Raw genomic sequence first — 57,671 nt, forward strand, 5'->3', positions numbered from 1 at the left:
CATGAGAGGCCACATGAGGCGCATGGCGGGCAACCGCCCTCATCGGTATGGGTCCCTTCATTACGAATCTGGGACGGAAAAGTGCCGGATGTGGAGTATCCGGAAAGCTCAGCGCTCTGTCTGGTGTCACCGAAGGGGGCGATAAAAATCGGTGGAGGGCTGTTCCTGAGCGAAGCGCTACAGGGGGAGTACGTAAGGGTTCTGGAGGTGGATGACGGACTGGACGCGATCCTGTTCGACCGGATGATACTTGCTTACTACGACAGAGTTGAGCAGAGTATCATCCGGATCGACCCGACCTAAATGTGTTACCCATGTGGCCGGTCAGATCTGTAACCCATGTGGCGGTTGTACATAAATGCCGCCCGTATCAATGGTTTTCCCCATCGCAACCCGCGGATATTACGGGTTACGCTGAATCTCAAACACCACATCAACCTGGTCGTCAAAGTGAATGCTCTGCTGCTCATAGGTCTGCTCAGCAGAGGTCATCGGCGCGGCTTCCGCAGTTTTATACATCCGTGCCACTGGCATCGGCTGATAGTTCGCCACATGATAACGAATGCTGTAGACCGGACCCAGTTTGGCATTAAAGCCTGCGGCCAGATCCGCCGCCTGTTTAGTGGCGTTATCAATTGCCGCTTTACGCGCCTGGTTACGGTATTCATCCGGGTGCGCCACGCCCAGTTCAACCGAGCGGATCTCATTCAGTCCGGACTTCAGCGCCCCGTCCAGCAGATCGTTCAGCTTATCCAGCTGACGCAGCGTGACCTGCACCTGACGCACCGCACGATAGCCCTTCAGTACCGATTTTCCTTCTTTGGTATAATCGTATTCTGGCTGGGTTCGCAGGTTTGCCGCATCGATATCCTTCTTCTCAATGCCGTTTTTTTGTAACAGATCGAAGTACTGCGCCACCCGGGCGTCCGCCTGTTTCTTCGCTTCCGCGGCATCTTTCGCAGAAACATTCACTTCAATCGCCAGCGTGGCGATATCCGGCGTGGCATCGACGCTTGCCTGCCCGGAGGTCACCACATGCGGGCCATTCGGTAACTCTTCTGCCTGCCCGGTCAAAGGCAATGTTCCTGTGCCGATTATTGCGGCCAGAGCCAGCGCTTTTAATTTCACCTGAAGTCCTCCTTGAGACGTCTTTAGTATTACCATCAGCATATCCCGCCGCCATCAGTGTCACTATGCGTGATGCTCCGAGTTTTCACTATGCCCGATAGCGATTCAACCCTAATTAAACCCCGCAATCCCCTGCTGCGCCAGTTTCAGGGCGATAAACCACATCACCATTCCCACCAGCAAATTAATGATCCGCTGAGCTTTACGGGTGCGCAGTAGCGGTGAGAGCCATGCCGCCAGCAGCGCCAGACCGAAAAACCAGATCACCGAAGCGCTAATGGAACCCAAAGCAAACCAGTAACGCGCGGCGGCAGGTAACTGCCCCCCCAGACTACCGAGCACCACAAAGGTGTCGAGATAGACATGGGGATTCAGCCAGGTGACCGCCATCATGGTGGCGATAATCCGCCAGCGGCTGTGCTGCATCGCACTATCAGCCGCCAGTGCAACATTGCCGCTAAATGCGCTACGCAGCGCGCCCCAGCCATACCATAACAAAAAAGCTACCCCGCCCCAGGTCACCAGATTCAGTAATAGTGGCGACTGATTCAGCAGTGCGCTGCCGCCAAATATTCCGGCGCAAATCAGTAAAATATCGCTCAGGGTACAGAGGCCGGCGGTCATCAAATGATATTGACGCCTTACCCCCTGATTCATCACAAAAGCATTCTGTGGCCCGAGCGGTAATATCAGTGCTGCGCCTAACGCAACACCCTGAAAATAAATTGAAAACACCGGAAAAGCCCTCATCATTGTGATTTTCCGGGCAAGTTTAACCTGACATAATTATTAGAGGAAATTTAAAAAATTAATATTGCATCAGTAATACTAATAAAAACAGGGTGAACGGATGGCGGGAGTGAACCCGCCACAAATTGATGGCTTACTCAGCTGCCGTCTGCTGCTGTGGCGCTTTGCTGCGATGCAGATGGACATCCATCTGCGGATAAGGGATGCCGATACCTTTGCCATCCAGCGCTTTCTTAAAGTTCGCCATCAGGTCCCAGTACACATCCTGCAGATCGCTACTGTTGCTCCAGCAGCGCACAACAAAATTCAGCGACGAAGCGGCCAGTTCATTCAGACCGATCTGAATACCGCGATCTTGCAGCACCCGGCTGTCGGCTTCCACCACTGCGCGCAGCAGTTGTTTCACTTCATCAACGTCCGCATCGTAAGCCACGCCAATGATAAATTCATTACGACGCACCGGCTCGCGGGAGAAGTTAATAATATTGCCGGCAATAATTTTTCCGTTTGGCACCACCACGATTTTGCCGTCAGCCGAGCGCAGGGTGGTGGAGAAGATTTGCACATTCAGTACCGTGCCCATAACGCCGCCCAGGTCGACAAACTCACCGGTACGGAAAGGGCGGAACGTTACCAGCAGCACGCCAGCCGCCAGATTCGACAACGACCCCTGCAACGCCAGGCCTACCGCCAGACCGGCGGCGCCCATCACGGCAATTACCGATGCGGTCTGCACGCCAACGCGCCCCAGCGCGGCAATCAGGGTAAAGGCAATCACGCCATAGCGCACCAGCGCCGCAAGGAAGTCGGCGACGGTCGCATCAATGCCACGCGCCAGCAGCACTTTATTGACGCCATTAGAGACAATACGCGCCACGATCATCCCGATAATGATGATCGCGATGGCGGCGACAATATTTACCGCATAACTGAGCAGCAACGCCTGGTTGCGCACCAGCCAGCCACCTGCATTGTTAATGCCATCAATCACGTTTAAATCTTCCATTTATCAGCCCTGTAGTGAATCCCCAACGGGAAATAACAAAACATTGCCAGAGTACTCCGACAACCCAGTTAACTTACCAAGGGTAAGCAAAAAAGCTGAGTCTGCCAAACAACCGCAGAATTTCCTTACATTTTTCCGCCATTTGCCCATAAAAAAAGGCCCCGCAGGGCCTTTTTTAATCAGTCGGCAATTACAGAACGTCGATTGCGTTCAGTTCTTTAAATGCCTGTTCCAGACGTACACACATGGAAGACTGAGAAGCACGCAGCCATACGCGTGGATCGTAGTATTTCTTGTTTGGTTTGTCTGCGCCTTCCGGGTTACCCAGCTGGCCCTGCAGATAGCCTTCGTTCTTTTTGTAGTACTGCAGGATGCCGTCCCAGGTCGCCCATTGGGTATCGGTATCAATGTTCATTTTCACTACACCGTAGCTGATTGAATCTTTGATTTCCTGAGCAGAAGAACCGGAACCACCGTGGAAAACGAAATCCAGCGAGTTGTGCGGCAGGCCATGTTTCTTGCTGACGTATTCCTGAGAATCTTTCAGAATGGTCGGGGTCAGCTTAACGTTGCCTGGTTTGTACACGCCGTGTACGTTACCGAAAGAGGCAGCGATGGTGAAACGTGGGCTGATAGCATTCAGTTTTTCGTAGGCGTAATCAACGTCCTTCGGCTGAGTGTACAGTGCAGATGCGTCCATATGGCTGTTGTCCACGCCATCTTCTTCACCACCGGTACAGCCCAGTTCGATTTCCAGGGTCATGTTGATTTTTGACATGCGCGCCAGATACTTGCTGCAGATCTCGATGTTTTCTTCCAGAGACTCTTCTGACAGGTCAATCATATGAGAAGAGAACAGTGGTTTACCGGTAGCGGCGAAGTGTTTTTCACCGGCGTCCAGCAGACCGTCGATCCATGGCAGCAGTTTCTTCGCACAGTGGTCGGTGTGCAGAATTACCGGCACGCCATACTGTTCTGCCATCTGATGCACGTGGTGTGCGCCAGAGATTGCGCCCTGAATTGCCGCAGCCTGTGGCACATCGGATTTCAGGCCTTTACCAGCGATAAATGCAGCACCGCCATTAGAGAACTGGACGATAACCGGTGCTTTAACTTTGGCAGCAGTTTCCAGAACGGCATTGATTGAGTCAGTGCCGACGCAGTTAACTGCTGGCAGTGCGAATTTGTTTTCTTTCGCAATCTGGAAAACCTTCTGTACGTCATCACCGGTGACAACGCCTGGTTTTACGAAATCAAAAATTTTAGACATGCTATTTGTCCTGTTTCGTTGGCAGTATAAAAAAAGTTGGTTCAGTTTCGCCCATTATAGCCTGAATCAGGCGGGGCGCGGCCAGCGCACCGCAGCCTGAAGCATAACGGGTATCGCAGGCAAAACGTACTGGCAGGGGGCAAAACCCCTGCCGCAAAAATTACTGCTTAGCACGCGCTTCCAGCATGGCTACCGCTGGCAGCACTTTGCCTTCCACGAACTCGAGGAATGCGCCGCCGCCGGTAGAGATGTAGGAGATTTTATCTTCAATGCCGAACAGGTCAATTGCTGCCAGGGTGTCACCACCGCCAGCGATAGAAAATGCTTCGCTGTCAGCGATAGCATTAGCGATGATTTCAGTGCCGCGACGGAAGTTAGGGAACTCAAACACGCCTACCGGGCCATTCCACAGAATGGTTTTGGCTTCTTTCAGCAGTTTTGCCATGGCTTCTGCGGTTTCGTCGCCGAAGTCCATAATCTCTTCATTATCCTGAACTTCAGAAACTTTTTTCACGGTTGCTGGTGCAGTTTCAGAGAATTCCGTGCCGACGCGAGAGTCAGTAGGCACCGGAATACCAAACTCATCACGCAGGCCTTTCGCCGCTGCCACGAAGTCAGGTTCGTACAGAGATTTACCGACATTGTTGTCGATAGCCACGAAAGTGTTGGCAATACCACCACCAACGATCACCGTGTCAGCGATTTTTACCAGTGAGTTCAGCACGTCGAATTTAGTGGAAACTTTAGAACCGCCAACCACGGCAACCATTGGGCGCGCAGGCGCTTTCAGCGCTTTACCCAGGGCGTCCAGCTCAGCAGCCAGCAACGGACCGGCACAAGCGATTGGCGCAAATTTGCCTACGCCGTGGGTTGATGCCTGGGCGCGGTGTGCGGTACCGAAAGCATCCATCACAAACACGTCGCACAGTGCGGCGTATTTCTTCGACAGCGCTTCGTCGTCTTTCTTCTCGCCTTTGTTAAAGCGAACGTTTTCCAGCACGACCAGTTTGCCTGCGGTCAGTTCAACACCGTCGAGGTAATCTTTCGCCAGGGTAACGTTATCGGCACCCAGTTTGTCTTTCAGGTAGTTAACAACCGGCAGCAGAGAGAACTCTTCGTTGTATTCACCTTCGGTCGGGCGACCCAGGTGAGAGGTTACCATCACTTTTGCACCCTGTTTCAGTGCTTGTTCGATGGTCGGCAGAGAAGCACGAATACGTGCATCAGACGTCACTTTCCCTTCTTTAACTGGCACGTTTAAATCCGCACGGATCAGAACACGTTTACCAGCAAGATCCAGATCGGTCATCTTAATTACAGACATGGTGAACCCTCTCGGTTGATTCTCATAAGTTTTGCCGGACGCTGACTGCGTCCTGGGTGAAACCGCTTGCGGCCATTGCTAACGTGGTGTCGATCATACGGTTAGCAAAGCCCCATTCGTTGTCGCACCAGACCAAGGTCTTAATCAGGTGCTGACCACTAACCCGCGTCTGCGTGCCGTCGACAATAGCACTGTGCGGATCGTGGTTAAAATCAATAGAGACTAACGGTAGTTCCGTATAGTCAACTATACCACTAAATGCCCCTTCTGATGCATTTTGCAGTAAGGCGTTGACCTCACTGGCATTGACAGCATTGCGTACACTGACGCTTAAATCGATGGCCGTAACGTTAATCGTTGGCACGCGTACGGCAATAGCTTCAAAGCGGTCGTTAAATTTCGGAAAAATACGGGTAATCCCCGCCGCAAGGCGCGTATCAACCGGAATGATCGACTGACTGGCGGCACGGGTGCGGCGCAAATCGGGATGATAGGCGTCGATCACCTGCTGATCGTGCATCGCGGAGTGAATCGTGGTTACGGTGCCGGATTCAATATTAAAGGCGTCATCCAGCAGCTTAATAATCGGAATAATGCAGTTGGTGGTGCAGGAGGCATTCGACACAATGCGGTCGCTGCTGCGCAGCGCTTGCTCATTGACACCAAAAACCACGGTGGCGTCCAGATCGTTACCGCCAGGATGGGAAAACAACACCTTTTTTGCCCCGGCCTGCAGATGCGCCTCGCCATCAGCGCGACTGCCGTAAACGCCGGTACAGTCGAGCACCACATCAACATTCAGTTCGCGCCACGGTAGCTCAGCAATTTGCGCCAGATGCAGAATACGAATGTTATCGTCGCCGACCGACAGCTGGTCGCGCTCCTGACGCACATCCCAGGCAAAACGCCCGTGGCTGGTATCATATTTCAGCAGATGCGCCATGCCCGTGGCATCGGCCAGTTCATTGATGGCAACCACTGTAATTTCAGCCCGACGCCCGGTTTCGTACAAAGCACGTAACACGTTGCGCCCGATGCGTCCAAAGCCGTTAATAGCTACGCGAACGGTCATATCACTCCTGCGTTACAATTCACCTGTTTATCCAGCCGATAGCCTGTCCCAGCCGTTTCAATTTGTACAGGGAATTTTACCGCGCAAATTAGCTTACTGAGGTTGGCATAACTGCCAACTGAAACGCTTCAGCCAGAATAAAGGAAGTCAGGAATAGCGGGAATGATTGTGATCAATTATGCTGCAAAATATTAGATCTACATCACAAATATGAACAAAAAAGAGTTATTACTGCAGGAATAATTCAGGAAAAAGGCGGCATAAATGCCGCCTTTACCTCAGTGCCGCCGGAGAGCCAGTAATGGCTGCTGGCGGTTACAGCAGTTCTTTTGCTTTTGCAACCACATTGGCCACGGTAAAGCCAAACAGATCGAACAGTTTTTCAGCCGGTGCCGACTCGCCGAAAGTGGTCATACCGATCACCGCGCCATTCAGGCCGGTGTATTTGTACCAGTAGTCAGCAATACCCGCTTCGATAGCAACGCGGGCGCTAACCGCTTTTGGCAGTACAGATTCACGGTAGGCCGCATCCTGCTTGTCAAAGGCGTCGGTAGACGGCATGGAAACCACGCGCACCTTGCGACCTTCGGCAGTCAGCTGATCATAAGCACCCACCGCCAGCTCAACTTCGGAACCGGTAGCAATCAGGATCACTTCCGGCTGACCGGCACAATCCTTCAGTACGTAGGCGCCGCGCGTCACATTTGCCAGTTGCTCAGTAGTACGATCCTGCTGCGCCAGGTTCTGACGGGAGAAGATCAGTGCTGTCGGGCCATCCTGACGCTCGATAGCATATTTCCAGGCTACCGCAGACTCAACCTGGTCACACGGACGCCACAGGCTCATATTTGGCGTTACGCGCAGGCTGGCCATCTGCTCAACCGGCTGGTGCGTTGGGCCATCTTCACCCAGACCAATAGAGTCGTGGGTATAGACCATGACCTGACGAATCTTCATCAGTGCCGCCATGCGTGCAGCATTACGTGCATATTCAACAAACATCAGGAAGGTCGCGGTGTACGGCAGGAAACCACCGTGCAGCGAGATACCGTTAGCGATGGCGGTCATACCGAACTCACGCACACCGTAATGGATATAGTTACCGGCCAGATCTTCGTTGATGGCTTTCGAACCAGACCACATGGTCAGGTTGCTTGGCGCAAGGTCAGCGGAGCCGCCAAGGTATTCCGGCAGCAGCTTACCAAAGGCTTCGATGGCGTTCTGCGAAGCTTTACGGCTGGCGATTTTCGCCGGATTAGCCTGCAGCTGCTCAATATATTTCTGTGACTCTTCCTGCCAGTTGGCTGGCAGCGCATTCACGCTACGACGCTTAAATTCAGCAGCCAGTTCCGGCCAGGCTTTGGCGTAGGCGGCGAATTTCTCGTTCCATGCGGCTTCTTTCGCCTGACCCGCTTCTTTCGCGTCCCACTGAGCATAGATCTCTTGTGGAATGACAAACGGCGCATGTTCCCAGCCCAGTTGCTTACGGGTCAGGGCGATTTCCGCGTCACCCAGCGGCGCGCCGTGTGAATCGTGGGTGCCAGCTTTGTTTGGTGAACCAAAACCGATGACGGTTTTGCACATCAGCAGTGATGGTTTGTCACTAACGGTTTTCGCTTCTTCGATCGCCGCTTTGATCGCCGCAGCGTCATGGCCGTCAACGCCGCGCACCACGTGCCAGCCGTAGGCTTCGAAACGTTTTGCGGTATCGTCAGTAAACCAGCCGTCAATATGGCCGTCGATGGAGATACCGTTGTCGTCATAGAAGGCGACCAGTTTGCCCAGTTTCAGCGTACCCGCCAGTGAACAAACTTCGTGGGAGATACCTTCCATCATGCAGCCGTCGCCCATAAACACATAGGTGTTATGGTCAACGATATCGTGGCCTTCGCGGTTGAACTGTGCCGCTAACGTGCGCTCAGCAATGGCGAAACCGACCGCATTAGCGATACCCTGGCCGAGTGGGCCAGTGGTGGTTTCCACACCGACGGTGTAACCGAACTCAGGGTGGCCTGGGGTTTTGGAATGCAACTGGCGGAAGTTTTCCAGCTCTTTCATCGGCAGATCGTAGCCAGTGAGGTGCAACAGGCTGTAAATCAGCATTGAGCCATGGCCGTTAGAGAGGATAAAACGGTCACGATCGGCCCACTGCGGGTTGGTTGGGTTATGGTTCAGATAGTCGCGCCACAATACTTCGGCGATATCTGCCATGCCCATTGGGGCACCCGGGTGGCCAGATTTGGCTTTTTGCACTGCATCCATACTGAGTGCGCGAATGGCGTTGGCAAGCTCTTTACGAGAAGGCATTTTCTACTCCAGTTCGGGGGTGATTCGCTTCGCCGTCCCTAACTTATTGTAATTAATCAGTTATCAGGCAAAGCCAAAGGAAAGACGACAATCAATGTACATGAAAAACAGGGGAAATGTACATGGCGTATATTGCAAAAAAACCGGCACAATTCGCGCTTTGCGACCTGATCGGCTATGCATTTACCAGCTAAACAGCTATAAAAAAATGATTCTGCGAAAATCTGCTACGCTGAGATTTTTTCAGGTGTTTGTTTTTATTGCCTTGTTACGTTGAATGTTACCTTTATGGGATAAATGGAATGAAAATTCGAACTTCTGTGCTGGCATTGAGCATTGCCACTTTACTTTCTGGTTGCCAGAATCTGGATACCAATTCTTTAATGCAGTCCGGCGCGCAGGCTTTCCAGGCTGCCACCCTTAGCGATGAACAGGTGAAAGAGCTGAGCAATAAATCCTGTCAGGAGATGGACAGCAAAGCACAAATTGCACCCGCCAGCAGCGAGTATGCCAAACGACTGGCAAAAATTTCTGCGGCGCTGGGCGACAATATCAATGGTACTCCCGCCAACTATAAGGTCTATCTGACCAAAGACGTCAATGCCTGGGCGATGGCCAACGGCTGCATCCGCGTCTATAGCGGTTTAATGGATCTGATGAGCGACAATGAAGTCGAAGGTGTGCTGGGTCATGAAATGGGCCACGTCGCGCTGGGGCATACGCGTAAAGCAATGCAGGTCGCCTGGGCCACCACCGCTGCGCGTACTGCGGCAGGATCTGCCGGTGGTATTGCCGCCACGCTGTCGCAATCACAGCTGGGCGATCTTGGCGAAAAGCTGGTTAATGCACAGTTCTCTCAGACCCAGGAGTCGCAGGCAGATGACTATTCGTTTGATTTGCTGAAGAAACGCGGCATTAATCCCAATGGCTTAGCCACCAGTTTTGAGAAACTGGCGAAGCTGGAAGGCAGTCATCAGAGCACGATGTTTGACTCGCACCCTTCTTCTGAAGCGCGCGCGCAACATATTAAAGATCGGATTGCGGCGGGCAAGTAACCGCTACCCGGCCAGCATTTTTACATTCAGTCAAAGGCGCATCTTTTTAAATAAAAGTGCGCCTGTTACCGCTTTACTTTGCCGACAGAACGACTATTTTTTAGCCAATATCGCTCAACCCAATGCCATGACTCCGCCTGGAGAACAGGGCTATGCAAATTCACCCCTTTCAACCTGACTATTTGCATGTCACGACTGATGGTCCATCGCCGACGAAACATCAGCGGAGCAGCGCTATTGTTATCGGCGCTGGCGTCGCCGGTCTGATGGCCGCCCGTGTGCTGTGCAACCACTTTCCCCGCGTATATGTGATTGAACAGGATCAACTGCCCGCGACGCCGCAAGCGCGAAAAGGCGTGCCACAGGCGCGTCATGTGCATCTGTTAATGGTGCGCGGGCGGCAAGTGCTCGACCACTTTTTCCCGCAGCTAACAGCGGAACTGTTTGATCTTGGCGCCATGCCACTGGACTGGTACGCCGATGTGCGCTGGTTCGGGCCTGCCGGCTGGATGGCCGCGGGCGGCGAGGGTTTAATCACCTGCTCCACCAGCCGCGATCTGCTGGAATTCGTGCTGCGACGTCGCGTCGTCGCGGACAGCCGCGTGGAATTAATCAGCCAGCACAAAGTAGTTGGCCTGCAGGTTGATGCGCAAACGGGGCAGATCTGCGGCGTTGAGATGATGGCCAGCTCCACTGCTATCGCCGCCAGACAACGGCTGGCGGCAGATTTGGTGATTGATGCCAGCGGACGCGGCTCCCGGAGCGCCAAATGGCTCGACCAGCTGGGATATGGCCTGGCGGAAACGCGCACCGTTAACGCCTTCCTCGGTTATTCATCGCGCCTCTGTCGCCTTCCGGCTGGCGCCAGTTCGCCGCCATGGAAAGCGCTGATCGTCAGCGCCCATCCGCCCGACTGTTTTCGCGCCGGGGGGATATTTGCCATTGAGCATAATCAGTGGATGGTGGTGCTGATGGGCGGCGGCGGTGATTATCCGCCGAAGGATGAGGCCGGTTTTGTTAACTTTGCCCGCAGTCTGCGTTCGGCGGAGCTGTATCAGGCGCTGACAGCGGCTGAGCCGGTTTCACCGATCTACCATTTCCGCCGGACAGAAAACCGCTGGATCCACTATGAACGCCAGGCGAAATGGCCCGCGGGTTTGATGGTGATGGGGGATGCTGTCTGTGGATTTAACCCAATATATGGCCAGGGGATGACGGTAGCGCTGCTGTCTGCTGAGCTGCTGGACAGGGTGTTAGATTCGCAGGCCGCACTTGCCGACCTCACCGCCGCCTTTCGCCAGCAGCTTGCAGCGCTGTGCGCGTGGCCATGGACCATGGCGACAGGGGCGGATCTGTTGTATCCCACCACTGAAGGCGGTGAAAGTACATGGTATGACCGACTGGCGCAGCATTATCTGGATCAGGTTCTGATCATGGCGACAAAATCCCCTGATATCTACCGACGCTTCGTGCGTGTGATGAATATGGTCGATCCCCCGTCAGCGCTATTTGCGCCAGCGGTTGCTGCGCGCATGGCAATCGGCTGGCTGAGGAACTAATCATGCATACGGTTGATGTAGCTGAATTCTACATTCCCTTTACTGCACGGAGAAATCCGCACCAGCAGATTGCCACCCGCCATGCGCTGGCGTGGCTGAGATTCACCGCGCTGGTAGATGCGGCCAATGAAACCGAACAATTACAGCAATTTATAACCTTCGGCGATCTGGCAGCCAGAACCTACCCTGATGTAGGCGCGGCCGAATTAGAACAAATTATTAACTGGATCAACTGGCTTTTTATTCTGGACGACCAGCTGGATGAACCCTGCGACCCGTCAGGCGCCGATAATGCGCTGGCGATGCTCACCCATTTGCGGCAGGTGATTAAATCTGACGGCGGAGCCACTGCCTGTCGCCCCCTTGAAACAGCATGGCAGATGCTGTGGCAAAAACTTTCTGCCGGCATGGGGCAGCATGCTCAACAACGCTTTCTGCTGACGATTGAGCAGTACCTGATTTCGTTGCAGCAAGAGATTACCATCACCGCGGAAGGGTATATTCCCGACCTGCTGACCTTTGCAGAAATACGCCGCAATAGCGGAGCAGCAAAAACCACTCTGAGCATCAACGAATATGCTTACCATAGAGAACTGCCGCCGGCGTTCTGTGACAGCGAGCTATACCAGATCATGACCGATGCCACCTGTGATGTGATCGGCATGACCAACGATATCTGGTCTTATGCCAAAGAGATTGCGCACCCGGCGAACAATAGTTATGTGGTTATTTTTGCGCATCAAACGGGGTGCGATATCACCGCTGCGATGATACTGGTGAATCATCTGATTACCTCGCGGGTAAAGTGTTTTCTGCGCGCCCGGACAAAGCTCCCCGCGTTTTTGCATCAGCTTAAGCTTTCAGCCGCCGATCGGAAATTCATACAGCGCTATATTGCGGGTATGGAACACTGGATGCGGGGAAATCTCGAATGGTCCGCTGCGACCCCGCGATACCATCATTAAAGAATCACCCGGCCTGCGAAATGATGTTCGTTTCGCAGGCCGTTCGAGGCTTATTCGCCTTTGTTTACTGCCTGCACATGCAGCATTTCCAGCGCCAGGGTCGCCGCCGCCAGTGCCGTCAGGTCTGACTGGTCGTAGCCAGGCGCCACTTCCACCAGATCCATGCCGACAATATTCAGCCCCTGTAATCCACGCACCAGCTTCAGCGCTTTATCCGAGGTCAGGCCGCCAATCACCGGGGTGCCGGTGCCAGGCGCATGGGCCGGGTCAAGACAGTCGATATCAAAGGTCAGGTAAACCGGCATATCGCCAACAATCTGCCGCACCTGCGCCAGAATATCGTCAACGCTGCGATCGTTAACCTGTCCGGCATCCAGCACGTGATAGCCCAGATCTTTATCAAACTCGGTACGAATACCGATCTGTACCGAGTGCTGCGGATCGATCAGCCCTTCGGCAGGCGCATGATGGAACATGGTACCGTGATCGAACTTCGCACCATTAGAATAGGTATCGGTATGCGCATCGAAATGCACCAGCGCCATTTTGCCAAAGTATTTGGCATGAGCGCGCAGCAGAGGCAGCGTGATGTAGTGATCGCCGCCAAAGGTCATCATGCGCTTACCGTTAGCCAGCAGTTTTTCGGCATGGGCCTGCAGCTTATCCGTCAGATCCTGCGAATCACCAAAAGCGTATACCAGATCGCCACAGTCGATCACTTTCAGGCGCTTACGCAGATCGAAATTCCACGGATAGCGACAGCCTTCCCATGCGAGGTTGGTCGAGATCTGGCGAATGGCGTTCGGCCCCAGACGGCTGCCCGGACGGCCTGAAGTGGCGGCATCGAAAGGGATGCCGGTAATCACCCACTCGGCATCAGCGTCGTAAGGCTGGAAGTTAACCGGGAAACGCATAAAACCGAAGGCGTTAGAAACCAGTGAGTTATCATACTCATGGCCCAGGGTGTTATTAATCATACTGTCCTCTTCTAGCCATCACGGGCTACAGATGAAAAAAAATCCCCTCCGCGTCGTTAACCCGACGAGGAAGGGATTAGGTTATACGGCAGACATTATTGATGTCGGCGTAAAGGTTACTCGTCTTCCAGATAAGTATAACCGTACAGACCGCTTTCAAACTCTTCGAGGAACTGCGCGCGCAGCTCTTCATCCAGATCGGTCTCTTTTACCTGGTTATGGAAATGGCGCAGCAGCTCTTGCGGATCCAGCTGCACGTACTGCAGCATGTCGGCGACGGTATCGCCTTCATCGGAAAGCTGCACTTCGACGCTGCCGTCAGCAAAGGCAAACACATCCACCGCTTCGGTATCACCGAACAGGTTATGCATATTGCCGAGGATCTCCTGATAGGCGCCGACCATAAAGAAGCCGAGCATCGGTGGATTCTCCACATCATACTCCGGCATTGGCATGGTGGTCGCGATGCCATCGCCGTCAATATAGTGGTCGATCGTCCCGTCAGAATCGCAGGTAATATCCAGTAGCACCGCACGACGTTCAGGTGATTTATTCAGCCCTTCCAGCGGCAGAACCGGGAACAGCTGATCGATCCCCCATGCATCCGGCATTGACTGGAACAGCGAGAAGTTGACGTAAATCTTATCCGCCATCCGCTCCTGCAGCTCATCAATAATCGGCCGATGCGCGCGGTTGCTTGGGTCGAGATGCAGCTGAATATAGTGGCAAATACTGAGATAGAGCTGTTCCGCCCAGGAGCGCTGTACCAGATCGTAAGTGCCCTGCGAGTAGCCGCTATGGATATCAAACAGATCCATCTGGCTGTCGTGCAGCCATTCGCGCAATGAGCGGCGGTTATTCGGCTCATGCATCTCCTGCCAGGTATCCCACATACTGACGATCGGACGCGGTGAATCGGCGTTTGGCGCCTGGGGAATGCTGAATTCGTTACGCTCAACGCCAATAATATTGGACACCAGTACCGTGTGGTGCGCCGTCACCGCACGGCCCGACTCGGTGATCACCGTCGGGTGCGGCAGATTATACTCTTCACAGGCATCGCCAATCGCCCAAATCACATTGTTGGCGTATTCGTTCAGACCATAGTTTACCGAGCAGTCGGACTGCGAACGCGTACCTTCATAGTCGACGCCAAGGCCGCCGCCGACGTCGAAACACTGGATATTGACGCCCAGTTTGGCCAGTTCCACATAGAAACGGGCCGACTCACGCACGCCGGTGGCGATATCGCGGATATTGGACATCTGCGAACCGAGGTGGAAATGCAGCAGTTGCAGGCTGTCGATGCGGCCAGCACCACGCATAATTTCCACCAGCTTCAGCACCTGGGTGGCCGACAGGCCAAACTTCGATTTCTCACCGCCGCTCGACTGCCATTTACCGGAGCCCTGCGAAGCCAGACGCGCACGGATGCCGAGACGCGGCACCACATTCAGGCGCTCCGCTTCTTCCAGCACCAGCTTCACTTCGGTCATTTTTTCCAGCACCAGGTACACTTTGTGTCCCAGCTTTTCGCCAATCAGGGCCAGACGGATATATTCGCGATCTTTATAGCCGTTACAGACGATAACTGAACGCGTCATCCCGGCGTGCGCCAGCACCGCCATCAGCTCGGCTTTGGAGCCGGCTTCCAGGCCCAGCGGCTCGCCGGAGTTGATCAGCGATTCGATTACCCGCTTATGCTGGTTAACTTTGATTGGATAAACGAGGAAGTAATCCCCTTTATAACCGTAAGATTCGCGCGCGCGTTTAAATGCCGCGTTAATTGAGCGCAAACGGTGCTGCAGGATCTGCGGGAAGCAGAACAGAGCGGGTAAACGCTGACCATCCGCTTCGCGCTCTTTTACCAGCTTCGCCAGGTCAACCCGCGCTTCCGGCACATCAGGATCCGGGCAAACGCTGATATGACCCAGTTCATTGACGTCATAGTAGTTATTGCCCCACCAGGCAATATTGTAGGTGCGCAGCATTTTGCTGGCATCCTGATCGCTCATGGCCACCTCCTGCATAGAACGGAGTACACCCTGTTCGCCTGCTGACGAACCCTTAATATTCTTCATGTCGTCAGACATCGCGAACCTCAATTTTTAGTAATGATGCGAAACAGTTAACTACTATCGCAGGTCGATCCTGCCAGAACAACCCACAGTATGTCGATAAACCTGGCATAAATGACTGAACTGGCGCATATGCCGGCTTAAGTAAATTTTCAGTATGAAACACGTCGCCGAACTCCGTTAAACGGGTCAGAAAAAGCAGCAGTCACCCTTCAGCAAGCTGAGGATCCCTTACAGTACTGTAGCAAAAAGGTTAACCGGCGCAGGTGTCGTGAAGATTACCGAAACGAATATAACTTCGGCGAGAGAGCAGAATGGACGGAGAAACAGAAAAGGATTGAAGCTCGCCAGTGTGGCGTAGCGAACCGTGCAGAACGAAAACGTGGTTCATTACTCGTATCACCTCCACACATGCCTGGTAGCACGTGGATAAAACGGGTCAGAGGATGAAAACCAGAAACCATTTGGTTATCTGGCTATCTGGCGGAGATTACATCGTGGCGACGCAACGTCCTTTTCTCTGCCAAACAGGCAGCGGCGTTTTATACAGCTGAAAGCGGAAAAAAGCAAAATCAAAATGTGCTGATCGCGACTGCTGTCTGGAAAAATTGCCAGCGGTGCCGATAACAAAAACAGGCAATGGCAAAAATGACTGGCATTTCGTTTATCGAGTAACCTAAAATAGCCGTCCAGATGTTAATCCGTCTATACTGGCTAACTTCTGGACTGCTATGCCACTGTGATCATGCCAGTCTGAGTCTGACATGTGTGCCTCCACCAAATGAACTGCTCACGGCTTTGCCTGAGGGGGCGTGGAGTCAGGCTAACCTTTCTCTTCGCTATGCAGTTGTTTTTTAACCCGTTTCAGTAAGGTAAAGAATAAAATGGCTAAACACCTTTTTACGTCCGAGTCTGTATCAGAAGGACATCCTGACAAAATCGCTGACCAAATTTCCGATGCTGTGCTGGATGCTATCCTGGAACAGGATCCGAAAGCGCGCGTTGCCTGCGAAACCTATGTAAAAACCGGTATGGTTCTGGTTGGCGGCGAAATTACCACCACCGCCTGGGTTGATATCGAAGAAATCACCCGTAACACGGTGCGTGAAATCGGCTATGTACATTCCGATATGGGCTTTGATGCCAACTCTTGTGCGGTGTTAAATGCCATTGGTAAACAGTCTCCTGATATCAACCAGGGTGTTGATCGTGCCGATCCGCTGGAGCAAGGCGCCGGTGACCAGGGTCTGATGTTCGGTTACGCCACCAATGAGACCGAAGTGCTGATGCCAGCGCCGATTACCTATGCTCACCGTCTGGTGCAGCGTCAGGCTGAAGTGCGCAAAAACGGCACCCTGCCATGGTTACGCCCTGACGCGAAAAGCCAGGTTACCTTCCAGTACGACAATAACAAAATTGTGGGTATTGATGCGGTCGTACTGTCGACCCAGCATGCGGAAAGTATTGGTCTGAAAGATCTGCAGGAAGCGGTGATGGAAGAGATCATCAAACCGGTTCTGCCTGCCGAATGGCTGACTGCCAGCACCAAATTCTTTATCAACCCGACCGGCCGTTTTGTGATCGGCGGACCAATGGGTGACTGTGGCCTGACCGGTCGTAAAATCATCGTGGATACCTACGGCGGCATGGCTCGTCACGGCGGCGGTGCATTCTCCGGTAAAGATCCGTCTAAGGTTGACCGCTCCGCGGCTTACGCCGCACGCTATGTGGCAAAAAATATCGTTGCCGCTGGTCTGGCTGACCGCTGTGAGATCCAGGTTTCTTACGCTATCGGCGTGGCTGAACCGACCTCAATTATGGTGGAAACCTTCGGTACCGAGAAAATCTCTACCGAACAGCTGACGCTGCTGGTGCGTGAATTCTTTGATCTGCGTCCTTACGGTCTGATTCAGATGCTGGATCTGCTGCATCCGATCTACCGTCAGACTGCGGCTTATGGTCACTTTGGCCGTGAGCACTTCCCGTGGGAAAAAACCGACAAAGCAGCCCAGCTGCGCGAAGCCGCCGGTCTGTAATTTACCGCCACACCCAATCTGTAATTGTAATTGTAATTGTAGGGGGGCCATTAATGGCTCCCTCTGTTTTAATGGCTCCCTCTGTTTTAATGACTCCCTCTGCTTAATGGCTCCCTCTGTTTTAATGGCTCCCTCTGTTTTAACAGCGTCCTCTGTTTGACACCCCAGCTCCCCACAAACATCAGCGGACATCAATGCCGCCGCCAGCTTCCCGTCACGATTTTTTGTCATCTGAAACGCTTCATGTGATAACGATTACATTTTGAAACGCTTTATTTATCTGCAATTTAGGATTTTTACTGCGTATTCACCAGGTAAAAAATGCGCTATTTTCAGCGTCGTCTGATAGCCAATAACTGGAATAATGTCAGAAACTTATACTGTGCTATAACTTACTGGTTATTTAAGCTGTAACGGGTGAAAAATGCTGGTTTACAGGGTTCCGGCGTGTGTAACCGATTACACTAGTGTGATCGACCTCACTTTTCACTGGCGACAGCTTCTCTAACATTGATAAAAACAACATAGTTAATACGTGGAGGCACTATGCCTGGCAATACACATAAAAGCAGAACTTCAAATAAGGCGATGACCTTATTTGTCTGCTTTCTGGCAGCACTGGCAGGACTGCTGTTTGGTCTCGATATCGGCGTTATTGCCGGAGCCCTGCCGTTTATCGCAAAAGATTTTGCCGTGACTAACCATCAACAGGAGTGGATCGTCAGCTCTATGATGTTTGGCGCTGCCGTGGGTGCGGTAGTCAGCGGCTGGATGTCCTCCAGCCTCGGCCGTAAAAAAAGCCTGATGGCGGGCGCCATTCTGTTTGTTATCGGCTCCCTGTGTTCAGCATTTGCCCCTAACGCGGAAATGCTGATTGTGGCTCGCGTCCTGCTGGGTCTGGCGGTAGGCGTGGCCTCTTACACCGCGCCGCTGTATCTCTCGGAAATCGCACCGGAGAAGATTCGCGGCAGTATGATCTCGTTGTATCAGCTGATGATTACCATCGGTATTCTCGGCGCCTACCTCTCCGATACCGCCTTTAGCTACACCGGTAACTGGCGCTGGATGCTGGGTGTTATCACCATTCCGGCCCTGCTGCTGCTGGTTGGCGTATTCTTCCTGCCAAATAGCCCACGCTGGCTGGCGGCGAAAGGCAACTTCCGTGATGCGCAACGGGTGCTCGATCGCCTGCGCGACACCAGCGAACAAGCCAAACGTGAGCTGGATGAAATTCGTGAAAGCCTGAAAGTGAAGCAGTCCGGCTGGAGCCTGTTTAAAGACAACAGCAACTTCCGGCGCGCGGTATTCCTTGGCGTACTGCTACAGGTAATGCAACAGTTCACCGGTATGAACGTAATCATGTATTACGCGCCAAAAATCTTTGAGATTGCCGGTTTTACCAATACCACCCAGCAGATGTGGGGCACGGTAATTGTTGGTCTGATCAACGTGCTGGCGACCTTTATCGCTATCGGCCTGGTAGACCGCTGGGGACGTAAACCTACGCTGACGCTGGGCTTCCTGGTGATGGCGGTCGGTATGGGTATCCTCGGCACCATGCTGCATATTGGTATTCACAGCACCGGCGCGCAGTATTTCGCCATCGCCATGCTGTTAATGTTTATCATCGGTTTTGCCATGAGTGCCGGCCCGCTGATTTGGGTGCTTTGCTCTGAGATCCAGCCGCTGAAAGGACGTGATTTTGGTATCACCGTCTCTACCGCGACTAACTGGATTGCCAACATGATTGTCGGGGCAACCTTCCTGACCATGCTGAATACGCTGGGCAATGCCAACACCTTCTGGGTATATGCCGGTCTGAATATCTTCTTTATCGTACTGACCTTATGGCTGATCCCTGAAACCAAAGGTATTTCGCTGGAGCATATCGAACGCAACCTGTTATCAGGTAAAAAATTGCGTGCCATCGGTTCCCGCGCTTAATCATTAATATGGCCGCCCGTAACCGGGCGGCATTTCTCACAGTTGCATCCTTTCCCCGCCGCAATTATTCTTTCTGTTATGAAATCGCCCCGACTCCCTATCGCTTTACAGCAGTCCGTAATGCGCGCGTTGCGCAGCAAACTGCAACAGGCCAACCTGCGCCTTGAGCGCGAATATCCGGAACCGAAACTGGTTTATCAGCAGCGCGGCACCGCTGCCGGCACCGCGTGGCTGCAAAGCTGGGAAATCCGCCTTAATCCGGTGCTGCTGATGGAAAATCAGCAGGCATTTATCGACGAAGTGGTTCCCCATGAACTGGCGCATCTGCTGGTGTGGAAATACTTTGGCCGCGTCGCCCCGCATGGCAAAGAGTGGAAATGGATGATGGAGACAGTGCTGGGAGTTGCCGCACGCCGTACCCATCAGTTTGCGGTGGCATCAGTGCGTAGTCGTGCTTTCCCTTATCGCTGTCGCTGCCAGCAGCATCAGCTATCGGTACGGCGTCACAATCGCGTAGTGCGCGGAGAAAGTGAATATCGCTGTCTGCACTGCGGCGATATTTTACAGCCGGGCGACTTCCCCAATTCTTAAAATTGCCAAATAGCGGTTAAAAATTAAACGCCAGACCCCTGATTACCCTTAGCGTTAATGCGCAGACACTGCGCTATCTGGTAACCTGCGCGCTGTTTTCGGAATAGAAAAAATGGATTATGTCGCGCAAAATTATCACTCCCCTGGCAGTTTTACTGCTGCTGGCATCCTTTACCGCGCAAAGCGTGGACCCGGATAACTATCACCAGAATAATTTCCAGCAGGCGAAAGCTTATGCTGCCGAAATTAACGCCGATGCCCCCGGCACCTTCTACTGCGGCTGCAAAATAACCTGGCACGGCAAAAAAGGCGTGCCGGACCTCGCCTCCTGCGGTTATCAGGTACGCAAAAACGCCAACCGCGCCGGACGTATCGAGTGGGAACATGTGGTTCCCGCCTGGCAGTTTGGTCATCAGCGCCAGTGCTGGCAGGATGGTGGACGCAAAAGTTGCAGTCAGGACCCGGTTTATCGCCGCATAGAAACCGATCTGCATAACCTGCAGCCAGCGATTGGCGAGGTGAACGGTGACCGCGGTAACTTTATGTATAGTCAGTGGAATGGCGGCGAACCGCAGTATGGCCGCTGTGAGATGAAAATCGACTTTAAACAAAAACTGGCCGAGCCGCCAGCGCGGGCGCGCGGCGCTATTGCCCGCACTTATTTCTATATGCGCGATCAATACCAGCTACGCCTGTCGCCACAGCAAACCCAGCTGATGACCGCCTGGGATAAGCAATATCCGGTGACGGTGTGGGAGTGTGAACGCGATAAACGCATCGCCCGGGTACAGGGCAACCACAACCCCTATGTACAGCAAGCTTGCCAGCGGTAAAACCCCTACCCTAAACTAAGCCTTTCATCTGTCTGCCGTACGCTTGTGGCGTACGGCGCTATTATCAGGATCCGCATGCGTATACCCCGCATTTACCATCCCGACAGCTTACAGGTCGGCAGTGAAATTGCCCTGTGCGAAGATGCCGCTAACCATATTGGCCGCGTACTGCGCATGAACAGTGGCCAGGCGCTGGAATTATTTGATGGCAGTAATCTGACTTTTGCCGCCGAGATTATTCAGGCGGATAAAAAAAACGTCAAAGTTAAAATCGTCTCAAGCCGCGCCGACAGCCGCGAATCGCCGCTTCATCTGCACTTAGGCCAGGTGATGTCACGTGGGGAGAAGATGGAATTTACCATCCAGAAATCGATTGAACTGGGGGTAAATGTGATTACCCCCTTGTTTTCTGAACGCTGTGGCGTAAAGCTGGATGCAGATCGGCTGGCGAAAAAGATTCAGCAGTGGCAAAAAATCGCCATTGCCGCCTGTGAGCAGTGCGGGCGCAATAGCGTGCCGGAAGTGCGCGATGCCATGACGCTGGAGAGCTGGTGTGCGGAAAGCGACAGCGGTTTAAAACTCAATCTGCACCCGCGTGCACAGCACAGCATCAATACCCTGCCACAGCCTGTTGAGCGCATACGTTTACTGATTGGCCCGGAAGGCGGTTTAACGGCGGAAGAGATCGCCATGACCGCGCAACATGGCTTTACCGATATTCTGTTGGGGCCGCGCGTACTGCGCACCGAAACCACCGCTCTGACGGCCATCACTGCCTTGCAGGTGCGCTTTGGTGACCTTGGCTAAAAAATCACTGTAGCCCAATGGGTATAAAAACGGTGATGATTTTGTGTCAGGCTGCGCAACAGTGCAGCAAGCAGTCCCTGGACGGGATCATCCGAAACACTGTAGGGGAGCCATTTATGGCTCCCGTTAACCATTAGCAGAGGCGGCATAATTACAGCCTCTACTGGCGAATTCAGGAGAATAAATGATTAAGCTTGGGATCGTGATGGACCCGATTACCTCCATCAACATTAAAAAAGACACCAGCTTTGCCATGCTGCTGGAAGCTCAGCGCCGCGGTTATGAAATTCATTATATGGAGATGAACGATCTCTATCTGCGGGCTGGTGAAGGCCGTGCGCGTACCCGCACCCTGAGCGTTGAGCAAAACTACGACAAATGGTTCGAGTTTGGCAGCGAGCAGGATATCGCGCTGGCCGATCTTAACGTGATTCTGATGCGTAAAGATCCGCCATTTGACACTGAGTTTATCTATGCCACTTATATCCTTGAGCGTGCGGAAGAGCAAGGCACGCTGATTGTTAACAAGCCGCAGAGCCTGCGCGATTGTAATGAGAAGCTGTTTACCGCCTGGTTTGCGGAACTGACGCCGGATACGCTGGTAACGCGTAATGCGCACCAGATCCGGGAATTCTGGCAACAACACGGCGATATTATTCTGAAGCCACTTGATGGCATGGGCGGCGCGTCGATTTTCCGCATCAAACAGGAAGATCCGAACCTGTCGGTGATCATTGAGACCCTGACCGAACACGGCAGTTTCTACTGCATGGCGCAAAACTATCTGCCGGCCATTAAAGACGGTGATAAGCGCGTGTTAGTGATTGACGGCGAGCCAGTACCTTACTGCCTGGCGCGTATTCCAAAATCAGGGGAAACCCGTGGCAACCTGGCCGCCGGTGGACGCGGTGAAGCACGGCCGTTAACCGAAAGCGACTGGGAAATCGCCCGCCGCGTCGGCCCGACGCTGAAAGCGAAAGGGCTGATTTTTGTTGGTCTGGATATTATCGGCGACAAGCTGACGGAAATTAACGTCACCAGCCCGACCTGCGTGCGCGAAATTGAAGCGGCGTTCCCGATCTCTATCACCGGCCTGCTGATGGATGCGATTGAAAAACGTCTGGCGTGATTGTTTACACGGGGCTTCGGCCTCGTTGCCAACCCGTTAACCGCCACGGCGCAATTACGCCGCGGCGCTTAGCCAAAACACAGAACGAGTGACAATGAATTTACAGCACCACTTTTTGATTGCCATGCCTACTCTACAGGACCCTTTATTCAAGCGCTCAGTCGTCTATATCTGCGAGCATAATGATGAAGGTGCCATGGGTTTGATCGTCAATAAACCGATGGAAAACTTAACGGTTGACGGCATTCTCAAAAAACTAAAAATTTCGCCGACGTTACGCACCCCCGAAGTGAAACTGGATAAGCCAGTGTTTTCCGGCGGTCCGCTGGCGGAAGATCGCGGCTTTATTCTGCACTCGGCGCAGAGAACCTTCTCTTCCAGTATCCGGGTGTCCGATAACACCGTGATTACCACCTCACGTGATGTGCTGGAATCGATCGGTACCCCCGATCAGCCTGAACAGGTGCTGGTCGCGCTGGGTTATTGCGCGTGGGAAAAAGATCAACTGGAAGGCGAACTGCTGGAAAATGCCTGGCTGACCACGCCGGCCAATAGCAATATCCTGTTTCATACGCCAATAGCCGAACGCTGGCGTGAAGCGGCGAAAAGTATTGGTGTGGATATTCATAATATCACCAGTGAAGCAGGACACGCCTGATGTCGACTATGACCCTGTTGTCGTTTGATTTTGGCACCAAGAGCATTGGCGTAGCGATCGGCCAGCAGCTTACCGGTACCGCCCGTCCGCTGGCGGCAATGAAAGCCAATGACGGCATTCCTGACTGGAACAGTATCGAACGCCTGCTAAAAGAGTGGCAGCCGGACCGGGTGGTGGTTGGCCTGCCGCTGAATATGGACGGCACCGAGCAGCCGCTAACCGCCAGGGCGCGTAAATTTGCCAATCGCCTGCATGGCCGTTTTGGCGTGCAGGTCGAACTGCATGATGAGCGCCTGAGTACCGTTGAAGCGCGTGCCGATCTGTTTGCCCGTGGTGGTTTTCGCGCGCTGACCAAAGGCAGTGTCGATTCCCTGTCAGCGGTGATTATCCTGGAAAGCTGGTTCGAAAATCACTGATTGCTGATGCTGCCTGAGAACGCTCCCGGGCGCTGTCAGCCACCGCACCTGCGGCAATACGCTCGCGCAGGCTCTGCTCAAAGGTGCGCATCCCGGCCTGCATCCCGGTTTGCAGCAGGCCGGGTAACTGATGACTTTTGCCTTCGCGGATCAAATTCGCTACCGCCGGCGTATTGACCAGCACCTCAAATAGCGCCACCCGCCCGCCGCCGACGCCCGGCACCAGACGCTGGGCCACTACCGCTTTCAGGCTGCCCGCCAGCTGGCAGCGCACCAGGCTCTTCTCCGCGGCCGGAAAAACATCCACCAGCCGTTCAACAGCCTGGGCAGCGCCGCGGGTATGCAGCGTCGCCAGCACCAGATGGCCGGTTTCCGCCGCGGTCAGCGCCAGACGAATGCTTTCACTGTCGCGCAACTCGCCCAGCAGGATCACATCCGGATCCTCGCGCAGCGCGGCGCGCAATCCCTGCTGAAACGAGCTGCAATGCAGGCCAATCTCCCGCTGCTGGATCAATGACCGCTTACTGCCATGGATAAATTCGATGGGATCCTCAAGGGTTAAAATATGCAGGTCGCACTGCTGATTAAGCCGGTCAATCATTGCCGCCAGGGTAGTGGATTTCCCGCTGCCGGTTGCGCCGGTAATCAACAGTAAACCGTCCGGCTGCTGTAATAAGGTCGGGATAATTCCGGGTAGCCCCAGCGTCTCCAGCGCGGGACACTGGCTGGCGATCAGACGCAGCGCCAGCGACAGACCATGGCGCTGCCGGAACAGACTGGCGCGCAGACGCGTACCGCTGGCTAAGGTAAGCGCAAAATCAACATCGCCGCCAGAGGCGAGATAAGCACGCTGCTTGCTGTCCAGCCAGCCTGTCACCAGCGATTCCAGCACCCCGGCGCTGATTTCCGCCTGGCCGGGAATGGCTGACAGACGGCCCTGGCAACGCCACTGTGGCGAATGACCACTGCACAGGTGCAGATCGGCGGCGTTATGCTTTACACTAAGGGCCACGATTTCTTCGATATCCATAAAGTTCTCCTGACTATGATCTCAATCCAGCAAAACCTACAGCAAGTTCGCCAGCGGATCTCAGCGGCGTCCGAACGTTGCGGCCGCGATCCAGCAGAAGTTACGCTGCTTGCGGTCAGTAAAACCAAACCTGCGAGCGCGGTCGAAGAAGCGGTGGCCGCCGGTCAGATCGCATTTGGTGAGAATTATGTGCAGGAAGGGGTCGATAAGATTCAGGCGCTGGCGGCTTATCCGCAACTGGTCTGGCACTTTATCGGCCCTTTGCAATCCAACAAGAGTCGTCTGGTGGCGGAGCATTTTGCCTGGTGCCATACCGTGGACCGGTTACGCATTGCCACCCGGCTGAACGAGCAGCGCCCTGCGCATCTCGCGCCGTTAAATGTGCTAATTCAAATAAACATCAGCGACGAACAGAGCAAATCTGGCATCATGCTGGAGGCATTGCCGGCGCTGGCGCGGGAAATCGCACAGTTGCCGCATTTGCAGCTGCGCGGGCTGATGGCAATTCCGGCGCCGGAGGGTGATTATGCCCGCCAGCTGGCGGTGTGCCGGCAGATGGCCGCGGCGCTGGCACAACTGAAGCAGGACTATCCAACCGTCGATACGCTTTCTCTGGGAATGAGTGACGATATGGATGCCGCAATCGCGGCTGGCAGCACCATGGTGCGTATTGGCACCGCTATTTTTGGCGCGCGGGATTACGCTAACGCCTCTCACAACAATAACTGAGGAACCTCATGCTGACGTTGACTTTTCTGGTCAAGACCCTGATTGATCTCTACGTAATGGTGCTGCTGTTACGTATCTGGATGCAGTGGGCGCGCTGTGATTTTTACAACCCGCTGGCACAGTTTGTGGTCAAAATCACCCAGCCAGTTATTAAACCGTTGCGGCGTATTTTGCCGGCTATCGGGCCGATTGATACCGCTTCGCTGCTGCTGGCATTTGTGCTGACCACGCTGAAATATCCGATTTTACTGTTAATTCAGGTTGGCGCGCTGTCCGTCGACCCGATGAACCTGTTAGTAGGTCTGCTATCACTGGTGAAATCCGCCGGTTATCTGGTGTTCTGGGTAATTATTATTCGTTCACTGATGAGCTGGATCAGTCAGGGACGCGGCGCGGTGGATTATGTGCTGATTCAGCTGACCGAGCCGCTAATGGCGCCGATTCGTCGTATTCTCCCGGCGATGGGCGGCATCGATTTCTCCGCTATGGTGGTGATTTTGATCCTCTATATGCTGAACTACCTCGGCATGGATCTGTTCCCTGGCCTGTGGTATCTGCTGTAACGTATTAATTATGAATTCTGGATCTGTTATGCAAAAAGTTGTTCTCGCTACCGGTAACCCGGGAAAAGTCCGTGAACTGGCCGATCTGCTGGCGGCCTTCGGCCTTGATATCGTGGCGCAAACCGATCTCGGCGTCGAGTCTGCCGAAGAGACCGGTTTAACCTTTATTGAAAACGCCATTCTCAAGGCGCGTCATGCCGCGCAGATCACCGGGTTACCGGCGATTGCCGATGACTCGGGCCTGGCGGTGGATGCGCTGGGTGGCGCGCCGGGGATTTACTCGGCGCGTTATGCCGGAGAAGATGCCAGCGACCGGCAGAATCTGGAAAAGCTGCTGGTGGCGCTGCAGGATGTGCCGGACGATCGCCGCCAGGCACAGTTTCACTGCGTGCTGGTCTATCTGCGTCACGCTGCGGACCCGACGCCGCTGGTATTCCACGGCAGCTGGCAAGGGGTGATCACCCGCGCCGCCGTCGGCAGCGGTGGCTTTGGCTACGATCCGATCTTCCGGATACCGGCGCTGGGTAAAACTGCCGCTGAACTGAGCAAAGATGAGAAACGCGCCGTTTCCCATCGGGGCAAAGCATTGACGCTGCTGCTGGATGCCATGCGTAATGTCTGAGCGCCCGCCACTCAGCCTGTATATTCATATTCCGTGGTGTGTGCAGAAGTGCCCCTACTGCGATTTCAACTCGCATGCGTTAAAAGGCGAGGTGCCGCACGAGGAGTATGTGCGTCACCTGCTGGCCGATCTGGATAACGACCTGCCATTAACCGGCGGCCGGGAAGTGGGCACCATTTTTATCGGCGGCGGTACTCCCAGCCTGCTGAGCAGTGAAGCGATGCTGCTGCTGCTGGATGGCGTGCGTGCCCGCCTGCCGCTGTCGCCCGGTGCCGAAATCACCATGGAAGCCAATCCGGGGACGGTGGAAGCCGATCGCTTTAGCGGCTATCAGCGCGCCGGTATTAACCGTATCTCGATTGGCGTCCAGAGCTTCAGCCCGGAGAAGTTGCAACGTCTGGGGCGCATTCACGGGCCGCAAGAGGCGGTACGCGCAGCGCATCTGGCCGCCGACCTTGGCCTGCGCAGCTTCAACCTCGATCTGATGCACGGTTTGCCGGATCAGACGCTGGAACAGGCGCTGGACGACCTGCGCCAGGCGATTGCGCTGAACCCGCCGCATCTCTCCTGGTATCAGCTGACCATTGAACCCAATACCCTGTTCAGCTCGCGGCCGCCGGTACTGCCGGATGACGATGCGCTATGGGATATTTTCGAACAGGGTGACCAGCTGCTGACCGCTGCGGGCTATCAGCAGTATGAAACCTCGGCCTATGCCAAACCCGGTTACCGCTGTGAGCATAATCTCAACTACTGGCGCTTTGGCGATTATCTCGGCATTGGCTGTGGCGCGCACGGTAAACTGACGCAGGAAGATGGGCGTATTATCCGTACCAGCAAGACGCGTCACCCGCGTGGCTTTATGGCCGGGAAGTATCTTGACCGCCAGCACGAAGTAGAAGAGAGCGAGAAGCCGTTCGAGTTTTTTATGAACCGTTTCCGCCTGCTGGAACCCGCGCCGCGTGAGGAGTTTGCCCGCTATACCGGACTGGACGAATCGCTGATCCGCCCGCAAATCGCGCAGGCGCTGGCGAAAGGTTATCTGACGGAGACGGCGGAGTACTGGCAGATTACGCAGAAAGGCAAGCTGTTTCTTAATTCGTTGCTGGAGTTGTTTCTGACAGAATAGCGCTTTAACGCCACGGGCGGCATCAATGCCGCCCGTAAGGCTTTGTTTTACTGTTTCACCCCGGCCAGCACCTCTTTGCGCTGCGCTTCGAGGCTGGTCACGCGGTTACAGACTTCATGACCGAAATTCTGGAAATCCTGCTCCTGCTTGCTCCACTCGGCCTGAATCGCCTGCTGCAGGCCACCCAGATTGCCCATAATCGCCTGTAGCGGATTATTACCGGCCCCGGCTTGTTTACTGCCCATCTCATTCAGGCTGTCCTGTACCACGCCGCCCAGCGCGCTCTGTACCAGGCGTTCACCGTCCTGACGCACCTGATCGATAGCCTGGTGGTGGAAGGTTAACCCATCGCTGCGATGCTCAATAATACGGTTCATCTGCTGCTTCAGCTGGGTATCCAGCGAAGTCAGACGTGAACGCACATTACTGTCGCTGCCAAGCTTCCCGACAATTACGCCATCCAGTGCCACCCGCCCCTTATCCAGACGCCGGGTCGCGCCCTGATCGACCCACGGCAGATCGCGGCGCAGTGCGCTCTGATAATCGATAGCTTTCTGCCGCGTAGCGGCGTCAGCATTCACCGGCTTACCGTTAAATTGCATATTACCTTCAGGAGAGATCACCAGATTGCCGCTGGCGCCAACCACCTGCACGCTTTGCGGTGTAATTACCACATCGTCCTGCGGCTTAACACTGCACTCATATGCGGCCTGAGCCTGACCTGCGGCTAACAGCAACGCAACCACCAGCGCTTTACGAATCATGCAATCTCCTGAATAAAAATCTGACCGGCGGCACAGATGCCGCCCCTGCATAAAATCGCAGGCTCCAGCGGCGGCATTTACTACGCCGCCCAATCAATTAGTCCCACCAAACGTCAAACAGTTCAGAAACACGCACATCTTTCAGCTGGCGCGCGTTCAGCCAGTTACGCACCAGCTCCTGATGTTCTTCCGTGCATTTACCGCTTTTCTCAAGGCAGATCAGCCCTTCCCACTGCAGGTAGCCACTGCCATCAAACGCCAGACCGTTCGGCTCGATAACTTCATTAATCAGCGCATCAACACTGCTATCGATCTCTTCCTCGCTGCTGCCTTCCGGGAAGGTGAAGTTGACGGAGAAACCGAGTTCCTGGAACTCATCGATGTGCATTTTCTTACGGAGACGACGACTGCGTTGTATAGCCATTATTTAACCCTCTCAAACATCAGATCCCATACACCGTGACCTAAACGCTGGCCACGCTGCTCAAATTTGGTCAGTGGTCGCGACTCAGGGCGCGGCACATAGCTATTATCTTCCGACTGATTTTTATAACCGTCGATGCTGTTCATTACTTCCAGCATATGTTGCGCATAGGCTTCCCAGTCGGTGGCCATATGGAAAGTGCCGCCCAGCTTCAGTTTCTGCATCACCAGCTCGGCAAATGGCACCTGGACAATGCGGCGTTTATTATGACGCGCTTTGTGCCACGGGTCCGGGAAAAACAGCTGCACCATGCGCAGTGAGTTATCCGGGATCATATTCTGCAGCACTTCCACCGCGTCATGGCACATTACGCGCAGATTATCGACGCCAGCCTCATGGGCCGAGCCGAGACAGGCGCCAACCCCCGGAGAATGAACTTCAATACCAAGGAAGTTTTGCTGCGGATTACTGCTTGCCATGGTCACCAGCGAAGCGCCCATTCCGAAACCGATCTCCAGCACCACCGGCGCCTCACGGCCAAACAGAGTGTTCAGCTCGACAGGCGCGGCCTGATACTCAACGCCCATCACCGGCCAGTAGTTATCCAGCGCCAGTTGCTGGCCTTTGGTTAACCGGCCCTGGCGGCGGACGAAACTGCGGATACGGCGCATCGCGCGACCGTTTTCATCAAATTCTGGTGAGATGACGTCATTTATCATGTGGCTGCCTGTTAATCTGCCCATTCAGGAATATGCGGGCATTATGCAAAGTTACTGCTGATAAGCAAGTCCCGCAAAGTTCCGGTTTACAGCATCCAGCGTCTGTGCTGGAATTCCTGCCTGAGTGTAGAGTAATAACGGAAAATTTCCTCCTGATGATGCAAGCGCAACAGTTCGCGCAACAAGTGCTGGACTGGTATCAGCGCTTTGGTCGCAAAACCCTGCCATGGCAGCTGAATAAAACGCCTTATAAGGTATGGCTCTCGGAAGTGATGCTGCAGCAAACCCAGGTTGCTACCGTCATCCCCTATTTTGAGCGCTTTATGGCCCGCTTCCCCACCGTTACCGATCTGGCCGCCGCGCCGCTGGATGAAGTCCTGCATCTGTGGACCGGACTCGGCTACTATGCCCGCGCGCGCAATCTGCATAAAGCGGCGCAGCAGGTAGTAGAGCGGCATGGCGGAGTATTCCCGGAAACCTTTGCCGCGGTGGCCGATCTGCCGGGCGTCGGCCGTTCGACCGCGGGCGCCATTCTCTCGCTGGCGCTGGGCCAGCACTTCCCGATTCTGGACGGCAACGTCAAACGCGTGCTGGCGCGCTGCTATGCCATCGACGGCTGGCCGGGCAGGAAAGAGGTCGAAAAGCAGCTGTGGGATCTCAGTGAGCAGGTCACGCCGGCGGCCGGCGTCAGCCAGTTTAATCAGGCGATGATGGATTTAGGCGCCATGGTCTGCACCCGCTCGAAACCCAAATGTGAAATCTGCCCGGTCAGTCAGGGCTGTATCGCCTATGCCACCAGCAGCTGGGCAACATATCCGGGTAAGAAGCCGAAACAGACGTTGCCGGAGCGCACCGGCTGGTTTTTGCTGATGCAGCGCGGTAGTGGTGTCTGGCTGGAACAACGTCCGCCGGTCGGCCTGTGGGGCGGGCTGTACTGTTTCCCGCAATTTACTACCCTACCGGAACTGCAACAGTGGCTAAAAAGTCGCGCCATTGATGGCGGCAAGTTAAGCCAGATGGTAGCCTTCCGCCATACTTTTAGCCATTTTCATCTGGATATCGTGCCAATGTGGCTGGAACTGCCTTCTGTTGGTCGGGCCATGGATGAAGGCGCGGGTCTCTGGTATAACTTAGCGCAGCCACCGTCTGTGGGATTGGCCGCTCCGGTTGAGCGCCTGCTGCATGAATTACGACAACCACAGCAAATGACGTTGAATACACGCGCGATACAAGAGGAAGAGTAATGAGCCGCACAATTTTCTGCACGTTCTTACAACGTGATGCCGAAGGACAGGACTTCCAGCTCTATCCGGGCGAACTGGGTAAACGCATCTATAACGAAATATCAAAAGAAGCCTGGGCGCAGTGGATGAGCAAACAGACCATGTTGATTAACGAGAAGAAGCTCAGCATGATGAATCCTGACGATCGCAAACTGCTGGAACAGGAGATGGTAAAGTTCCTGTTCGAAGGCAAAGAGGTTCATATCGAAGGCTATACCCCTCCAGAAGAATAACGTTTTGGGCCTCCCTGAGGCCCCATTTTTTGGGCTGAACATTGTTAAAATGAAAAAATTTATTGCCTTGCTAGTGATAGCACCGCTGTTGATCTCCTGCTCAAGTAATAAAAAAGATGCTTATCACGAAGAATGGGTAAAGGACACCAACGGTTTTGATATTTTGATGGGCCAGTTTGCCCATGACATTGAGAATATCTGGGGTATCAATGAGGTTTTGATCGCCGGTCCGAAAGACTATGTAAAATATAGCGATCAGTACTACACCCGCAGCCATATCAACTTTGATTCGGGCAGCATCACCATTGAAACGATTGCCGGCACCAATCCGGTGGCGAGCCTGCGTCAGGCAATTATTACCACCCTGCTGATCGGCGAAGAGCCGGGCAATGTCGATCTCTATTCTGACGCCAATGATATTCAGATCAGTAAAGAGCCGCTGCTGTACGGCCAGGTACTGGATAATACCGGTCAGCCGATTCGCTGGCAGGGGCGCGCCGCCAGCTTTGCTGATTATCTGCTGCAGAACAAACTGCAACGCCGCACCTCCGGCCTGCATGTTATCTGGTCGGTCACCATTCCGATGGTGCCAAACCACCTGGATAAACGTGCGCATAAATATCTGCCAATGGTTCGTAAAGCGGCAGAGAAATATGGCGTCGATCAGTCGCTGATTCTGGCGATTATGCAGATTGAATCAAGCTTCAACCCATACGCCGTCAGCCATTCTGATGCGCTGGGCCTGATGCAGGTGGTGCAGCACAGCGCCGGGGTGGATGTTTTCCGCATGCAGGGTAAATGGGGTAAACCAAGCCGCAGCTATCTGTTCGATCCGGAAAACAATATCGATACCGGTACCGCTTATCTGGCGATGTTGCAGGATACCTATCTGGCCGGGATTGCCGATCCGACGTCACGGCGTTACGCCGTGATTACCGCCTATAACGGCGGCGCCGGTAGCGTGCTGCGCACCTTCTCCAGTGATAAAAATGCCGCGTTTAATCGCATTAACGCCATGTCGCCGGGTGATGTCTATCAGACACTGACCACCAACCATCCGTCAGCGGAGTCGCGGCGTTATCTGTACAAAGTCAGCAAAGCGCAGGGTGGCTACCGCCGCTACTGATAACCTGATGCTAAATAAAAACGGCGAGCCTGAGCTCGCCGTTTTGCTTTCCACTGGTGCTGGCATCAAAGTGATGCCGCCAACTTCCCTGGTGTCGGGATGATATCAACGCGTTATATTTTTAAACTGTTTAGTGGTGTTGGTTAATGCCACTTCGGTCGGTAAACGTTCCATTGAGCTGGCGCCGTAAAAACCATCGCACAGCGGGCAGTGGTCGAGAATATATTGCGCGTCATCCGGCGTCGAAATCGGTCCGCCATGACAGAGCACGATGACATCCTCACGCACCGCTTTGGCGGCCTGCGCCCACTGATTAATCAGCGGAACACAATCTTTTAGCTGTAGCGCAGTTTCCGCGCCGATATTGCCGCCGGTGGTCAGCCCCATATGCGGCACGATAATATCCGCCCCCGCTTCGGTCATCGCCACCGCATCCTGCTGGTTAAATACGTAGGGGGTGGTCAGCATATCCTTCTGATGCGCCAGGCGGATCATCTCCACTTCCAGCGCGTAGCCCATACCGGTCTCTTCCAGATTGGCGCGAAAGTTGCCATCAATCAGCCCGACAGTCGGGAAATTCTGCACGCCGGAAAAACCCAGCGCCTTTAGATCATCGAGAAATTTATCAAACTGGCAAAAAGGGTCGGTGCCGTTAACCCCGGCCAGAACCGGCGTATCCTTTACCACCGGCAGAACTTCTTTCGCCATATCAACCACGATTTCATTGGCATTGCCGTATGCCAGCAAACCGGCCAGCGAACCGCGTCCCGCCATGCGATAACGGCCGGAGTTATAAATAACAATCAGATCGATACCGCCCGCCTCTTCACATTTTGCCGACAGACCAGTACCTGCGCCCCCGCCGATAATCGGTTCACGACGGGCAATCATCGCTCTGAATCTGGCTAATAATTCCTGACGCTTAAATGCAGGCATAACTATTTCTCCCCGGCAACGAGGCTGCGAAATGCCGCCACCGCCGCTGCTGCAAACAATGGATGGTTAATGTTATAAGGCAGATAGTGAATTTTGCGCTGGTCGGTCTGTAACAGTTCCGCTTCCAGCGTGGTGATAAACGCCTGATTGGCTTCCGGCCACCAGAAGGGCTGACCCGGCGCATCCAGCGCGGAGAAACCGCCTTCGGGGATCAGAAATCTGACTGCGCCGCGACAACGATTAAGTTTGGCGGCGATCCATTTCGCCAGCGCCACGTTCTCTTCCGGCGTGGTACGCATCAGAGTGACCTGCGCATTGTGATGGTAAAACCGGCGATCGGCATATTTCGCCGGTACCGTCGACGGGTGGCCAAAGTTCACCATATCCAGCGCGCCGCAGGAGACAATATACGGTACGGCTGATGTGGCGATGGCGTCAAAGCGCTGTTCGCCACAGGCCAGCACGCCGCCGGAGAGTAAATCACAGACTTCAGTGGTGGTCAGATCAAGTACCCCGGCCAGCATACCGCTGTCTGCCAGCTTCTCCATCGCCTTACCGCCGCTGCCGGTGGCATGAAACACCAGACAGTCATATTCGCTTTCCAGCGCCTGGCTCACCGCCTGAATGCAGGGGGTGGTAACGCCAAACATGGTTAAACCCAGCGCTGGTTTATCGCTGGCATCAGCCGCCACCTGAAACAGCACCGCGCCGGCAATCTGATGGGCGGCGTTGCCAAGTACCTGACGCGAGATGCGATTCAGGCCGGACACATCAGTGACCGAATAGAGCATGCTGATATCGCTGGCGCCGATATAACCCGCGATATCGCCGGATGCCATGGTGGAAACCATTATCTTAGGAATACCGATCGGCAATGCCTGCATGGCAGGGGTAATCAGCGCGGTACCGCCAGAGCCGCCGAGACCGATAATTCCGGCCACATCCTGACGATGGCTAAGGAAAATCTCAAATGCGCTGGCCATGGCATCAATGGCGCGACCACGGTCGCCGCAGAACACTGCCGCCCTGCCCTGTGGGTGAAAATCGGCCACGGTTTCAGCGCTGAAATCGGCCTGCGAGTCAACGCTAAGTGTCTGAGTAGACAGATCAACTGTAACCACTTTCGCCCCGCAAGCGGCGATCAGATCGCGGACGAAATACAGTTCCTTTCCTTTAGTATCAGCCGTCGCAACGGCATAAATAGTACCGGTACTTTTTTCCATTTCTTTGGCTCAATCCTATTATTTACCTGAATAAAGAGTTGATAAACCTGAAATAAAAACCACAATATCCTTTGTGTCAGGAACTGTCACTTTACGCCGGGATTACAGTACCATCCATTTAATTGTTAAATCAATAGAATGAAACTGTAGTCTCATTAATATTTATACCGGGCCTGAAGCGGTAATCAGCAGCAAGAAACGACGCGGCTCACTTACGGCCACTATGCGTTAAGCGACTGAAATCAGGCAGTTTTATACAGATACCGAGGTCATTGTGGTTCAAATGGAAAACCAAGAAAGTATGTCATTGACATCAACTCGCGCACGAACGCGCCGCCTGCTCATCGATACTGCCATGCAACTGTTTGACGGGGGCGCCTTCCCGTCGATAAGTGAAGTTGCTCAGTCGGCACAGCTGTCGCGCGCTACTGCCTATCGTTACTTCCCTACACAAAGTGCACTGGTGACCGCTATTGTCAGCGAAACCCTGAGTCCGATTAATCACTGGCAACCCAGCCAGCAGGAAGCTGGCGCCCGTATTGACGAGTTATTGACGTTTGCCTTCCCTCGCATGCTGCAGCATGAGGGGACTTTGCGCGCGGCATTGCATTTATCACTGACCCAGTGGGCGCAGTCGCAATCACAGGATGCGCTGCCGGTTAAAGAGCGGCTGGTGCGCGGCAACCGTAAACAGTTACTGCAGAAGGTGGTGGAACCGCTGGCGGATGAGTTGCCGCCAGAATTGATGCAGCGTGTATTGCAGGCTCTGTCGCTGGTATATGGCTCAGAGATTTTTCTGGTGCTGAAGGATATTTGGGGTTGCGATAACCAGCAGTTGCAGGATGTGGCGAAATGGATAGCGAAAGCGATTATTAGTCAGGCGCGGGAAGAAGCGAAAATAGTAACGGTATAACCTTCACCGGGGGCCGGTGAATGGCCCCCGTTTTACTGGCACGCTGCGGAGTTAATTACGTCATCACATAACCGCACAGGCGCTTAACGCCATGTTCATCGGCTTCGGCATAGACGCCCTGCAACTCTGGTGAAAAGCCCGGCAACAGATTAATGCCCTCTTCCAGCGCGAGGAAATAGCGCTGTACCGCTCCGCCCCACACTTCGCCCGGCACCACGCACAATACGCCCGGAGGATAGGGTAACGCGCCTTCCGCCGCGATGCGCCCTTCCGCTTTAGCGATGGGAACCAGCTCAACGTTGCCACGAATAAATTCGATATTGGCATCCTGGGGGTTCATCGCCACTTTCGGCAGACTCTCCTGACGGAACATCGCTTTCTGCAGATCTTTCACGCCGTAACTGACATAGAGATCGTGCATCTCCTGACAGAGGCGGCGCAGAGTGTAACCCTGATAGCGCGCGGCATTCTTGCGGTATACCGTTGGCAATACATCACATAGCAGCGCATCGTCTTTCACGTGCTGCTCAAATTGCACCAGCATCGCCACCAGATGCGCCATTTTTTCCGCACTTTCCGCTGGCGTCAGCAGGAACAGGATCGAGTTCAGGTCGCACTTCTCCGGCACCACACCATTTTCACGCAGATAGTTAGCGAGAATGGTGGCCGGAATGCCAAATGAAGCGTAGGCGCCGGTCGCCGCATCAATGCCCGGGGTGGTCAGCAACAGCTTGCACGGGTCGATAATATATTGATCGCGGGCATAACCATCAAAGCCATGCCACTGCGCGCCCGGCGCAAAACTGAAATATCGCGCATCACCGGCAATGGTGGCGGTACTCGCATCCTGCCACGGCTGGCCATTAACGCTATCCGGCAGGAACGGCTTGATCATGGTACATTTCGCCAGGATCGCTTTACGCGCGTCAATGCCCAGCATGACGCACTCATGCCACAGGCGACGGCCCGCCGCCCCCTGATGCATTTTGGCATTGACGTCGAGCGCCGCAAACAGCGGATAGAACGGGCTGGTAGACGCATGCAGCATAAAGGCGTTATTCAGCCGCTTATGGCTGCAAAAACGCTGCTGACCGCGAATATGGTTATCTTTTTTGTGGATCTGCGAGGTTTGCGAGAAACCGGCCTGCTGCTTATGCACCGACTGGGTAACAAAAATGCCGGGATCGTTCGGTTTCAGGTCGAGCAGCAGCGGCGAACAGGCTTCCATCACCGGAATAAACTGCTCATAGCCGACCCACGCCGAATCAAACAGAATGTAGTCACAGAGATGGCCGATACGGTCGATCACCTGCCGTGCGTTATACACGGTACCATCATAAGTGCCGAGCTGGATCACCGCCAGACGGAACGGACGCGCCTCAGCCGCACGTTCAGGCGCCACCTCTTTAATCTGCCGGCGCAGATAGCGCTCATCAAAGCAGCGCGCATCAATGCCGCCAATAAAACCAAATGGGTTACGCGCGGTTTCCAGATAGACCGGCGTCGCGCCCGCCTGGATCAGCGCACCATGATGGTTTGATTTATGATTATTACGGTCAAACAGCACCAGATCGCCGCGCGTCAGCAGGGCATTAGTCACCACTTTATTGGCGCTGGAAGTGCCATTGAGCACAAAATAGGTTTTATCGGCGTTAAACACTTTAGCGGCGAATTTCTGCGCGTGCTTGGCCGAACCTTCGTGGATCAGCAGATCGCCCAGCTTAACGTCGGCATTACACATATCGGCGCGAAACACATTTTCGCCGAAGAAATCAAAAAACTGCCGACCGGCCGGATGTTTTTTGAAAAACGCCCCACCCTGATGGCCCGGACAGGCAAAGGTGCTATTACCCATTGCCACGTATTTGGTCAGGGTATCGAAAAATGGCGGTAACAGCGCGGCTTCATACTGCGCAGCGGCCGCTTCGAGTTGCTCAGCTGATTTATGGTCAGCGGTAAGCAACCCGTTAACCTCAGGCAGTCCCTGCGCTTGATCGGCGCTGTCCAGCGCAATAAATACCGGCAGATTAAAACCGGTGTGACGCAGCAACGCCAGCACCCCACTACGGGAATCCGCAACGGAGACGACAACCGCCGCCACATCGGTGAAATCGGTACTATCCAGCGCAACAACTTCACGCGTGGTGTGGAGGTTTGGCGCAACGGCGGCGCTGGCAGCAATTTTCAGTGTGGTCATAGCACAAATCCCCAGCGGTCAAGGATGAGTGGGTGCCAAAGGCACGTCACCAGGAACTGGCCCCATCTGGAGACCATTCCTGACGTAATATGTCAGGGTTCGACTAAGCAGAGTTGGATTCAGCTTCAACCGATAGACATCAGTAAAATCAGATCTCGTCTGTTTTTACTCATGCCCAACAGCAAGCGTATGACGGCCTCACCGCATGGTGAGAGGGTGTATCGATGGGGTCTGTCTGAGTGACGATCGCGCGCGCAGCGACATCCGAAGATGACGGGAACAAGTGCTTTTTTTCAGCATTGAACCGTTCATGGCGGCGACCTCAAATGGATAGGTGATGACGTGACGTCAAAATTTGCGCAATCATGGCATTTTTTGTTTTTTGACACAACCCGCTAAAGTGAATTAATCCGCAAAGGGCCATTTCACCCAACCAGTTGATAAATAACGACTAATCAAAAACAGCAGGAATAAAAGCGTTTTATTATCCGCAAGTTATGCAAATTTATGCGTAAGTAAATTTTGCTAAGCAGATGTTTCCCGCCGGTAAAAGCCGCTTATCCGCACCCCCGTGCGGCGCATATTGACGATTATCACCGCCTGGCGCAGCAAGGCAGCGTAAACCGGCGTTTAATTGGTCATAAACCGGGTATTTTGCGGTTGAGTGGTGAAAAAGGGTGCAATCAGTTCATTTTCCCCATAAAAGCATTTGACGCTTTTCCGCCTTTACGGTTTAATGCGCCCCGTTGCCCGGATAGCTCAGTCGGTAGAGCAGGGGATTGAAAATCCCCGTGTCCTTGGTTCGATTCCGAGTCCGGGCACCAACATTCCAAACCCTCGCTTATGCGGGGGTTTTTGCTTTCTGGCTCAATAACTTGTTGGTTTATCAGTAGTTACCTCTTTTAAAATTCCTCCGGCTTCGCTTCACGGTGGTACAGAAAGGTGGTACAAAATGGGCATTATGATACAACCAACAAAGAACCGATTCGGCGTTTACCTCGTCCGTAAAGCCGTCCCCAAACACCTACAAGGCATCCTTAATAAACGTGAAATCAAGCTTACCCTTGATACAAAAGACGTGAAGGAAGCCAGAGAGCGTGCGCCCGCCAAAATCATCCAGATAGATATGATGCTCAAGATTGCTGAAAAGCAGCTTTCGGCAGAGCAGTCATTAACCGATGCTGACATTGAACTGATTGTTAGCGTTTGGGCTTCAAAGACCATGCAGAACGATGAGCTTATTCGTGAGAGATACATAGTCGAGGAGCAGTTCAATGATCAAACAGGGCTCGTACACTCACCGGCAAACGGGATAATTCACGACTGGCTGGAAGACCGCGAACGCAAGCCCCGCTATAAGTCGCAAACATGGCAGGAAGAACGTGACGTATCAATCTGTAAACTGATGGCTGTTGAGCTGAATGAGGCCCTCGAATATACACCTATCGTCCTTACGTCAGCATGGAGAAAACGGCTGGCATGGCGACTGGCTGAACGGCGTAATGATCTGACGAATGCATATCTCCTTTATCTTCGCCCAAAGCTCTACGTCAAAAGCAAAGGACTGGATGTACTGCCTATAGATAAACCGAATACACTCAGATTTACTGATCTATTCGAGCGCTATAAAGAATACGTCAAGCACCACGAACCTCTACGGGCAGAAAGCCGGATTATTGCCTACACGACATCGGCGAATCGCTTCGTCGAGTTTATCGGTAACAAAGCTGTCGAGGACATCACCGTCGCCGATCTCGCCGATTTCCGTAATCTGCTCGAAAAACTTCCATCCCGTCCGTCGAAACTTGTACGGCAACTCCCACTGCATAAACAAGTGGAAGCCGAGGGTGAGAAAATCAGCCCTACCCGAGTCGAGAATATACTTAAAGAGCTGTCTTCTATCTTTAGGGTCGCAGTGGAAGACGGTAAGCTCACAGATAACCCACTCAGCAAACTGAAGAAACGCAAGACCGTATCTAGCCCGAGAATCGTCAGGTCATTTAGCCAAGATGAGATCCGCCAAATCTTCTCCCTACCCGTTTTTAACGGGGACGAGACTCCACATGGCGATATGGCTTATTGGATACCGATAATCCTTTACTACTCAGGTGCCCGCGTTGAGGAAATAGCTCAGCTTCGTAAAGGCGACATCGTTGAAGAGAGCGGTATCCCATGCTTCAGGCTGGCTATGGGTGAAGGTCAGTCGATCAAGATGGGGAATACGCGGCAGTTCCCGATTCACAGCCACCTGCTTGAGCTAGGCTTCCTCGAATTCGTACAATCCCGCACCTACCAGCTTTTTACCGATAAGTCGGATGTGAACAGAAAATACTCCTACAACTATGGTCGTTGGTGGGGTAACTATATTCGCGATCACGGCCTGAAGAGGGAAGGCATCAAGCCCACTCACAGCTTCCGCCATACGCTTGTTACCCTGTGCCGTGACCTGAACGTTCGTGAAGAAATTCAGGACAGCATCCTCGGGCACAACGAAAATTCGTCAGAGAGGGTGAAGGCCAGTCACGGCTATGGGGAGACGAGCGTACAGGCTCAACGTAATGTCATTGAGCAAATCCCTAGACTTGATCTCAAGCGGATACAAGCTAATAACGTAACGCTTTAACTTAATTTTACCAACTCAGCGGTTATTTTCAGGCGTCCATGCCCGGAGAATCAAAAGGGGCACACCTGAGTTTTCCGCTGGGTATGGTCGGTGATGGTAGCCTTGACGTTATAGCCACTCAGGATACGTAGTAAGTTACACATGATGAAATCTGCCCGATCATAGGTGAGACCATCACGGTAACCATTCGGTACGAGCTGCTGTATGGCTTCGGTGATGCTGAATGGAAGGCTACATACGTCAACATCTACCGCACAGTTATAACTTTTAGTAAGGAACTTCGATTTGTCTATAATCAATCTTAATGTGTTCATGGAATTCTCCTGTTAGTGCCGATTCGTGTCGAACGCCTCGCTGGCGATTTCTTTATCAGGACAACGAATAAAGCGAATACTGCATCACTGAGTGCTGATTATTAGCTTTTTTTCTAAACTCTCCACAGTCATTCTCATAGAAAAAGTTTACTAATATGTTGAATAATCGGCACTAAACTCCTGGTTATTTACCTGAATGCCCTCCCCGGCAACCTTATCGGTCAAAGGGGAGGAGCACAGAATCAGCACTATACGATATACGGTGTTGGTTCGAACACTTGAGCCATTTCGGTATCCACCACTGCAACACCACGGAATCCCGCCTTACTGTCACGACGAACCTTGGCAAAGCCCCGTTCAGCCATCTTTTTATTGAAGACTCGCTGAGTCATTTTCCATTCGTTACCCTCGCAGGCAAACATCTGGAATGCTCGATATAGTTCCGTCGCCGAAGAGTACGCGTCAGGTTCGCGATAGCAGCCCTCCAGGAACTCACCCAACAGATCGCTTTCCTCGCGATATTCATTGTTAGCCGTCACTACAGCGTCTGGCAGAGAGCGTTTAAGGCCCTGTTGTTGCCATTCAGTAACGCCCACCAGAGCCCAATTTAGTATCCCCGGAAGCTCAGAATGTAATTTAGCGGGCAGCGTCGGATCTGCCTGTCCTGCTGAAAACTGAGCGGCAAAGGGGATTAAACACATACGACGCCACATGCCGTGAGACATATCGTGAATAACCGGCTTATGGTTGCCGATAATCAGCAGCGAAAACTGGGCCATGAACTCAATCTCATGCTTCCCATATACCTGTCGAGCGACTAATGTATCACCGCCTGTCATCGCTTTGATGAGTGTCTCGTCGAAACGTCCATTCTCAGGTAGTTCGTTGGCCACGACTAACCGCTTACCCGGCAATTTAGCCAAAGATGCATTCGGTCCACCGTTATTGCGGTTAACCATCAGTACGTCACTGTTAATCTGTGTAGCATAGCTGCCCATCAGAGATTGTACCGTTTGAATAAATGTCGATTTGCCGTTACTTCCGTGACCATAAAAGAAAAACAGAAGCTGTTCATCTGTACGTCCTGTGAGGAAATACCCAACGAGACGTTGCAGAAAGGATGCAAGTTCGAGATCGCCGCAGGTAATGTCCATAATGAACCGCTCCCAAGTCGGGCAGCCAGCCTGCGGGTAATAATCCACCGGGCAAAAACGTGTAATCAGATCATCACGGCGATTTTCACGGTATTCCCCAGTTCGCAGCTCAATCGCACCGTTATTAATACCAAGTAGCATGGGATCAGCGTCGAGGTTTGCCGTGCAGATTTCCAGCTTAGGCTTAACCAGCTCGATCATTGCCTTGAGTTTCGGCAAATTATGGAGCTGGCTGGCATATTTAACGGTTGCCTCCCCCCGAGAGCGGGTATCTTCGTTATCTGACTGCAATAAAACCTGACCGTCAGCGAGTACGGCAGCAGCAGTACGCTTAGCGTGCTCCAATATTTGAACTCCAGCCGGAACCCAGCGACCACCCCATTGGAGAAACGAATCTGTTTCACGGACATATCGCAGATCCTGTCCGAAACGTCGTGCTAGGCTATTGGCATTACCGGTATCATTAAAGCTCTCGGGCCCACAAACCCCAGGTGCACGTGGCTCGATGAGCTCAGCCTTTGTTGTAAACACTTGTGCCACTTTCAAAGACCCCCAGTCATTACCCTGACGAATATACTCATCAATATCACCATTCGGCTCGGGGACGATATAGTGTAGAGCATCGGGGAATTTAGTGCGGTATTTATTCCCAGCATCGTCATTATCGAAGTAGGTACGGACCTCACGGCCTAACGACTGGATGAACTCGGCTTGTTCACGACTGATAGAACCGATAGAGGCCAGTACCGGCCCGTCATACACCTCCATCAATGCTAAGCGGTCATTCTCACCTTCAACCAGAGCGATGGCTCCAGGGCGTTCCAGCGAGTCCTGACCATACCAGCAAGCGCTAGGTAACCAGTGCCGTTTTGGCTGCTGGAACTTAAACTCTTTAGTAGGATCTTTAAAGGTAAAACGAGCGACCTTCCCATCAATGTAGTGCGGGTAGACATATACCCCGGCAGGTGCAAAATCTACAAGGCGACCATTCTGGAGGCGAGCCATTCCAGTCTCCAGAATTTCCTCTTCACTGAATCCCACAAGTGCTGCAACAAGCTTACCGTCCGCGTATCCAACCTTAGCCCCCATCACCGTCTCAGGCTTATGACCCCGCGTTGCTGACTGGTAAGCGAAGGCAGACATATTGCCAACCAGATTCCGGTGGTAATATTCAGCGATTGCCACGTTGATTTCTGCCACCCGATCTAGATTACGGATATCCGGTTCAGGTTCTGCCCGAGTGACCTCTACCGGGGTGTACGATTCGAACACCATTTTTGTGATGGAACTGGCGGCTTCAACTGGTGATGACAGCTCACAGAGCTTCATTACCAGGTCAATTACACTTGAATGGTCGTCGCAGGAATAACAATGTGCCTGATTTGTGTCAGTGTGCAGGCGGAAACAGCCCCTATGACCACAGAGCGGACAGGTCTCATCTTCAGGTTCGACGCAGTCAGTGCCACAGGGTTTGGTGCCAAGACCAGTAACGTTAGTATAAACGTCAGCGATGGATAGAGCGTTAAGCTCGGAGAAGTTGTACTGCATGGTTATTACCAGGCTGTATATCGGACACAGCCAGTCCTGTAATGCGATCCCCAGCCACAGAGTGACCATCCATTGAGACCGCAGAAAGAGAATATCCTGGCGAACCACCTCTTGTAAATAGCCGCCAAGACAAGAGATACGGTGGATTCGTCGATTTGGTTGTTACATAGAGCAGAATGAATAATGTAAATATTTGTAAGCCAAATCTAGCCCTGCCGATTTCTACCGGATGATGCTTCGCCGCTTTCCCCTCTATGCCAATTAAAAAGGCGAATAGACACCGACCAGTGCCGATTCTGAGGCATATTAGTAAAACTTTTCTGTGAGATCTCTCATTATGACTTTATAAAAAACACCTAAAAATCGGCATGAAGGCCCCTCCGTTTCTTCATTATCGACGACCTGACAGCGACATTCTCCGCAGCAGTACCCGACATTAATCGGCATTCAACTATCAGCAGCGTCCCAGGTACAAGAAACATGCAGATCAATAGGAGAAAATCATGCACGATGAAATCATTAATCAGGCCCGAGAGTTATTGACTCAGCGGCTGTACCGAACCGATTCACTGACCTCGCCACGCGATACTGAAAGCTATCTGGCTCTCCAACTCGGGGACCGGGAGCATGAAGTGTTCTCTGTTATCTTCCTTGATAACCAGAATCACGTTATTAAGTATCTGGAGATGTTCCACGGTAGCATAGCGACAACCAGCGTTCATCCCCGCGAGATAGCTCGTCAAGCTCTGAAGCTCAACGCGGCTGCCATTATATGTTCCCATAACCACCCATCTGGCATCGCTGAACCGTCTGATATTGATAAGGTGATAACCTTGAAGATACAGCAGGTTATGGGGCTTATCGAAGTCAGACTACTGGATCACATCGTTGTTGGTGGCGGTCAGACTGTCTCATTCGCTGAAAGGGGTTGGCTATGAACTGGAGATCACTGCTCATCGAAGCCGTAATTATGGCACTAACCACCTTCTGTACAGTGTTCTTCCGGGGCATGATGGACTGCTATACGCCAGCCGAAGACTTTATCTAATCCCCTCACCACAGCTAGACCCATACCAATAACCATGCCCTAAAGATCTGCCAAACGTGCAACGACAGAATGCTTGATTCGGCCCTACCACAGGGCTGTTTCAGCATTTTGGCAGGTTTGTGCAGCTTAGCATGGTCTATTGGCAGGGTAAGGAGTCCAAATGGCAACAGTTGGCTACGCTCGCGTGTCCACCACGGGGCAAAGTCTGGATACACAACTTACAGCTCTCGCAGGTTGCGAGAAGATATTCAGAGAAAAGATTAGCGGGGCAAAAGATGACCGTCCTGAGTTGCAAGCATTACTTGAGTTCGTTCGTGAAGGCGATGCGGTTCAGGTAACGAAATTAGACAGACTTGCCCGAAACACTCGCCATCTACTTGAGGTATCGGAATTCCTTCAAGGGAAAGGCGTCGCATTAAATATTCTCAATATAGGTATTAACACAGCCACACCGACCGGAAAGCTCATGCTAACGATGATTGGAGCAATAGCAACATTTGAGCGGGAAATGATGCTGGAGCGTCAGGCCGAAGGCATCGCAATGGCAAAGCTCAACGGGAAGTACAAAGGTCGGAAAGCAACCGCCAGGGGCAAATCACAGGAAGTTATAGAGATGGTCGAGAAAGGGTTGAGCAAGCCAGAAATCTCTCGGCAGTTAGGGATTGGCATCACCAGCATTTATCGAATTATCCGCGTCAACAGACCAGATTTACTGGAGGTTAAACCATGCGACATCTAGCAGTATGTTTACTTCTCTGTTTACTTCTCTGTTTGCTCTATAGCGGCAATAGCTTTGCCGCTCCCCCGATCAATGTGTTGCTTCAATGTGCCAATGGTATGCATGCAACGCTGAAAGATGGGATGTTATCAGCCGAAGGTATTTTCAATCTACCGATTCAAAGAAGTGAAAACGATAACGACGATCAAATAGTGCTGGTATTTGCTGATGCTCACGTTGAGGCAAAGATACTTATCAGATACGCCGATGCGAGTTTCTTTCTGCAAAATACCGATGGTAGCTGGATCCCCTGCAAAGCCAATCGCGTCAATACCTGAAATAAAAATCCATTCAGTTAAGGAAAAACAGAAATGACCAGAAGTATAAAGATGCTGGCGCTAGCGGCATGCATAGCCATTGTTTCACTCGCCATTCCGTTCAGTGGTCTCAACAGGGCATGGATTTCAGACGTCGACTACAGTTTCTTCTTGCAGGTTGCTCTGCCGCGTTTGGGGATCGCTGTTAGCAGCATCATTGGTGGCTACGCAGGCGTGTTATTTCTGAGCCATTCTCAGGATAAAAACCTGCATGAATTGGCGGTAACGATGAGTGTCATAGATATAGCATTGTTAATCGGCGGACTATTTATCAGCGACGCTCCATATGTTTTGATGTACTCACTGGTGTGCCCACCGCTTGTCGGCTTCGGGGTAATGAAGCTATCCGAACGTGTGTCATTCATCAGGAAACGTGCGGTTATGGTCTCGCTGATTGCCTTGCTACTTTTGCCGAGCATTGCCTTACTCTCCGTTGGTATTCAATCGACGGATTGGGTGATGATTTTCGACTTTGGCACAGGGTTTAGAGTATTATTTGGTGCACTGATTGGCGGGTTAGTAGCTAATATCAAAGCTGGAGCACCGATGTAGGTTCGCCCGTAATCAGCTAAGACAAACCGCAAGGTAAACACCATGCGGTTTGCTCTTACTTACAAATTCCGGCCCCCTAGTCCCTTAAGCAACAAGTCCAACAACAGACTTTGGATTCGGTTGGCAGCATCTGGCCGGGAAAGGTAATCCAGCGACATGCCATTCTGCGTATCCATCCGCTCAATAACTGCGGCATCGACTGCTTTAGGAAAGTCGCCCAGCATAATGGCATCGCGGGGATTGTTTCGAACCTGCTCCATCAGTGGCTGATTCTCGGCAATCTTGTTGGCCATCCCTTGTAACCAGTCGAGTTTGTCGCCATCCGTTACCTCAGCCCCGAACAGATCGTTGAGTTGCTCAAGGATATGGGAAAGAAAATCTTTCTTTTCCTCTTTAGCCTTAGCACTGCCTACCGCTGATACGCCTTGCAGGCCGTAGCCCTGAGCATCTTCTTTTAGCTTTAGATCCTGAGTTCGTTTGGCTTTGAGGTTATAGTGGCTCAGGATAACCGCCGAGAGGTCAATTTCATCCTCTTCCAGCACTTCCTGCCGCAGCATCGGCAGCAGGTGACGGGCGAATACACAAAGCCGCTCCAACTCCTGATCATCGAATGAGGTGATCTGAGAGACGAATTCATAGAAACGTATATAACTGTTCAGGTCCTTCTTGACTAAATCCAGCTCATTCCTGGCTTCCGTTGCCTCGTTGAGCCGCCGCTCGGCGTTTACCTTGTCGGTCGTCGAACCGCCGTCCTGCTGAATAATCTTAAGCATCTTACGGCATTCCCGTACTGCTTCACTGGCCAGCTTGTAACGTTTACTGAACCGTTCGACCGCCGGTTTGATGTAACCGAGCAGGGACTCAGCTCCCCGCAGAGGATCGAAATAGGCATCGCTAAACGCCTCCACTTCGTTCCAGGTAAAGATGCCTGTCGCCCTTAACTTGTGGTACAGGTCATAGACCAAATTGGGATCGGAGACGGTATCAAGTCGGGCGGTTTCGTAATACTTCTGAAACTCCTCCAACACGTCCTGCGGGTCGTTCATGAAGTCGAGTACGAAGGTGCTCTCCTTACCCGGATAAATACGGTTGAGTCGGGATAACGTCTGGATGCAGTCCACACCGGTAAGTTTCTTATCTACATACATGGCACACAGCTTGGGCTGATCGAAACCGGTCTGGAATTTATTAGCCACCAGCATCACCTGATAGTCCTGCGTATCAAAAGCCTTACGCATATCTCGCCCGTGTAAATCAGGGTTCATATTGCGTTCGTTATGGGTCAACCCTTCTTCCTCAATATCACCAGAGAAGGCCACCATCGCCCGGATAGTCCCGTAGCCCTGCTCTTTGACATACTTGTCAAACGCCAGTTTATAGCGAACCGCTTCCAGTCGACTGCTGGTCACCACCATCGCTTTGGCCTGGCCACCCAGCAGAGCTTCCACGTTGGCGTGAAAATGCTCAACGATAATGGCTACCTTCTGACCAATATTATGGGGATGTAGCCTTACCCAGCGGGACAGTCTGATGCGAGCCTTTTTGGTATCCACTTCGCTGTCGGTCTCGGCTTGCATTGCCAGCTTGTAGGCAAGAGAGTAGTTGGTATAGTTCTTTAGCACGTCGAGGATAAAGCCCTCTTCGATGGCCTGCCGCATAGAATAGACGTGGAAGGGTTTCGGCTTGTTATCTGGGCCAAGTGGCATACCTGGTTTATCAGGGCGACCAAACAGCTCCAGCGTCTTGCCTTTAGGGGTGGCGGTGAAGGCAAAATAACTGATATTCCGACTACCACCACGGGCGGTCAGCGTCAGGTTTATGACATCCTCTGCGGACAACTCCTCTTCAGTCTGCTCGGCCATCAGGACTTCTCTCAACTGACGGGCCGTGCTACCAGTCTGACTGGAGTGGGCTTCATCGGCAACGACCGCAAAGCGGGAACTTTTAAGGCTTGTCGATTCCTGAATCGCCTTCAACACATGAGGGAAGGTCTGGATAGTGACAATGATAATTGGCGTACCGTTGGTGAGTGCTTCCGTCAGTTGGGCTGACTTGCTGTCCCCTTCATCACGATTAATACTGCTTACCACACCACTGGCGTGTTCAAACTGACCAATCGTTTCCTGCAACTGGCTGTCAAGCACCGTGCGGTCGGTAATGACGATCACCGATTCGAACAGTTTACCACCTGCCTGATAGAGTGAGGCGAGCTGGTGGGTCAGCCAGGCGATGGAGTTGGATTTACCCGAGCCCGCTGAATGCTGGATCAGATACTTTTGGCCCGGCCCTTCTTGTTCTACGGTAGCGAGTAACTTCTGCACTACAGCCCACTGGTGATAGCGGGGGAAAATCATCGTCTCTTTCTTTTTCTGTCGCCCCAACGGATCTTCGTCAATCTTCACTTCAAGGTGAAGGTAGCGGCCAATAATTCGCAGGAAGTTATCGGGTTGAAGGATTTCCTGCCACAGATATTCGGTGCCGTAGCCAGCTTCAGGCTGATCGTTACCGGCTCCTCCCTCGGCAGTCCCTTTGTTAAAGGGCAGGAAGAAGGTCGATGCTTCCGCCAGTCTGGTCGTCATGGCTACTTCAAACTGGTTAACTGCAAAGTGTACGAGAGCGCCTCGCCTAAAGCTCAGTAACGGTTCATCCCGCCCCAGTGTTTTGAGCTGGCGATCGAAGCGATACTGTTTCTTGGCATTTTCCAATGATTGCTTGAAGCAGGATTTAAGCTCTAGCGTGGCAATCGGAATACCGTTTAGAAATAACGTAAGGTCGATACGTCCATCGTAACCATTGGGGCTGTAGACCAGCTCAGGCACGACTCGTAGACGGTTAGTGCGGTAACGGGTCAGCAGCTCAGGGTTGAGGTTATGGTCCGGCTTAAAGCTGGCCACTTTAATGCGATGTCCACGGTCCTCAATCTGATTGCGAAGTAGCCACAGAGTGCCACCTTCAGGCCGAGCCAACTGACGCACAGCAGCATCCAGCAGGTGGCGTTCAGGCTGTTCACTGTAGGTTTTGCAGTATTTACTCCATCCCTCAGGCTGGCTCTCTTGTACAAAGGCCAGCAGGTCTTCCGGGTAGAGAGCCCGTTCTTTGTCATAGTGAGCCGAATCACCCAGCAACCATCCCGTCCTGGTCAGTTCATCAATGATATGGTCCTGAAAGGCTCTCTCTCGGGCTTTATCATTCATGAATTCTGCTCCAGCCAGTTAAGCCCTTGTTCTGCAAAGTTAAAGAACTGGTCGCTGTAACCCTGGCCAATTACGCTGCGGATAATCTCAGGATTGATATTGAGATAATCATGCACCAGAACATTACGCAGGCCGATAATCTTACGCCAGCCCGTCAACGCCTCTATAGGTTGAACGCCTCGCTGGGTCAGGATCTCAAACGCCTGATACGCATCCTGCGGGCTGTGTCCCGCCAGTGTTTTAGCCCAGTGCTTAGCTACGCCGATACAGGCTTCAATAGAGACCTGTAGGGTTCGTTCAGCTGCTCGGTATTCCAGATTAGAAAGAGGTCGCTGACTGAGCAGAGTACGCAGTTCGAGCAATTCAGCTTGGTAGCGTGTCAGGCTAAGCCGCAGGGCCGTGGTGTAGGCGTTATCGACCATGAGTGTTCCTGTAGTTAAGTTCCATTTGTGACATGATGCGGGCCTCTTCTTGCAGCCGACGACCTTCGTTCTGACAGTAGAGCGGGTGGTTGGCATCGACTATAGCAAAAGCGAGCGGGATGGGGGCTTGATTAATATCGACCACTGAGAGTTTTCCCTCTGGCAGTCCAAGTGCTTGCTGCCAGTCGAGAGCCAACAGTTCAGGTCGCAACCGGTTGTCTAGTGGGTCAGCCAGATTCACTGGATTGAAGGCGACCGCCAGATCCCAGTCGCTCGCAGGGCCTGCGTTACCCTTAGCCTGTGAACCATAGAGCCACAGCACTATCACCTCATGGTGAGCCGCAGCGAGTTTAGTCAACCGTTCAACCAATGTGAGAGCTGTCATCTTATCCCCTCCTCAATATGTGGCATTCCACTCCCGGCATAATTCGATACGGTATACTTCCATCTTCTGCTCGATAAGGGCCTGCAACTGCTTTTCAACCACTGCCGCCTTGCTTTCCAGTTCAGCCACGCCTTGCGGGCTATAACGAAATAGCTTGATATCACTCATGCAGCCACCTCGCCAGGCTGGGTCCATCCCCGTAGGTCAATCTTTCCTGTCACGGCTGCGGATATTAGGGCGGTGCGACGATCCCTCAGTTGTGTAACCATGTACTCGGATCGTTCAATGAGTTTTCCAAACCGCAGTTTCTTTTCCTTTACATAGTTAACAATTCGTAACTGTTCATCCAAAGGCGGTTCAGGAAGCGGATATGCTTTAATATCGCTACATGTTATCGCCGCTTTGGTACTTCCCCATCCCTCAGACTCAAACCTGATCTTCTGGTACTGACTTTCTAGCCACAAAAGCAAATAGTCTGGCAGAACATTGCAAGATGTAACCGTCATGAATGACAGATGCTGACTAAGCGTTGCTTCAATAAAGGTGATGGCAACCGACCCGCGAGTTTTCCCCTCGCCAGTAATAGCCATAACTATGCTACCAGCAGGAACTATTGGTAAACTACATGCACTCAAGGCGGTTTTAGTCACAAACTGATCTGCGGCCACAATTTCCAAATCGTTAACCTTGCTGCTATTCAACCAAGGATAAGTTCCTTCAGACCAGTATTCCGGCTTATCTCTACTGGGAGTACAGCCATTTCCAATTTGGCAACACCATCCAATTCGAGTAGATGACCAATGCTCCGGCACCTGTCCAAGCCACTCGACGCCGGACTCTTTCATAGGGGCATCGGGGTTAATACCCTTGGTGACAGCGTGGGAGATTACCGCCTGCCGCTTCTCTTTGAGCAGTTCAATCAGCCGCTGCTGCTGGGCAATCAGCCGGTCAATCCGGGCGGTTTCATAGTCGAGAAAGGCGGCAATGGTGCGTTGTAATAATAATGTTGGAGCTACGAATTGAAGGTTAGATATATCCCCCATACCTAAATTAGCTTGAGTGTTAGAGTTGCTTTTTATTTGGCACTGGTACTGCAACAGTAATGACTGAAAACAGTAATAAAGGAATCGACTGTCATATTTGTTAGGATTAACACGTATAACAGCAAGAGGTGACCACACATTAAACTCTTGGTCAGTTGTAACATGGGCGATTTTTCCAACAGATGCAGCTTTACCAAGCAGGAGATCACCACGTTTAGGTAAACACTTTTTGGCAAATCGCTTATGGTCTTCCTTGGAAATATATCTACATCCATCAAACACCAACTGGTTGTTTTGAATTGAGTCTACAGACATAAATGGTACACCTTGATCAATAAATACAGGTGTTTCATGAGGTCCGTCTGTAATAGTTCTTTCAAGTGCGTACTTTAACGTAAGTTTATCCCAGTCGACAGGAATCCCTCTAAGCCACGCAATCCCTGATTCCTTATATTCAAGATACGGCTGGTATTTATCCATGACTTCCACTTGTTCCAAAGTGCTCATGAATGCACCTCCGCCAGCAGTTGCATAATCTCACGGGCGACGGCATCAAGATCGGCATCGATGGTCGCCAAGTCACGAGGTGGCTGGTACTGGTAAAAGTGGCGGTTAAAGGGAATTTCATAACCGACAATTCCTATTTGGCCGTCCAGCGGGTCAGTCTTAGCGGTATCAATCCACGCGTCCGGTACATGGGGCAGAACTTCACGTTTTAAATACTCATGGATATCCTCGCCGAGTGGAACATTCTCGTTATCCCGCAGGTCAGGATTGGCCTCTGGTACACCTTTGGTTTTGCACACCTCAGCGGCATCATCTTGTTCTGCCAGATTACTGACCAACAGCTTAAAGGCAGTAACAGGTAATTTTACGTCCCCCAGAGCTTTAGTGAATTGCTTCTTAAACTTGTCACGAGAGAGCAGCTTATCTTCGGTAAAGCTCGCCAGTGCTGCCAGAATAGCCGCTTGCAGGGTGCCATCGAGTTTAGCCCAGCCCTTATCGGCTTGCAGGCTCGCCAGTCGTTCAGCATCATGCAGGTAGAACGCCAGTTTCAGCGGTCGCTCAACGGTCAGACGGCGATAACCAAAGGCAGTGGTCGGAAAAATCTTGGCGATAGGACTTTCTTCGTAACGGCTATAGAGGCTGACAATTTCAGCCAGTGCCTCATCGCTTAGCCGTTTACGCTTACTCCCTAGGGATTTACGCATCGGGGTGTGCATATCGCTGGCATTAATCAGCAGTACCTTACCCTTACGTTCTGCTGGCTTGTGATTCGATAGCACCCAGATATAGGTTGCGATACCGGTGTTGTAGAACATATCGGTGGGCAGGGCTACAAGAGCATCGAGCAGATCGTGCTCCAGAATATAGCGGCGGATCTCACTCTCACCACTGCCAGCAGAACCAGTAAAGAGCGGCGAGCCATTGAGGATGATGCCGATACGTGAGCCCACACAGTCATCGCTTGGCTGTTGCATTTTAGAGATGAGGTGCATCAGGAACAGCAGTGAACCATCGGACACACGGGGCAGTCCGGGCCCGAAACGTCCATTGAAGCCCTGAGTGTCAGCTTCGGTCCGCACCTGCTTTTCGACCTTCTTCCAGTCCACGCCGAAAGGGGGGTTCGACAAGCAATAGTCGAAGCGATTGAACCGCAACTGGTCATCAGAGAGCGTATTACCGAGTTTAATATTGCTGATATCCTGCCCCTTTATCAGCATATCGGCTTTACAGATAGCGTAGGACTCAGGATTGAGCTCCTGGCCGAAGGTGGCAAGACGGGCAGCCGGGTTCAGTTCATGCAGGTATTCCATCCCGCAGGACAGAAAACCGCCTGTACCCGCCGTTGGGTCATAGATGGAGCGGACGATACCGGGCTTGGTCAGAGCCTCATCATCTCCGGCGAAGACCAGAGAAGTCGTCAGACGTACAATATCACGGGGGGTAAAGTGTTCCCCAGCCGTCTCGTTCGAACTTTCCGCAAAGCGGCGGATTAATTCCTCAAACACCAGACCCATATGGTAGTTATCGACCGCTTCAGGGGAGAGGTCAACGGTAGCAAAAGAGCGGACCACCTTATAAAGCAGGTCGGCGTCTTCCAGCAGTGTGATACTGCTATCGAAGCCGAAGTGTTCGAATATCTCACGGGCATCCTTCGAGAAGGCCCGCACGTAGGCGTCCAGGTTATCACCAACGTGAGTCTCACCCAGCTTACCCAACTCTAACGGAGAGCTGTTATAGAAGGCTTGTCCGGCTGCATTAAGCAACAATTTCTCTTTCGCTATATCTGGAAGGGCCTTCGTGCTTTCGACCGTAGCCAGCACCTGGGTCTTGGTCAGAGCAAGCACACATTCGAGCCGACGAAGTATGGTAAAAGGCAGGATGATGCGACCATACTGGGATTGCTTGAAATCACCGCGAAGAAGATCGGCAACGGACCAGATAAGACTGGCAAGAGAAGAGATATTAGTTGTCATTAGGCTTACTACTGAAAGGAAAAGATTAACGCCAAGGATACCTCGTGAACACGTTGATGAACAAGAAATCAGGCCACCAAGTGTGAACCGTTGTCGGTGAAGCTGATCGTTATAACCTGGCGTTAAAATATGAAAGGATTCACAAAAAGGCCAAAACATCTTAGCCAGGCCGATCAATTTACCACCCGGAACAATTGAGAGTGGTACAAAATGGTGGTACATTCGGAATCGAAGCGTAAAGGTAACTTACTGTTATTGGGTGATTTCGTCGTCGTAGAAACGAATCCTTGGTTCGATTCCGAGTCCGGGCACCACTCATTTAGAAACGGACGTCTACTGACGTCCGTTTTGCTTTATAAAGTCAACAAGTTATTCCCTCCTGGTTGTCTACTACTGTCCGTTAAAATCTACTGCCAGCGCCCCCCTATTTGTTGGTAAGAATGTTGGTAATCTCAGTTCGATGGAATTTTTACCAACATTTGCACAGGAGGCTTGCTATGCGCTTAACTGATATTGCTGTAAAAAACGCTAAGCCTTCCGACAAACAGATCAAGCTATCAGATGGTAAGGGGCTTTATCTGCTGGTACATCCGAATGGTTCCAAATACTGGCAAGCTGCTTACCGCTTCGATGGTAAACAAAAAGTCTTCTCAATTGGCACCTACCCTTCTGTATCGCTCTCAGAAGCTCGTACAAGCCTCTTAGCGATGAAATCTCTGTTAGCCAATGGTGTTGACCCGTTGCAGCAAAAAAAGGCTGTAAAAGCTGAGGAGCGCGGAGATTTTACGTTTGAGGCTGTGGCGCGGGATTGGCACAAAAAAATGTCTGTCAGTGAGCGGTGGATACCTCAACACAGCGAACGGATTCTAAACAGTCTTATCAATCATCTTTTCCCGGCTCTTGGCTCAAGAGATATTACGAAACTAACCACTCGTGATCTGCTTCTTCCTCTGCGTAAAATTGAGGCCAAAGGTCAGCACGAAACAGCTTCATGTCTGAAACAGCGTATTACCGCTATCATGCGTTATGCTGTCCAAGAAGATATGATTACCCATAATCCCGCTAATGAACTTGGCAGCACATTAATTACACCTAAAAGAACGCATTACCCAGCGCTTGAACTTGAGCAGATACCTGATCTTTTGAGTCGTATAGATGCGTATAAAGGCCGTAGACTCACTGTATTAGCTTTAAAACTCACTTTATTAGTTTTCATTCGGTCGAGTGAACTACGCTTTGCCAGATGGCCTGAAATAGATTTTAAAAATGCCTTATGGGTTATTCCGCAAGAAAGAGACGAGATCGAGGACGTTAGATTTTCTGAACGAGGTTCTAAAATGCGTATATCTCATTATGTGCCATTAAGTCATCAGTCAATTGAAATATTAAAAGAGCTAAAAGAGATTAGTTATGATATTAGCAATGGTGAGGGTTTGATATTTATCGGCTGTCATAATTATCGTAAACCAATGAGCGAAAATACGGTTAATAAAGCATTGCGACTTATGGGCTATGACACTCAAAAGGATATATGAGGACACGGTTTCCGCTCGATGGCTTGTAGTAGCTTAGTTGAATCAGGTATATGGACTGAAGACGCTATAGAAAGACAAATGAGCCACAAAGAGAAAAATAACGCTCGAGCGGCTTATACTCACAAAGCAAAACATATTATGCAACGTAGATTTATGCTTCAATGGTGGGCTGATTATTTGGATGCGAATAAAGATAAACATATCATGCCTTTTGAATTTTCAATGAAGAAATCTCATAAATAACTTTTTAGATCATATGGTTATGTGATTGTAATGGAAAAGATCACATAACTTATGATATAAAGAATCATATCGCTTTATAAATATAGATTAAAAAAAAATGAGAACACATTACGATAATCTAAAAGTTTCAAAAGATGCTCCAATAGAGGTAATACAAGCAGCTTATCGTTCATTGGCGAAAAAATATCATCCAGATGTAAATAAAGATAATCCTGATGCTGCCAGAATAATGAAAATTATTAACTCATCATATGAGATTTTAAGTGACCCGCAAAAAAGAAAGGAGCATGACTCTTGGATTATAAAAGAAACATGGAGAGAAAGAGCTGAAGCAACATTAAAACAGAACGCACCAACACCAACACAAGAAGTGAAAAAGGATAAAAAATCATTAATAACCAAAATAATTGATCTTATATTTTCTATATTTTCATTACTAAGGTTAGGGTTGGGTTTCTGTGTTATAGGGTTTGTTGTATACGCAATAATAAGCGGTATATATAAAACATCCGTTAGCTTAACGGATAGTAAAAATGATAACACACAGATTACCGCACCATCAAAACCAAAAAATTTAATTAACAGCATAAATGTATGTGATTCATCTATACAAAATATAAAATGGCCTGTTTCTTCAACTATCTTCAATCAAAAAGATCGACGCAATGGATTATCATCTCTAACATTAGATAACACCCAAAACAATGAAGACATATATGTTAGATTCACATTTGAAGAAGATAAAAACACTTCAAAATTCTTACGAGATGTTTTTATACCAGCAGGCAATTATGCTGTCCTCGAAAAAATCCCAGTAGGAATATATAGAGTTAAAACTCAAAATACAAAAACTGGATGCGTTCAAATATCTGAACCAATAACTATGATTGAAAGAAAAACCGCAACAGGAATAGAATATAGTGATAATTCGTTAACTTTTTATCCTGTAATTAATGGCAATACACATTTTTCAACATTACCTGCATCACAGTTTTAAAATACTAAAATTACTGTAGGTGGGGTTGTAGTCCCCCCTGAATTTAGTCTTACTGCTTGTTAGAGTTCTCTGGTTAAAATACAACCAAAGGAGGCTCATCATGAAGAAAGCGCGTTTCACTGAAACTCAGATCCTGCGAGTTCTAAAAGAAGTTGAAGGGGGTCGGCATGTTAAGGATGTGTGCCGCGAAAACGGCGTGTCGGAAGCCAGCTATTACAACTGGAAATCTAAATACGGCGGTATGGAGTCCTCTGATATCAAACGAATGAAAGAGCTGGAAGAGGAAAACCGCCGATTAAAGCAGATGTATGCCTCCCTGAGCTTAGATCATGAAATTCTTAAGGATATTGTTTCAAAAAAACTTTAGCGGTGCCCGAAAAGCGTGAGTGGGTGCGTTACGTCATGACGGAACATCAGACCAGCGAACGACGCGGGTGCCGGATTATTGGTATAAGTCGAAGCCTGTTGCATTATTCCCCGAACACGGCACGGGATCTGCCCGTGGTCGGGGCACTGCAAAAATTGGCGCATCAGTATCCGGCTTATGGTTTTGGCCTCATGTTCAATAAGTTACGCCAGGCAGGATTACTGTGGAATGCAAAACGGGTTTACCGGATCTACCGATTGACCTGCTCCCCGTTGATTAATACACCGCGATGTTAGTAATGTCTTCATAAGTCACATGAGGACATCCCCATGAAGAAACGATTTTCCGACGAACAGATCATCAGTATTCTCCGCGAGGCCGAAGCCGGGGTTTCGGCCCGGGAACTCTGCCGCAAGCATGCTATTTCAGACGCTACCTTCTACACCTGGCGCAAGAAGTTTGGCGGCATGGAAGTCCCCGAAGTGAAGCGGCTCAAGTCACTTGAAGAGGAGAATGCCCGCCTCAAGAAGCTGCTCGCTGAAGCCATGCTGGATAAGGAGGCGCTTCAGGTGGCTCTGGGCCGAAAGTTCTGACGACAGACCAGAAGCGGGAAGCCGTGGAAGTCATGTGTGAGACAACGGGTCTGTCGCAACGCCGTGCCTGCAGGCTGGCTGGTCTGTCCCTTTCAACCTGCCGTTATTCGGCTCAGCGTCCGGCTGCTGACGCGCAGCTATCTCTGCGTATCACAGAGCTGGCACTTGAACGTCGCCGGTTTGGTTACCGGCGCATCTGGCAGTTATTGCGTCGGGAGGGCATTCACGTCAACCACAAGCGGGTTTACCGCATCTATCATCTTAACGGTCTGGGTGTAAAAC

At 52.0% G+C, this 57,671-nt stretch carries 49 protein-coding genes, 1 tRNA gene and 3 pseudogenes (1 of these 53 running past the window's edge); 30 read left to right on the top strand and 23 right to left on the bottom strand.

The features are described 5' to 3' along the window. Positions 1-303 (top strand): annotated as a pseudogene (locus JWF83_RS00555) (transposase); the annotation flags it as partial. Positions 304-402: 99 nt separating this feature from the next. On the opposite strand, the gene JWF83_RS00560 reads toward JWF83_RS00555, so the two are convergent. The 7 genes from JWF83_RS00560 to tkt all read right to left on the bottom strand — a co-directional run bounded on the left by JWF83_RS00560 (position 403) and on the right by tkt (position 8,857). Next, positions 403-1,128, bottom strand: coding sequence for an oxidative stress defense protein (locus JWF83_RS00560; RefSeq protein ID WP_413647957.1), 726 nt, complete (start codon positions 1,126-1,128; stop codon positions 403-405). 111 nt (positions 1,129-1,239) lie between these two features. Further along, the gene (gene argO, locus JWF83_RS00565; protein ID WP_413648004.1) at positions 1,240-1,863 is read right to left on the bottom strand and encodes an arginine exporter ArgO; all 624 of its coding nucleotides are present in this window, start codon (positions 1,861-1,863) and stop codon (positions 1,240-1,242) included. A 148-nt stretch (positions 1,864-2,011) separates the two neighbouring features. Further along, positions 2,012-2,884, bottom strand: a complete 873-nt coding sequence (mscS, locus tag JWF83_RS00570) for a small-conductance mechanosensitive channel MscS (RefSeq protein WP_413647958.1) — start codon at positions 2,882-2,884, stop codon at positions 2,012-2,014. 190 nt (positions 2,885-3,074) lie between these two features. Beyond that, the gene (gene fbaA, locus JWF83_RS00575; RefSeq protein WP_413647959.1) at positions 3,075-4,154 is read right to left on the bottom strand and encodes a class II fructose-bisphosphate aldolase; all 1,080 of its coding nucleotides are present in this window, start codon (positions 4,152-4,154) and stop codon (positions 3,075-3,077) included. A 160-nt stretch (positions 4,155-4,314) separates the two neighbouring features. Next, positions 4,315-5,478 carry a phosphoglycerate kinase gene (pgk, locus tag JWF83_RS00580; RefSeq protein ID WP_413647960.1) on the bottom strand — a complete coding sequence of 388 codons (1,164 nt, stop codon included), beginning with the start codon at positions 5,476-5,478 and terminating at the stop codon, positions 4,315-4,317. Between the two features lie 22 nt (positions 5,479-5,500). Further along, positions 5,501-6,550: an erythrose-4-phosphate dehydrogenase gene (epd, locus tag JWF83_RS00585; RefSeq protein ID WP_413647961.1), complete on the bottom strand. Its 1,050-nt coding sequence runs from the start codon at positions 6,548-6,550 to the stop codon at positions 5,501-5,503. Positions 6,551-6,865: 315 nt separating this feature from the next. Continuing rightward, positions 6,866-8,857 (bottom strand): transketolase, encoded by a 1,992-nt coding sequence (gene tkt, locus JWF83_RS00590; RefSeq protein WP_413647962.1) that lies wholly within the window; start codon positions 8,855-8,857, stop codon positions 6,866-6,868. Between the two features lie 302 nt (positions 8,858-9,159). Here tkt and JWF83_RS00595 point away from each other — a divergent pair, with 302 nt between their 5' ends. From JWF83_RS00595 to JWF83_RS00605, 3 genes are all read left to right on the top strand, one after another. Further along, positions 9,160-9,912 (top strand): M48 family metallopeptidase, encoded by a 753-nt coding sequence (locus JWF83_RS00595; RefSeq protein WP_413647963.1) that lies wholly within the window; start codon positions 9,160-9,162, stop codon positions 9,910-9,912. A 152-nt stretch (positions 9,913-10,064) separates the two neighbouring features. Beyond that, on the top strand, positions 10,065-11,471 hold the full coding sequence (locus JWF83_RS00600) for an FAD-dependent oxidoreductase (protein WP_413647964.1): 1,407 nt from the start codon (positions 10,065-10,067) through the stop codon (positions 11,469-11,471). 2 nt (positions 11,472-11,473) lie between these two features. Beyond that, complete coding sequence (locus tag JWF83_RS00605; protein WP_413647965.1) at positions 11,474-12,436, top strand: terpene synthase family protein; 963 nt, start codon at positions 11,474-11,476, stop codon at positions 12,434-12,436. 50 nt (positions 12,437-12,486) lie between these two features. On the opposite strand, the gene speB is transcribed toward JWF83_RS00605, so the two are convergent. Both speB and speA read right to left on the bottom strand, forming a co-directional pair. Next, on the bottom strand, positions 12,487-13,413 hold the full coding sequence (gene speB, locus JWF83_RS00610; protein ID WP_413647966.1) for an agmatinase: 927 nt from the start codon (positions 13,411-13,413) through the stop codon (positions 12,487-12,489). Between the two features lie 116 nt (positions 13,414-13,529). Beyond that, positions 13,530-15,506, bottom strand: coding sequence for a biosynthetic arginine decarboxylase (speA, locus tag JWF83_RS00615; RefSeq protein ID WP_413647967.1), 1,977 nt, complete (start codon positions 15,504-15,506; stop codon positions 13,530-13,532). Positions 15,507-16,375: 869 nt separating this feature from the next. On the opposite strand from speA, the gene metK reads away from it, so the two are divergent. From metK to ruvX, 8 genes are all read left to right on the top strand, one after another. After that, positions 16,376-17,527, top strand: coding sequence for a methionine adenosyltransferase (metK, locus tag JWF83_RS00620; RefSeq protein WP_413647968.1), 1,152 nt, complete (start codon positions 16,376-16,378; stop codon positions 17,525-17,527). Between the two features lie 546 nt (positions 17,528-18,073). Further along, entirely contained in the window at positions 18,074-19,471 is a 1,398-nt protein-coding gene (locus tag JWF83_RS00625; protein WP_413647969.1) for a sugar porter family MFS transporter, read from the top strand. A gap of 78 nt (positions 19,472-19,549) precedes the next feature. Continuing rightward, positions 19,550-20,062 carry a SprT family zinc-dependent metalloprotease gene (locus JWF83_RS00630; RefSeq protein WP_413647970.1) on the top strand — a complete coding sequence of 171 codons (513 nt, stop codon included), beginning with the start codon at positions 19,550-19,552 and terminating at the stop codon, positions 20,060-20,062. 119 nt (positions 20,063-20,181) lie between these two features. Continuing rightward, positions 20,182-20,895 carry a deoxyribonuclease I gene (endA, locus tag JWF83_RS00635; protein WP_413647971.1) on the top strand — a complete coding sequence of 238 codons (714 nt, stop codon included), beginning with the start codon at positions 20,182-20,184 and terminating at the stop codon, positions 20,893-20,895. A 75-nt stretch (positions 20,896-20,970) separates the two neighbouring features. Then, the gene (gene rsmE / locus JWF83_RS00640; protein ID WP_413647972.1) at positions 20,971-21,702 is read left to right on the top strand and encodes a 16S rRNA (uracil(1498)-N(3))-methyltransferase; all 732 of its coding nucleotides are present in this window, start codon (positions 20,971-20,973) and stop codon (positions 21,700-21,702) included. Positions 21,703-21,886: 184 nt separating this feature from the next. Then, positions 21,887-22,831, top strand: coding sequence for a glutathione synthase (gshB, locus tag JWF83_RS00645; RefSeq protein WP_413647973.1), 945 nt, complete (start codon positions 21,887-21,889; stop codon positions 22,829-22,831). A gap of 94 nt (positions 22,832-22,925) precedes the next feature. Beyond that, positions 22,926-23,489, top strand: a complete 564-nt coding sequence (locus JWF83_RS00650; protein ID WP_413647974.1) for a YqgE/AlgH family protein — start codon at positions 22,926-22,928, stop codon at positions 23,487-23,489. Further along, the gene (gene ruvX / locus JWF83_RS00655) at positions 23,489-23,905 is read left to right on the top strand and encodes a Holliday junction resolvase RuvX (RefSeq protein WP_413647975.1); all 417 of its coding nucleotides are present in this window, start codon (positions 23,489-23,491) and stop codon (positions 23,903-23,905) included. Before JWF83_RS00650 ends, ruvX begins: the two co-directional genes overlap by 1 nt. Here ruvX and JWF83_RS00660 read toward each other — a convergent pair. Continuing rightward, on the bottom strand, positions 23,874-24,935 hold the full coding sequence (locus JWF83_RS00660; protein ID WP_413647976.1) for a type IV pilus twitching motility protein PilT: 1,062 nt from the start codon (positions 24,933-24,935) through the stop codon (positions 23,874-23,876). The two genes, ruvX and JWF83_RS00660, sit on opposite strands and share 32 nt — an antisense overlap. 15 nt (positions 24,936-24,950) lie before the next feature. On the opposite strand from JWF83_RS00660, the gene JWF83_RS00665 reads away from it, so the two are divergent. The 4 genes from JWF83_RS00665 to hemW are packed head-to-tail and all read left to right on the top strand — an operon-like array spanning position 24,951 to position 27,978. Next, on the top strand, positions 24,951-25,664 hold the full coding sequence (locus JWF83_RS00665) for a YggS family pyridoxal phosphate-dependent enzyme (protein WP_413647977.1): 714 nt from the start codon (positions 24,951-24,953) through the stop codon (positions 25,662-25,664). 8 nt (positions 25,665-25,672) lie between these two features. Then, entirely contained in the window at positions 25,673-26,227 is a 555-nt protein-coding gene (locus JWF83_RS00670; RefSeq protein ID WP_413647978.1) for a YggT family protein, read from the top strand. A gap of 28 nt (positions 26,228-26,255) precedes the next feature. After that, positions 26,256-26,849 (top strand): XTP/dITP diphosphatase, encoded by a 594-nt coding sequence (locus JWF83_RS00675; protein WP_413647979.1) that lies wholly within the window; start codon positions 26,256-26,258, stop codon positions 26,847-26,849. Then, positions 26,842-27,978, top strand: a complete 1,137-nt coding sequence (gene hemW, locus JWF83_RS00680) for a radical SAM family heme chaperone HemW (protein WP_413647980.1) — start codon at positions 26,842-26,844, stop codon at positions 27,976-27,978. The genes JWF83_RS00675 and hemW overlap by 8 nt, the downstream gene beginning before the upstream one ends. A gap of 47 nt (positions 27,979-28,025) precedes the next feature. Here hemW and JWF83_RS00685 read toward each other — a convergent pair whose 3' ends face one another. The 3 genes from JWF83_RS00685 to trmB all read right to left on the bottom strand — a co-directional run bounded on the left by JWF83_RS00685 (position 28,026) and on the right by trmB (position 29,885). Then, the gene (locus JWF83_RS00685; RefSeq protein ID WP_413647981.1) at positions 28,026-28,742 is read right to left on the bottom strand and encodes a DUF2884 domain-containing protein; all 717 of its coding nucleotides are present in this window, start codon (positions 28,740-28,742) and stop codon (positions 28,026-28,028) included. A 97-nt stretch (positions 28,743-28,839) separates the two neighbouring features. Then, positions 28,840-29,166: a YggL family protein gene (locus tag JWF83_RS00690; RefSeq protein WP_413647982.1), complete on the bottom strand. Its 327-nt coding sequence runs from the start codon at positions 29,164-29,166 to the stop codon at positions 28,840-28,842. Next, complete coding sequence (gene trmB / locus JWF83_RS00695; protein WP_413647983.1) at positions 29,166-29,885, bottom strand: tRNA (guanosine(46)-N7)-methyltransferase TrmB; 720 nt, start codon at positions 29,883-29,885, stop codon at positions 29,166-29,168. Before trmB ends, JWF83_RS00690 begins: the two co-directional genes overlap by 1 nt. A 155-nt stretch (positions 29,886-30,040) precedes the next feature. On the opposite strand from trmB, the gene mutY reads away from it, so the two are divergent. From mutY to mltC, 3 genes are read left to right on the top strand one after another with little or no spacing between them, the layout of a single operon-like run. Further along, complete coding sequence (mutY, locus tag JWF83_RS00700) at positions 30,041-31,129, top strand: A/G-specific adenine glycosylase (RefSeq protein WP_413647984.1); 1,089 nt, start codon at positions 30,041-30,043, stop codon at positions 31,127-31,129. After that, positions 31,129-31,401 (top strand): oxidative damage protection protein, encoded by a 273-nt coding sequence (locus JWF83_RS00705; RefSeq protein ID WP_413647985.1) that lies wholly within the window; start codon positions 31,129-31,131, stop codon positions 31,399-31,401. The genes mutY and JWF83_RS00705 overlap by 1 nt, the downstream gene beginning before the upstream one ends. Positions 31,402-31,450: 49 nt before the next feature. Next, positions 31,451-32,527 carry a membrane-bound lytic murein transglycosylase MltC gene (mltC, locus tag JWF83_RS00710; RefSeq protein ID WP_413647986.1) on the top strand — a complete coding sequence of 359 codons (1,077 nt, stop codon included), beginning with the start codon at positions 31,451-31,453 and terminating at the stop codon, positions 32,525-32,527. Positions 32,528-32,632: 105 nt separating this feature from the next. Here the strand turns inward: mltC and JWF83_RS00715 are convergent, their stop codons facing one another. Beyond that, complete coding sequence (locus JWF83_RS00715) at positions 32,633-33,463, bottom strand: phosphoenolpyruvate hydrolase family protein (RefSeq protein WP_413647987.1); 831 nt, start codon at positions 33,461-33,463, stop codon at positions 32,633-32,635. Between the two features lie 2 nt (positions 33,464-33,465). Further along, positions 33,466-34,686 carry a Tm-1-like ATP-binding domain-containing protein gene (locus tag JWF83_RS00720; protein ID WP_413647988.1) on the bottom strand — a complete coding sequence of 407 codons (1,221 nt, stop codon included), beginning with the start codon at positions 34,684-34,686 and terminating at the stop codon, positions 33,466-33,468. A 283-nt stretch (positions 34,687-34,969) separates the two neighbouring features. Here JWF83_RS00720 and JWF83_RS00725 point away from each other — a divergent pair, with 283 nt between their 5' ends. Further along, entirely contained in the window at positions 34,970-35,599 is a 630-nt protein-coding gene (locus tag JWF83_RS00725; protein WP_413647989.1) for a TetR/AcrR family transcriptional regulator, read from the top strand. A gap of 55 nt (positions 35,600-35,654) precedes the next feature. On the opposite strand, the gene JWF83_RS00730 is transcribed toward JWF83_RS00725, so the two are convergent. After that, positions 35,655-37,796, bottom strand: coding sequence for an ornithine decarboxylase (locus JWF83_RS00730; protein WP_413647990.1), 2,142 nt, complete (start codon positions 37,794-37,796; stop codon positions 35,655-35,657). A gap of 748 nt (positions 37,797-38,544) precedes the next feature. Between JWF83_RS00730 and JWF83_RS00735 the strand changes: the two genes are divergently transcribed. Next, positions 38,545-38,620 (top strand) — tRNA-Phe (locus tag JWF83_RS00735). Between the two features lie 128 nt (positions 38,621-38,748). Beyond that, complete coding sequence (locus JWF83_RS00740; RefSeq protein WP_413647991.1) at positions 38,749-40,419, top strand: DUF6538 domain-containing protein; 1,671 nt, start codon at positions 38,749-38,751, stop codon at positions 40,417-40,419. A gap of 562 nt (positions 40,420-40,981) precedes the next feature. On the opposite strand, the gene JWF83_RS00745 is transcribed toward JWF83_RS00740, so the two are convergent. Next, a complete protein-coding gene (locus tag JWF83_RS00745; protein ID WP_413647992.1) occupies positions 40,982-43,435 on the bottom strand; it encodes a phage/plasmid primase, P4 family in 2,454 nt (817 codons plus the stop codon). A gap of 503 nt (positions 43,436-43,938) precedes the next feature. On the opposite strand from JWF83_RS00745, the gene radC reads away from it, so the two are divergent. The 4 genes from radC to JWF83_RS00765 all read left to right on the top strand — a co-directional run bounded on the left by radC (position 43,939) and on the right by JWF83_RS00765 (position 46,130). Further along, the gene (radC, locus tag JWF83_RS00750) at positions 43,939-44,373 is read left to right on the top strand and encodes a RadC family protein (RefSeq protein WP_413647993.1); all 435 of its coding nucleotides are present in this window, start codon (positions 43,939-43,941) and stop codon (positions 44,371-44,373) included. Positions 44,374-44,643: 270 nt separating this feature from the next. Beyond that, positions 44,644-45,222, top strand: coding sequence for a recombinase family protein (locus tag JWF83_RS00755; RefSeq protein ID WP_413647994.1), 579 nt, complete (start codon positions 44,644-44,646; stop codon positions 45,220-45,222). Continuing rightward, on the top strand, positions 45,210-45,539 hold the full coding sequence (locus tag JWF83_RS00760; protein ID WP_413647995.1) for a hypothetical protein: 330 nt from the start codon (positions 45,210-45,212) through the stop codon (positions 45,537-45,539). Before JWF83_RS00755 ends, JWF83_RS00760 begins: the two co-directional genes overlap by 13 nt. A gap of 33 nt (positions 45,540-45,572) precedes the next feature. Continuing rightward, complete coding sequence (locus JWF83_RS00765) at positions 45,573-46,130, top strand: hypothetical protein (RefSeq protein ID WP_413647996.1); 558 nt, start codon at positions 45,573-45,575, stop codon at positions 46,128-46,130. Positions 46,131-46,189: 59 nt separating this feature from the next. On the opposite strand, the gene JWF83_RS00770 is transcribed toward JWF83_RS00765, so the two are convergent. From JWF83_RS00770 to JWF83_RS00795, 6 genes are read right to left on the bottom strand one after another with little or no spacing between them, the layout of a single operon-like run. Continuing rightward, entirely contained in the window at positions 46,190-49,324 is a 3,135-nt protein-coding gene (locus JWF83_RS00770) for a type I restriction endonuclease subunit R (RefSeq protein WP_413647997.1), read from the bottom strand. Further along, positions 49,321-49,746: a type VII toxin-antitoxin system HepT family RNase toxin gene (gene hepT / locus JWF83_RS00775; protein WP_413647998.1), complete on the bottom strand. Its 426-nt coding sequence runs from the start codon at positions 49,744-49,746 to the stop codon at positions 49,321-49,323. Before hepT ends, JWF83_RS00770 begins: the two co-directional genes overlap by 4 nt. Next, positions 49,736-50,131, bottom strand: coding sequence for a type VII toxin-antitoxin system MntA family adenylyltransferase antitoxin (gene mntA / locus JWF83_RS00780; protein WP_413647999.1), 396 nt, complete (start codon positions 50,129-50,131; stop codon positions 49,736-49,738). The genes hepT and mntA overlap by 11 nt, the downstream gene beginning before the upstream one ends. Positions 50,132-50,143: 12 nt before the next feature. Then, positions 50,144-50,299, bottom strand: coding sequence for a hypothetical protein (locus JWF83_RS00785; protein ID WP_413648000.1), 156 nt, complete (start codon positions 50,297-50,299; stop codon positions 50,144-50,146). Then, positions 50,296-51,681 (bottom strand): restriction endonuclease subunit S, encoded by a 1,386-nt coding sequence (locus tag JWF83_RS00790; RefSeq protein ID WP_413648001.1) that lies wholly within the window; start codon positions 51,679-51,681, stop codon positions 50,296-50,298. Before JWF83_RS00790 ends, JWF83_RS00785 begins: the two co-directional genes overlap by 4 nt. Further along, on the bottom strand, positions 51,678-53,654 hold the full coding sequence (locus JWF83_RS00795) for a type I restriction-modification system subunit M (RefSeq protein WP_413648002.1): 1,977 nt from the start codon (positions 53,652-53,654) through the stop codon (positions 51,678-51,680). The genes JWF83_RS00790 and JWF83_RS00795 overlap by 4 nt, the downstream gene beginning before the upstream one ends. Positions 53,655-54,151: 497 nt before the next feature. On the opposite strand from JWF83_RS00795, the pseudogene JWF83_RS00800 reads away from it, so the two are divergent. The 4 genes and pseudogenes from JWF83_RS00800 to JWF83_RS00815 form a co-directional block, all read left to right on the top strand. Then, positions 54,152-55,432: pseudogene (locus JWF83_RS00800) on the top strand (tyrosine-type recombinase/integrase). Between the two features lie 97 nt (positions 55,433-55,529). Next, on the top strand, positions 55,530-56,429 hold the full coding sequence (locus tag JWF83_RS00805) for a J domain-containing protein (protein WP_413648003.1): 900 nt from the start codon (positions 55,530-55,532) through the stop codon (positions 56,427-56,429). 100 nt (positions 56,430-56,529) lie between these two features. Then, positions 56,530-57,056, top strand: a pseudogene (locus tag JWF83_RS00810) (transposase); the annotation flags it as partial. A gap of 69 nt (positions 57,057-57,125) precedes the next feature. Beyond that, positions 57,126-57,671, top strand: a protein-coding gene (locus JWF83_RS00815; RefSeq protein WP_413647867.1) for an IS3 family transposase whose coding sequence is annotated in 2 segments (ribosomal slippage) — positions 57,126-57,384 and positions 57,384-57,671 — 1,122 coding nt in all; it runs 575 nt beyond the window's last position. Because the reading frame shifts where the segments join, the coding sequence is not laid out codon by codon here.

Source organism: Pantoea sp. B65 (assembly GCF_047308185.1).
GTDB lineage: Bacteria > Pseudomonadota > Gammaproteobacteria > Enterobacterales > Enterobacteriaceae > Erwinia.

Excerpts from the sequence above, each read along its gene's own strand:
- mltC (WP_413647986.1), top strand. The coding sequence starts at position 31,451 with ATGAAAAAATTTATTGCCTTGCTAGTGATAGCACCGCTGTTGATCTCC.
- JWF83_RS00755 (WP_413647994.1), top strand. The coding sequence starts at position 44,644 with ATGGCAACAGTTGGCTACGCTCGCGTGTCCACCACGGGGCAAAGTCTG.
- JWF83_RS00685 (WP_413647981.1), bottom strand. The coding sequence starts at position 28,742 with ATGATTCGTAAAGCGCTGGTGGTTGCGTTGCTGTTAGCCGCAGGTCAG.
- tkt (WP_413647962.1), bottom strand. The coding sequence starts at position 8,857 with ATGCCTTCTCGTAAAGAGCTTGCCAACGCCATTCGCGCACTCAGTATG.
- JWF83_RS00730 (WP_413647990.1), bottom strand. The coding sequence starts at position 37,796 with ATGACCACACTGAAAATTGCTGCCAGCGCCGCCGTTGCGCCAAACCTC.
- JWF83_RS00675 (WP_413647979.1), top strand. The coding sequence starts at position 26,256 with ATGCAAAAAGTTGTTCTCGCTACCGGTAACCCGGGAAAAGTCCGTGAA.
- JWF83_RS00705 (WP_413647985.1), top strand. The coding sequence starts at position 31,129 with ATGAGCCGCACAATTTTCTGCACGTTCTTACAACGTGATGCCGAAGGA.
- JWF83_RS00785 (WP_413648000.1), bottom strand. The coding sequence starts at position 50,299 with ATGAGTGATATCAAGCTATTTCGTTATAGCCCGCAAGGCGTGGCTGAA.
- radC (WP_413647993.1), top strand. The coding sequence starts at position 43,939 with ATGCACGATGAAATCATTAATCAGGCCCGAGAGTTATTGACTCAGCGG.
- JWF83_RS00665 (WP_413647977.1), top strand. The coding sequence starts at position 24,951 with ATGATCTCAATCCAGCAAAACCTACAGCAAGTTCGCCAGCGGATCTCA.
- epd (WP_413647961.1), bottom strand. The coding sequence starts at position 6,550 with ATGACCGTTCGCGTAGCTATTAACGGCTTTGGACGCATCGGGCGCAAC.
- JWF83_RS00740 (WP_413647991.1), top strand. The coding sequence starts at position 38,749 with ATGGGCATTATGATACAACCAACAAAGAACCGATTCGGCGTTTACCTC.
- JWF83_RS00795 (WP_413648002.1), bottom strand. The coding sequence starts at position 53,654 with ATGACAACTAATATCTCTTCTCTTGCCAGTCTTATCTGGTCCGTTGCC.
- JWF83_RS00715 (WP_413647987.1), bottom strand. The coding sequence starts at position 33,463 with ATGCCTGCATTTAAGCGTCAGGAATTATTAGCCAGATTCAGAGCGATG.
- hemW (WP_413647980.1), top strand. The coding sequence starts at position 26,842 with ATGTCTGAGCGCCCGCCACTCAGCCTGTATATTCATATTCCGTGGTGT.
- JWF83_RS00600 (WP_413647964.1), top strand. The coding sequence starts at position 10,065 with ATGCAAATTCACCCCTTTCAACCTGACTATTTGCATGTCACGACTGAT.
- pgk (WP_413647960.1), bottom strand. The coding sequence starts at position 5,478 with ATGTCTGTAATTAAGATGACCGATCTGGATCTTGCTGGTAAACGTGTT.
- JWF83_RS00660 (WP_413647976.1), bottom strand. The coding sequence starts at position 24,935 with ATGGATATCGAAGAAATCGTGGCCCTTAGTGTAAAGCATAACGCCGCC.
- JWF83_RS00770 (WP_413647997.1), bottom strand. The coding sequence starts at position 49,324 with ATGAATGATAAAGCCCGAGAGAGAGCCTTTCAGGACCATATCATTGAT.
- rsmE (WP_413647972.1), top strand. The coding sequence starts at position 20,971 with ATGCGTATACCCCGCATTTACCATCCCGACAGCTTACAGGTCGGCAGT.
- JWF83_RS00805 (WP_413648003.1), top strand. The coding sequence starts at position 55,530 with ATGAGAACACATTACGATAATCTAAAAGTTTCAAAAGATGCTCCAATA.
- JWF83_RS00745 (WP_413647992.1), bottom strand. The coding sequence starts at position 43,435 with ATGCAGTACAACTTCTCCGAGCTTAACGCTCTATCCATCGCTGACGTT.
- trmB (WP_413647983.1), bottom strand. The coding sequence starts at position 29,885 with ATGATAAATGACGTCATCTCACCAGAATTTGATGAAAACGGTCGCGCG.
- JWF83_RS00720 (WP_413647988.1), bottom strand. The coding sequence starts at position 34,686 with ATGGAAAAAAGTACCGGTACTATTTATGCCGTTGCGACGGCTGATACT.
- fbaA (WP_413647959.1), bottom strand. The coding sequence starts at position 4,154 with ATGTCTAAAATTTTTGATTTCGTAAAACCAGGCGTTGTCACCGGTGAT.
- JWF83_RS00670 (WP_413647978.1), top strand. The coding sequence starts at position 25,673 with ATGCTGACGTTGACTTTTCTGGTCAAGACCCTGATTGATCTCTACGTA.
- endA (WP_413647971.1), top strand. The coding sequence starts at position 20,182 with ATGTCGCGCAAAATTATCACTCCCCTGGCAGTTTTACTGCTGCTGGCA.
- mutY (WP_413647984.1), top strand. The coding sequence starts at position 30,041 with ATGATGCAAGCGCAACAGTTCGCGCAACAAGTGCTGGACTGGTATCAG.
- speA (WP_413647967.1), bottom strand. The coding sequence starts at position 15,506 with ATGTCTGACGACATGAAGAATATTAAGGGTTCGTCAGCAGGCGAACAG.
- JWF83_RS00760 (WP_413647995.1), top strand. The coding sequence starts at position 45,210 with ATGCGACATCTAGCAGTATGTTTACTTCTCTGTTTACTTCTCTGTTTG.
- JWF83_RS00605 (WP_413647965.1), top strand. The coding sequence starts at position 11,474 with ATGCATACGGTTGATGTAGCTGAATTCTACATTCCCTTTACTGCACGG.
- speB (WP_413647966.1), bottom strand. The coding sequence starts at position 13,413 with ATGATTAATAACACCCTGGGCCATGAGTATGATAACTCACTGGTTTCT.
- JWF83_RS00725 (WP_413647989.1), top strand. The coding sequence starts at position 34,970 with ATGGAAAACCAAGAAAGTATGTCATTGACATCAACTCGCGCACGAACG.
- JWF83_RS00630 (WP_413647970.1), top strand. The coding sequence starts at position 19,550 with ATGAAATCGCCCCGACTCCCTATCGCTTTACAGCAGTCCGTAATGCGC.
- JWF83_RS00765 (WP_413647996.1), top strand. The coding sequence starts at position 45,573 with ATGACCAGAAGTATAAAGATGCTGGCGCTAGCGGCATGCATAGCCATT.
- JWF83_RS00790 (WP_413648001.1), bottom strand. The coding sequence starts at position 51,681 with ATGAGCACTTTGGAACAAGTGGAAGTCATGGATAAATACCAGCCGTAT.
- JWF83_RS00595 (WP_413647963.1), top strand. The coding sequence starts at position 9,160 with ATGAAAATTCGAACTTCTGTGCTGGCATTGAGCATTGCCACTTTACTT.
- gshB (WP_413647973.1), top strand. The coding sequence starts at position 21,887 with ATGATTAAGCTTGGGATCGTGATGGACCCGATTACCTCCATCAACATT.
- metK (WP_413647968.1), top strand. The coding sequence starts at position 16,376 with ATGGCTAAACACCTTTTTACGTCCGAGTCTGTATCAGAAGGACATCCT.
- JWF83_RS00625 (WP_413647969.1), top strand. The coding sequence starts at position 18,074 with ATGCCTGGCAATACACATAAAAGCAGAACTTCAAATAAGGCGATGACC.
- hepT (WP_413647998.1), bottom strand. The coding sequence starts at position 49,746 with ATGGTCGATAACGCCTACACCACGGCCCTGCGGCTTAGCCTGACACGC.
- mscS (WP_413647958.1), bottom strand. The coding sequence starts at position 2,884 with ATGGAAGATTTAAACGTGATTGATGGCATTAACAATGCAGGTGGCTGG.
- mntA (WP_413647999.1), bottom strand. The coding sequence starts at position 50,131 with ATGACAGCTCTCACATTGGTTGAACGGTTGACTAAACTCGCTGCGGCT.
- JWF83_RS00690 (WP_413647982.1), bottom strand. The coding sequence starts at position 29,166 with ATGGCTATACAACGCAGTCGTCGTCTCCGTAAGAAAATGCACATCGAT.
- ruvX (WP_413647975.1), top strand. The coding sequence starts at position 23,489 with ATGTCGACTATGACCCTGTTGTCGTTTGATTTTGGCACCAAGAGCATT.
- JWF83_RS00650 (WP_413647974.1), top strand. The coding sequence starts at position 22,926 with ATGAATTTACAGCACCACTTTTTGATTGCCATGCCTACTCTACAGGAC.